Annotated in this window: 41 protein-coding genes (1 of these 41 running past the window's edge); 13 read left to right on the forward strand and 28 right to left on the reverse strand. The window is 72.6% G+C overall.

All coding sequences use genetic code 11. From position 1 onward, the window contains the following. From ACFYYJ_RS19335 to ACFYYJ_RS19345, 3 genes are all read right to left on the reverse strand, one after another. Positions 1–1,082, reverse strand: the 5' portion of a protein-coding gene (locus ACFYYJ_RS19335) for a hypothetical protein (RefSeq protein WP_389133918.1). Its footprint begins 424 nt before the window's first position; the window shows 1,082 of its 1,506 coding nt (coding positions 1–1,082); the start codon lies at positions 1,080–1,082; the stop codon falls past the left edge of the window. A gap of 132 nt (positions 1,083–1,214) precedes the next feature. Then, a complete protein-coding gene (locus ACFYYJ_RS19340; RefSeq protein WP_385128744.1) occupies positions 1,215–1,742 on the reverse strand; it encodes an NUDIX hydrolase family protein in 528 nt (175 codons plus the stop codon). Between the two features lie 223 nt (positions 1,743–1,965). Next, positions 1,966–3,354 (reverse strand): transcriptional regulator, encoded by a 1,389-nt coding sequence (locus ACFYYJ_RS19345; RefSeq protein WP_385128711.1) that lies wholly within the window; start codon positions 3,352–3,354, stop codon positions 1,966–1,968. A 214-nt stretch (positions 3,355–3,568) separates the two neighbouring features. On the opposite strand from ACFYYJ_RS19345, the gene ACFYYJ_RS19350 reads away from it, so the two are divergent. The 3 genes from ACFYYJ_RS19350 (at position 3,569) to ACFYYJ_RS19360 (ending at position 6,930) form a co-directional block, all read left to right on the forward strand. After that, positions 3,569–4,252: a bifunctional DNA primase/polymerase gene (locus tag ACFYYJ_RS19350; RefSeq protein WP_385364082.1), complete on the forward strand. Its 684-nt coding sequence runs from the start codon at positions 3,569–3,571 to the stop codon at positions 4,250–4,252. A gap of 156 nt (positions 4,253–4,408) precedes the next feature. Then, positions 4,409–5,287: an ABC transporter ATP-binding protein gene (locus tag ACFYYJ_RS19355; RefSeq protein ID WP_389133922.1), complete on the forward strand. Its 879-nt coding sequence runs from the start codon at positions 4,409–4,411 to the stop codon at positions 5,285–5,287. Beyond that, positions 5,284–6,930, forward strand: coding sequence for a transporter (locus tag ACFYYJ_RS19360; protein WP_389133925.1), 1,647 nt, complete (start codon positions 5,284–5,286; stop codon positions 6,928–6,930). Before ACFYYJ_RS19355 ends, ACFYYJ_RS19360 begins: the two co-directional genes overlap by 4 nt. A gap of 88 nt (positions 6,931–7,018) precedes the next feature. On the opposite strand, the gene ACFYYJ_RS19365 is transcribed toward ACFYYJ_RS19360, so the two are convergent. From ACFYYJ_RS19365 to ACFYYJ_RS19385, 5 genes are all read right to left on the reverse strand, one after another. Continuing rightward, on the reverse strand, positions 7,019–7,345 hold the full coding sequence (locus tag ACFYYJ_RS19365) for a hypothetical protein (RefSeq protein WP_389133927.1): 327 nt from the start codon (positions 7,343–7,345) through the stop codon (positions 7,019–7,021). After that, positions 7,338–8,687 (reverse strand): transglycosylase SLT domain-containing protein, encoded by a 1,350-nt coding sequence (locus ACFYYJ_RS19370; protein WP_389133930.1) that lies wholly within the window; start codon positions 8,685–8,687, stop codon positions 7,338–7,340. Before ACFYYJ_RS19370 ends, ACFYYJ_RS19365 begins: the two co-directional genes overlap by 8 nt. A gap of 8 nt (positions 8,688–8,695) precedes the next feature. Next, positions 8,696–9,154: a hypothetical protein gene (locus tag ACFYYJ_RS19375; protein WP_389133931.1), complete on the reverse strand. Its 459-nt coding sequence runs from the start codon at positions 9,152–9,154 to the stop codon at positions 8,696–8,698. 91 nt (positions 9,155–9,245) lie between these two features. Further along, the gene (locus ACFYYJ_RS19380) at positions 9,246–10,121 is read right to left on the reverse strand and encodes an alpha/beta fold hydrolase (RefSeq protein ID WP_385128707.1); all 876 of its coding nucleotides are present in this window, start codon (positions 10,119–10,121) and stop codon (positions 9,246–9,248) included. Positions 10,122–10,492: 371 nt separating this feature from the next. Continuing rightward, positions 10,493–11,185: a metal-dependent transcriptional regulator gene (locus tag ACFYYJ_RS19385; protein ID WP_385128706.1), complete on the reverse strand. Its 693-nt coding sequence runs from the start codon at positions 11,183–11,185 to the stop codon at positions 10,493–10,495. 219 nt (positions 11,186–11,404) lie between these two features. On the opposite strand from ACFYYJ_RS19385, the gene ACFYYJ_RS19390 reads away from it, so the two are divergent. Next, positions 11,405–12,160 carry an SIS domain-containing protein gene (locus ACFYYJ_RS19390; protein ID WP_389133934.1) on the forward strand — a complete coding sequence of 252 codons (756 nt, stop codon included), beginning with the start codon at positions 11,405–11,407 and terminating at the stop codon, positions 12,158–12,160. 61 nt (positions 12,161–12,221) lie between these two features. Here the strand turns inward: ACFYYJ_RS19390 and ACFYYJ_RS19395 are convergent, their stop codons facing one another. From ACFYYJ_RS19395 to pdxH, 3 genes are all read right to left on the reverse strand, one after another. Next, positions 12,222–13,544, reverse strand: a complete 1,323-nt coding sequence (locus ACFYYJ_RS19395; protein ID WP_385364071.1) for a PAS domain-containing protein — start codon at positions 13,542–13,544, stop codon at positions 12,222–12,224. Between the two features lie 104 nt (positions 13,545–13,648). After that, positions 13,649–14,221 carry a PH domain-containing protein gene (locus ACFYYJ_RS19400; RefSeq protein ID WP_389133937.1) on the reverse strand — a complete coding sequence of 191 codons (573 nt, stop codon included), beginning with the start codon at positions 14,219–14,221 and terminating at the stop codon, positions 13,649–13,651. Positions 14,222–14,603: 382 nt separating this feature from the next. Continuing rightward, the gene (pdxH, locus tag ACFYYJ_RS19405; protein ID WP_385128743.1) at positions 14,604–15,227 is read right to left on the reverse strand and encodes a pyridoxamine 5'-phosphate oxidase; all 624 of its coding nucleotides are present in this window, start codon (positions 15,225–15,227) and stop codon (positions 14,604–14,606) included. Positions 15,228–15,464: 237 nt separating this feature from the next. On the opposite strand from pdxH, the gene ACFYYJ_RS19410 reads away from it, so the two are divergent. Further along, positions 15,465–16,571, forward strand: a complete 1,107-nt coding sequence (locus tag ACFYYJ_RS19410; protein ID WP_376660498.1) for a citrate synthase 2 — start codon at positions 15,465–15,467, stop codon at positions 16,569–16,571. Positions 16,572–16,639: 68 nt separating this feature from the next. Here the strand turns inward: ACFYYJ_RS19410 and ACFYYJ_RS19415 are convergent, their stop codons facing one another. The 7 genes from ACFYYJ_RS19415 to ACFYYJ_RS19445 form a co-directional block, all read right to left on the reverse strand. Continuing rightward, positions 16,640–17,254, reverse strand: a complete 615-nt coding sequence (locus ACFYYJ_RS19415) for a TetR/AcrR family transcriptional regulator (protein WP_385128703.1) — start codon at positions 17,252–17,254, stop codon at positions 16,640–16,642. Next, complete coding sequence (locus ACFYYJ_RS19420) at positions 17,242–17,979, reverse strand: enoyl-CoA hydratase family protein (protein WP_389133941.1); 738 nt, start codon at positions 17,977–17,979, stop codon at positions 17,242–17,244. Before ACFYYJ_RS19420 ends, ACFYYJ_RS19415 begins: the two co-directional genes overlap by 13 nt. Before the next feature lie 328 nt (positions 17,980–18,307). Then, complete coding sequence (locus tag ACFYYJ_RS19425; protein WP_385364067.1) at positions 18,308–19,468, reverse strand: acyl-CoA dehydrogenase family protein; 1,161 nt, start codon at positions 19,466–19,468, stop codon at positions 18,308–18,310. Further along, on the reverse strand, positions 19,465–21,399 hold the full coding sequence (locus ACFYYJ_RS19430) for a biotin carboxylase N-terminal domain-containing protein (protein ID WP_389133944.1): 1,935 nt from the start codon (positions 21,397–21,399) through the stop codon (positions 19,465–19,467). Before ACFYYJ_RS19430 ends, ACFYYJ_RS19425 begins: the two co-directional genes overlap by 4 nt. A gap of 8 nt (positions 21,400–21,407) precedes the next feature. After that, positions 21,408–23,006 (reverse strand): acyl-CoA carboxylase subunit beta, encoded by a 1,599-nt coding sequence (locus tag ACFYYJ_RS19435; RefSeq protein ID WP_389133946.1) that lies wholly within the window; start codon positions 23,004–23,006, stop codon positions 21,408–21,410. Continuing rightward, the gene (locus tag ACFYYJ_RS19440; protein ID WP_389133949.1) at positions 23,003–24,982 is read right to left on the reverse strand and encodes an acyclic terpene utilization AtuA family protein; all 1,980 of its coding nucleotides are present in this window, start codon (positions 24,980–24,982) and stop codon (positions 23,003–23,005) included. The genes ACFYYJ_RS19435 and ACFYYJ_RS19440 overlap by 4 nt, the downstream gene beginning before the upstream one ends. After that, a complete protein-coding gene (locus ACFYYJ_RS19445; RefSeq protein WP_389133952.1) occupies positions 24,979–25,779 on the reverse strand; it encodes a TIGR03084 family metal-binding protein in 801 nt (266 codons plus the stop codon). Before ACFYYJ_RS19445 ends, ACFYYJ_RS19440 begins: the two co-directional genes overlap by 4 nt. Before the next feature lie 318 nt (positions 25,780–26,097). On the opposite strand from ACFYYJ_RS19445, the gene ACFYYJ_RS19450 reads away from it, so the two are divergent. Next, complete coding sequence (locus ACFYYJ_RS19450) at positions 26,098–27,756, forward strand: CocE/NonD family hydrolase (protein ID WP_385365966.1); 1,659 nt, start codon at positions 26,098–26,100, stop codon at positions 27,754–27,756. A 198-nt stretch (positions 27,757–27,954) separates the two neighbouring features. Further along, positions 27,955–28,131 carry a hypothetical protein gene (locus ACFYYJ_RS19455; RefSeq protein WP_385131489.1) on the forward strand — a complete coding sequence of 59 codons (177 nt, stop codon included), beginning with the start codon at positions 27,955–27,957 and terminating at the stop codon, positions 28,129–28,131. Between the two features lie 15 nt (positions 28,132–28,146). Here the strand turns inward: ACFYYJ_RS19455 and hemB are convergent, their stop codons facing one another. Both hemB and ACFYYJ_RS19465 read right to left on the reverse strand, forming a co-directional pair. After that, entirely contained in the window at positions 28,147–29,148 is a 1,002-nt protein-coding gene (hemB, locus tag ACFYYJ_RS19460; protein ID WP_385131487.1) for a porphobilinogen synthase, read from the reverse strand. 2 nt (positions 29,149–29,150) lie between these two features. After that, positions 29,151–29,600, reverse strand: coding sequence for an ATP-binding protein (locus ACFYYJ_RS19465; protein WP_389133956.1), 450 nt, complete (start codon positions 29,598–29,600; stop codon positions 29,151–29,153). Between the two features lie 151 nt (positions 29,601–29,751). Between ACFYYJ_RS19465 and ACFYYJ_RS19470 the strand changes: the two genes are divergently transcribed. From ACFYYJ_RS19470 to ACFYYJ_RS19480, 3 genes are read left to right on the forward strand one after another with little or no spacing between them, the layout of a single operon-like run. Beyond that, positions 29,752–30,537, forward strand: coding sequence for a Scr1 family TA system antitoxin-like transcriptional regulator (locus tag ACFYYJ_RS19470; protein WP_389133959.1), 786 nt, complete (start codon positions 29,752–29,754; stop codon positions 30,535–30,537). Next, positions 30,534–30,776, forward strand: a complete 243-nt coding sequence (locus tag ACFYYJ_RS19475) for a DUF397 domain-containing protein (protein WP_389133962.1) — start codon at positions 30,534–30,536, stop codon at positions 30,774–30,776. Before ACFYYJ_RS19470 ends, ACFYYJ_RS19475 begins: the two co-directional genes overlap by 4 nt. A 10-nt stretch (positions 30,777–30,786) precedes the next feature. Next, positions 30,787–31,308, forward strand: a complete 522-nt coding sequence (locus tag ACFYYJ_RS19480) for an SMI1/KNR4 family protein (protein ID WP_389133965.1) — start codon at positions 30,787–30,789, stop codon at positions 31,306–31,308. Positions 31,309–31,326: 18 nt separating this feature from the next. Here the strand turns inward: ACFYYJ_RS19480 and ACFYYJ_RS19485 are convergent, their stop codons facing one another. The 8 genes from ACFYYJ_RS19485 to ACFYYJ_RS19520 all read right to left on the reverse strand — a co-directional run bounded on the left by ACFYYJ_RS19485 (position 31,327) and on the right by ACFYYJ_RS19520 (position 39,724). After that, positions 31,327–31,674, reverse strand: a complete 348-nt coding sequence (locus tag ACFYYJ_RS19485; protein WP_385365971.1) for a hypothetical protein — start codon at positions 31,672–31,674, stop codon at positions 31,327–31,329. A 44-nt stretch (positions 31,675–31,718) separates the two neighbouring features. Next, the gene (locus ACFYYJ_RS19490; protein WP_389133969.1) at positions 31,719–32,879 is read right to left on the reverse strand and encodes a HEAT repeat domain-containing protein; all 1,161 of its coding nucleotides are present in this window, start codon (positions 32,877–32,879) and stop codon (positions 31,719–31,721) included. Between the two features lie 57 nt (positions 32,880–32,936). Then, positions 32,937–33,899, reverse strand: a complete 963-nt coding sequence (locus ACFYYJ_RS19495) for an alpha/beta fold hydrolase (RefSeq protein WP_389133971.1) — start codon at positions 33,897–33,899, stop codon at positions 32,937–32,939. 96 nt (positions 33,900–33,995) lie between these two features. Next, on the reverse strand, positions 33,996–35,663 hold the full coding sequence (locus tag ACFYYJ_RS19500; protein ID WP_385366854.1) for a uroporphyrinogen-III synthase: 1,668 nt from the start codon (positions 35,661–35,663) through the stop codon (positions 33,996–33,998). After that, positions 35,660–36,625, reverse strand: coding sequence for a hydroxymethylbilane synthase (hemC, locus tag ACFYYJ_RS19505; RefSeq protein WP_385131464.1), 966 nt, complete (start codon positions 36,623–36,625; stop codon positions 35,660–35,662). The genes ACFYYJ_RS19500 and hemC overlap by 4 nt, the downstream gene beginning before the upstream one ends. Then, positions 36,622–38,367, reverse strand: a complete 1,746-nt coding sequence (locus tag ACFYYJ_RS19510) for a glutamyl-tRNA reductase (protein ID WP_389133974.1) — start codon at positions 38,365–38,367, stop codon at positions 36,622–36,624. The genes hemC and ACFYYJ_RS19510 overlap by 4 nt, the downstream gene beginning before the upstream one ends. Further along, positions 38,364–39,173: a redox-sensing transcriptional repressor Rex gene (locus ACFYYJ_RS19515; protein WP_384750734.1), complete on the reverse strand. Its 810-nt coding sequence runs from the start codon at positions 39,171–39,173 to the stop codon at positions 38,364–38,366. Before ACFYYJ_RS19515 ends, ACFYYJ_RS19510 begins: the two co-directional genes overlap by 4 nt. Before the next feature lie 272 nt (positions 39,174–39,445). Then, positions 39,446–39,724: a glutaredoxin family protein gene (locus ACFYYJ_RS19520; protein WP_389133977.1), complete on the reverse strand. Its 279-nt coding sequence runs from the start codon at positions 39,722–39,724 to the stop codon at positions 39,446–39,448. A 92-nt stretch (positions 39,725–39,816) separates the two neighbouring features. Between ACFYYJ_RS19520 and ACFYYJ_RS19525 the strand changes: the two genes are divergently transcribed. The 3 genes from ACFYYJ_RS19525 to ACFYYJ_RS19535 all read left to right on the forward strand — a co-directional run bounded on the left by ACFYYJ_RS19525 (position 39,817) and on the right by ACFYYJ_RS19535 (position 43,449). Further along, the gene (locus ACFYYJ_RS19525) at positions 39,817–40,788 is read left to right on the forward strand and encodes an HAD family hydrolase (RefSeq protein WP_385131455.1); all 972 of its coding nucleotides are present in this window, start codon (positions 39,817–39,819) and stop codon (positions 40,786–40,788) included. 415 nt (positions 40,789–41,203) lie between these two features. Further along, the gene (locus ACFYYJ_RS19530) at positions 41,204–42,025 is read left to right on the forward strand and encodes an ECF subfamily RNA polymerase sigma factor, BldN family (RefSeq protein ID WP_384750743.1); all 822 of its coding nucleotides are present in this window, start codon (positions 41,204–41,206) and stop codon (positions 42,023–42,025) included. Positions 42,026–42,252: 227 nt separating this feature from the next. After that, complete coding sequence (locus ACFYYJ_RS19535; protein ID WP_385131453.1) at positions 42,253–43,449, forward strand: DUF5667 domain-containing protein; 1,197 nt, start codon at positions 42,253–42,255, stop codon at positions 43,447–43,449. Positions 43,450–43,570: the final 121 nt, after the last annotated feature.

Raw genomic sequence — 43,570 nt, forward strand, 5'->3', positions numbered from 1 at the left:
TCCAACTGGACGGCCTGCGGGCGGGCCGGGTCGACGGGGGCCTCGCCTGCCGCCGCCTTGCCGCCGGAGGCGCTGGGCGCCGGAGCGACCGCGCCGGGGTCGTTGTTCTGCGGCTTGCCGTCGCCGAGCAGCGAGCCGACGCCGAGACCGACCACGACCAGGCCGATGACCACGGCGGCGATGATGCCGGGCGAGATCCTCCGCGCCGCGTCCTCCGGCGGGGGCTCCGGGACGTACTGCTGCTGAGGCTGGTACTGGTGCTGCTGCGGGTGCTGCTGGTACTGCTGCTGTGCGTGCGGCGGTACGGGGCCCTGCGCGCGCGGCGGCTGCCGGCGCAGCACCGGCTCCTGGATGGGCGGCAGCTGCTGGGTGTGCCCGACATCCTCGCCGCGGAACAGCCCGTCGAACCCGTCGGTGGGGCCCGCCGGCACGGGCGGGATGTACTGGGTCGCCGCCTCTTCGTGCGCGGGGGCAACGGGCGCGGCGGGCGCCGTGGGGCCGGCCGGCACCGGGGCGATGTACTGCGTGGCCGCCTCGTGGTGCGCGGGCCCCGCCGGGCCCGGCGGGGTCGCGGGCGCGGCCGGTACGGGCGGGACGTACTGCGTCGCCGCCTCGTGGTGCGCGGGTCCGGCCGGGGCCGCGGGGGCGGGCGGAGCGAACGGCGCCGCCCCGCCCGGCACGGGGCCGCCCGGCACGGGGGCCATGTACTGGGTGGCCGCCTCGTGGTGCGCGGGCATCGCCGGGCCCGGCGGGGTCACGGGCGCGGCCGGTACGGGCGGGACGTACTGCGTCGCCGCCCCGTCCGGCCCGGGCACCGCGGGGTCCGCCGGTACGGGCGGTATGTACTGGGTGGCGGCCTCGGGGATCGGCGGATAGCCGTAGCCGTGCGGATCGCCCGGCCCCTCGTACCCGGGACCCACCACGTGCCCGGGCGCCGCGGCCTGCGGGTCGGGGTACGCCTGCGGGTAGCCGTAGGCGGGACCGCCCGGCTCCTGCGGCGGGTACACCGGATACCCGGACGCCGGGTCCGGACCCCACGGGGCACCCGGCTGGGGGGCACCCCCCTGTCCGTTCTGCGTCACGGGGACTCCTTCTCCGACTCGCCCGACCCGTTCGACCGGCGGCCCACGCTACCCGGTCACCCCGCACCCCCGGCAGCCCGTCCGGCAACGGCTCCCCGACGGCCCGCGTGCGCGGCCCGCGGCGGACGGAGGTCAGTACGCGTGCCCCACGTGGGCGAGCGCCTGCTTGAGCAGCACCCCGTGACCGCCCGGCATCTCGCCCTGGAGGGCCGCGGAGGCCGCCTCCCGCGGGCTGACCCAGACCAGGTCCAGCGCGTCCTGACGCGGTCGGCAGTCCCCGGTCACCGGCACGACGTAGGCCAGGGACACCGCGTGCTGGCGCGGGTCGTGGTACTGGGTGACGCCCGCCGTGGGGAAGTACTCGGCGACGGTGAACGGCTGGAGGGAGGTGGGCACCCGCGGCAGGGCCACCGGCCCGAGGTCCTTCTCCAGGTTGCGCAGCAGGGCGTCGCGGACCCGCTCGTGGTGCAGGACGCGGCCGGACACGAGGGTCCGGCTGACCGTTCCGTCCGGACCGATGCGCAGCAACAGCCCGATATCGGTGACTTCGCCGCTGGCGTCCACGCGCACGGGTACGGCCTCGACGTACAGGATCGGCATCCTGGCCCTGGCGGTCTCCAGCTCGTCCGCGGACAGCCAGCCGGACGCGGTTTCGGTCATGTCAGACATTGCTTGATCATAATTTCCCGAGGGGCGGCCCACAGGAGTCCTGGCCGCCCCAATATGGATGGTCCGTACATCCTGTGGCCGCCCCCACCGCGCGCCGGCCCGTCCCGCACCCGCCGGACCGGCCGCCCCGCACCCGGCAGGCCGGCCGGCCGCCCCGGCCCCGCCAGGCCGGTCGCCCGGCCCGCCGCCACGCCCGCCGCCACCCTCTCCGCTCCTACGCGACCCTCACCCCGGAGTCCAGCCGCGCCGTGAACTCCCGTACCGCCGCCTCGTCCCGGTACGGGTCCAGCCGCATCCGGAAGTCCTCCAGGTACTCCGCGCCCCGGTTCGAGCGGAGCCCGCCCAGCAGCTCCGCCGCCTGCGCGGCCGTCTGGCAGGCCTGTTCCACCTCCCGCTGCTGCACCCGCGCCGCCGCCAGCAGCAGCATCCCGATGGCCCGCCGCCGCGCCTTGCCCGCCGGCAGCCCGCGCAGCGCCTCCTCGGCCCGCTTGGCCGCCGCGTCCCCCTGCCCCAGGTCCCGGTGGCAGTGGGCCAGTTCGTCCGCGAGGTACGCCTGGTCGAAGTGGCCGATCCACACCGGGTCGTCGCCGGACTCCGGTTCGGCCCGCTCCAGCGCGTTCACCGCCCGCGAGGACAGCACCGCCGTCGCCCGGGAGTCGCCGAGCAGCGCGTGCCCGCGCGCCTCGGCGGCGTAGAACATGGCCTCCACCCGCGGGGTGACCTGCCCGCGCGTCCCCTCCTGCGCGGCCCGCGCCAGCTGCGCGATCTCCCTCGGGTTGCCCAGTTCGGCCGCGAGGTGACTCATCGACGCGGCCAGTACGTAGCCCCCGTACGCGCGGTCACCGGCCGCCTGGGCGAGCCTCAGCGCCTGGATGTAGTAGCGCTGCGCGAGCCCGGCCTGGCCGGTGTCGACCGCCATGTAGCCGGCCAGTTCCGTCAGCCGGGCCACCGCCGCGAACAGCGCGCGGCCCACCGGCTCCCGGTACGAGCCGCCGATCAGCCCGGACACCACGGAGTTCAGGTAGTGCACCACCACCGGACGCACGTGCCCGCTGCCGAAGCGGTGGTCGAGGTCCTTGAGGGCCTCGGTGGTCGCCCGTACGGCCTCGACGTCGGACATCCCGACGCGCGAGCCGCCGTTGCGGGCCACCTGCGAATCGGCGCCCGTGATCAGCCAGTCGCGGCTCGGCTCGACCAGCGCGGAGGCGGCCACGCTGGAGCCGGCCAGGAAGTCGCGGCGGCCGACGTCGCTGCGCCACAGCTCGCAGACCTGCTCGATCGCGCCGATGACGGTCGGGGAGAACTGCAGGCCGACGCCCGAGGCGAGGTTCTTGCCGTTGGCCATGCCGATCTCGTCGATGGTGACGGTACGGCCGAGTTTGCGTCCGAGTGCCTCCGCGATGATCCCGGGTGCCCGGCCGCGCGGCTGCTGCCCGCGCAGCCAGCGGGCCACGGAGGTCTTGTCGTAGCGGAGGTCGAGGCCGTGTTCGGCCCCGCACATGTTGACGCGCCGGGCGAGCCCGGCGTTCGAGCACCCGGCTTCCTGGATGAGCGCCTGAAGCCGTTCATTCGGCTGGCGCGCGACGAGAGGCCTGGCTGCCATGAAAACCCCCAGTGGCCGCGGGTGATCGTTGGAATGATCACTTCCCGCCTGATGTGCGGAGAATCATCCGCTCTGCGTCGTGTCGCTACCCAACTCCGGCGCCCCGGGCTCCTACGCGCCCCCACGTGTGCATCGGTGCGCCCCGTATGCAGGATCGATGCTCCGCCCACCGGCCGGTTTACGCCCGTAACCCCGGGTGACCCGGGCAGTTGTGATGGGCGTGGAAGAGACCATCGGAGTCACGGAGACCGCGCCCATCCCCAAGCAGCGGGGCGAACTGCTGCTCGACCATGCCGTGCGGTACGCGGAAGAACGGCACTGGGACGTCTTCGCCGGTACCTGGCTGGAACCCGCGGACGGTCGGGAGCTGTGCTCCTGCGGGGCGGCGGACTGCGCGGTGCCCGGCGCGCACCCCGCGGTGAAGGACTGGGCGGCGCACGCCACCGGCAGCGCGGTGCAGGTCCGGCGGATCTGGGCGCGGCAGCCGGAGGCCTCGATCCTGATGCCGACGGGCCGTACGTTCGACGCGCTGGACGTGCCGGACTCGGCCGGGTTCCTGGCGCTGGCGCGGCTGGAGCGGATGCAGCGCACCATCGGACCGGTCACCCTGACTCCCGACCACCGGATGCTGTTCTTCGTACTGCCGGGGGCCGGGGCGAAGGTCGCCGACCTGGTGCGGAAGTCGGGCTGGTCGCCGTCCGGGCTGGACCTGGTGGCGCGTGGCGAGGGCGAGTACGTGGCCGCGCCGCCGACCCGCTTCGGCGGCCGGGGCTCGGTCCAGTGGGCGCGGCGGCCCACTCCGGCGAACCGGTGGCTGCCGGACACCGAGGAGCTGATCGACGCGCTGGCGTACGCCTGCGGCAGCGAGGCCGCGGAACGCAGGCGGCGCCAGGGCTGACGGCCGGCCGGCCGGTCCCCCGTCGGCGCGCGCACCTGCGATTTCACCCTGGGAACTGATGACATAAGTAACTGCTCGCCCCCCTCCCCCTCCTCCTATGGTGAGGAACGAACGACGAGTACGACCAAACGGGGACGTGGAGAGAGGCAGGCGCACATGCCGGACCAGGCAGATGCGACGGGCGGGACGTACGGGACGGACGGTGCGCGATCCGCGCCGTCCGCCGTGCGGGTGGAAGGTCTGTGGAAGCGCTTCGGGGACCAGGTGGCCGTCTCCGGCATCGACCTGGAACTGCCGGCGGGCAAGTTCATCGGTCTCGTGGGCCCCAACGGCGCGGGCAAGACGACGACGCTGTCGATGGTGACGGGCCTGCTGCGCCCGGACATGGGGCGGGTGTTCGTCGCGGGCCACGACGTGTGGGCGGACCCGGCCGAGGTGAAGTCGCGGATCGGCGTCCTGCCGGAGGGGCTGCGCCTCTTCGAGCGGCTGTCGGGTCGCGAGCTGCTCGGCTACATGGGCCGGTTGCGGGGCCTGTCGGGCGAGGAGACCGACAAGCGGGCGACGCAGCTGCTGGAGGTCCTCGACCTCGCGGGCTCGCAGCACAAGCTGGTCGTGGACTACTCGACGGGCATGCGCAAGAAGATCGGCCTGGCGGCCGCGCTGCTGCACAACCCGGAAGTGCTGTTCCTGGACGAGCCGTTCGAGGGCGTGGACCCGGTGTCCGCGCAGACCATCCGCGGGGTGCTGGAACGTTACACCTCGTCCGGTGCCACGGTCGTCTTCTCCTCCCACGTGATGGAACTCGTCGAGTCGCTGTGCGACTGGGTGGCCGTGATGGCCGCCGGCCAGATCCGCGCCGCGGGCCCGCTGGCCGACGTACGGGGCTCCGCGCCCTCGCTGCAGGCCGCGTTCCTCGAACTGGTCGGCGCGCACGGGCGCGCCGCGGCCGGGGATTCCCTGGACTGGCTGGGCGGCGGCGCGGGCACGGGCTCTTCTTCCCCCTCCGGCTCCGGCTCGGGGACGGCCGCACGATGACCGCCGCCTCCGCCACATCCGTCGCATCCGCCGCGCCCGCCTCCCCCACCGCCGCGGTACCGCTGACGCCGATCTTCATCCGGATCAAGCTGTCGCTGCTGCGCAACGGGCTGAAGGGCAACTCGAAGCGCAAGGCCGCCTGGTTCGGCACCCTGGCCTTCACCCTCGTGGTCGGCTTCTTCCTCACGCTGGGCCTCGCCCTGTTGCGCGGCCACGCCCACGCGGGCACGGTCGTGGTCATGCTGGCCGCGATCATCGCGCTGGCCTGGGCCTTCATGCCGCTGTTCTTCCCGACCGGCGACGAGACCCTCGACCCGAGCCGGCTGGTCATGCTGCCGCTGCGCCCGCGGCCGCTCGTACGGGCCCTCCTCGCCTCCTCCCTGGTCGGCATCGGGCCGCTGTTCACCCTGTGCCTGGCCATCGGCTCGGTCGTGGCGGTCGCGCACGGCGGCGCGGGCATCGCCGCCGCCGTCCTCGCCGTCCCCCTCCTGATCCTCGGCTGCGTGGCCCTGGCCCGCGCGGTGGCCACGGCCAACGTGCGGCTGCTGACCAGCCGCAAGGGACGCGACCTGGCGCTGCTGAGCGGTCTGCTGATCGCGCTCGGCGGCCAGTTGGTCAACTTCGCAAGTCGGCGCCTGTTCCAGGCGGGTGGGCTCGCCCAGCTGGAGCCGGTGGAGGCGGTCGTGCGGTGGCTGCCGCCCGCGACGGCCGTCGGCATGGTGGACTCCGCGAGCGAGGGCTCGTACGGGGTCGCCGCGGCCCAGCTCGCCGTGACCCTGGCGGCGCTCGCCGGGCTGCTGTGGTTCTGGGAGCGCAGCCTGACCAAGCTGATGGTCACCCCGGACGGCTCGACCATCGCTGCCGCCAAGCCCGAGAAGGACCGCGGCACGGGCGGCGGTTTCTGGTCCCTCCTCCCGGGCGGACGCACGGGCGCGGCCATGCAGCGCACCCTGCGTTACGTCGTGCGCGATCCGAAGACGAAGTCGGCGTGGGTGACGGCACTGGCGATCGGCGTGATCGTCCCGGTCTTCAACGCCCTCCAGGGCACCGGCTCCGTGTACCTCGCCTGCTTCGGCGCGGGCATGCTCGGCGTGCAGATGTACAACCAGTTCGGTCAGGACACCTCCGCCTTCTGGATGGTCGCCCAGACCATCTCCACCCCGCGCGACGCGTATGTGGAACTGCGCGCCCGCGCCCTTGCGACGGCCCTGGTCACCGTCCCGTACACGGTGCTGGTCACGGCGCTCACGGCCGCTCTGGTCGACAACTGGGCCGGCTTCCCGGCCGCCCTGGGCCTGGCCCTCGGACTGCTCGGCTCGATGCTCTGCACGGGCGCCCTGGCCTCGGCGCGGTTCCCGTACTCGATCCCGTCGGACGGCGCCTTCAAGAACGTCGCCCCGGGTCAGGCGGGACTCGCCTGGAGCGGCATCTTCGGCGGACTCCTCGCCTCGGCGCTGATCAGCTCCCCGGTGATCGCCCTGACGGTCTGGGCCGCCGTGACCGACCAGCAGTCGATCGGCTGGCTCCTGCTCCCGGTGGGCGTCGCCTGGGGCACCCTGGCCACATGGGCGGGCCTACGCATCTCGGCCCCGACGGTGGCCCGCAAACTCCCGGAAATCCTCCAGGCGGTCAGCAAGGGCTGACCCGCCCCCGCACCTCCAGACCGACGGCCCTCCCGCTCCGGGAGGGCCGTACGTGCTCCGGCCGCGGCGTGTGCCCGGCCCGTGCGGGTCAGGCGGTGGCGAGGACGGCGAGCAACCGCACGCCCAAGGCGAGGGCCAGCACGGCCGGGACCACGAACCATCGCCTGGTCAGCCACTCGGCCTTCACGAACACCCAGGTGAGCAGGGCGAACACGAGGGCGAAGGCCAGCCCGGTCCCGGCCGCGAAGCCGGAGTAGGCGCCGGCGTCGGTGTCCCAAGGGCCGTCCGGTTCGATCGTGTAGGCGAGAAGACCGCAGTACCCCGTCGCCAGATGCCCCAGGACCAGTACAACGGCACATACGGCCGACCCGATCGGCGAAGCGCCCCCCGGCGGCTTCCGAGTGGTTTCACCCATGCCGCTCACTCAGCGCTCTCCCCGCGTCGTTCACCGTGCGATCGAAACGCTGACCGTATCCCTGCGCCTGATCGCTCTGATGGTAGGGGCCGCCGTTGTAGCGGGCGGCGAGCTCGCTCATCTGCTCCCGGGTCATCTTCTCCGGCGGCACGTCCGCGAAGCCGCTCTCCGCTTTGAGCTGGGCCAGGTACTCGGAGGCGATGTAGATGTTCTTCGCCGGGTCCCTCAGCGCGTCCACCACCTGATCGCGTTGGGCGTCGGTGAGGTGGTGCGGGTCGTACCCCAGGACCTCGGCGGCCCGGCGCACCTGTACCGCGAGGGGGCCCATCGAGGTCAGATCGGGGTCTTCGGTCCCCGGCAGGATCCTTCGCCCTTGGTAGGCCGCGTCGTCCACGATCCGCGGTTTGCCCTCGGCCTCCTGCCAGGCGATGCCCGCAAGCATCTCGGGCGGCAGGCCCGATGCGGTCGCCGCGTCCTTGATGAGCTCCCGGTTCGCGTAGATGTACGCGCGGCGGCCGTCATCGGAATCGGACGGCAGCCAGTAGTTGTTGCCCTGCGCCGGCGGCAGTCCGTCGAGCCGATTGTTGATCCGCATGAGCACTTCGGAGACGACCACATGGCTGCCCGTCGCCGGTATCCCATCGATCTTCGGCCCCGATCCGGGGAGCTGTACGTACGGGTCGTCACTCGCCTCGCGCGCCTCGGCGCGCAGCGGACCCAGGCCCTTGAGGAACTGCTCCGCATCCGGCACGGTTCCCTGGAAATCAGGTATCGAGACGTACGCCGCCTTGATGTCCGCGAGGCACTTGTCCCTCGCCTCGGACTCCACCCGCAAGGCGTCACCGAAGTGGTCCTTGGTCTGGCGGTAGTAGCCCTCGGCCTCCTCGCGAATCGCATCGACGTCGACTGTCAATTCGGCGAAGAAGTCCAGTACCCCGCTCGTGCCCCGCAGGTCCTCCCACCGCCGCAGCGGCTCCGCGGCCCGCGCCGCCGGGGTGATCGGCTGCGCTTCCCGGGACATGACCTCGGAGAGCCTTCCTTCGGTGTGCTTGCCGTTCTTGTAGTGCCCCTTGGCGGTGGTGACAGCGTCGGAGTACGCCGCCAGGGCCGAGCCGGCCTGGCGAAAGGCTCCGGAGAGGGCCTCGGCCAGGCTCTTGCTCTCGTCGAGGCGCTTGACATAGGCGTCGCGGGCCTCGCTCTCCCACTCCACCTTGGCGGCCTTGCGGAACGCGTCGTCGGCCGACTCGATCAGCGTGTGGAGCCGCCGGAACTCGGCGGCGTTGCGGTCGATGAGTGCGGGGTTGGCGTCTTCGAGGAACGCGACGTCTTTGTGATAGGCCACGGACCCCGTCACCTGCTTTCCGGGGCGACGTACCGCCCGCGATCCACCATCGAGTTCATTTGGGCCTGGACACCGTGGTCGACAGCCGTGTGCTCGTTTCCGGCCGACTTCAGCTTGGTGGACAGCGAGGCGAGGAGCACGACCATGTCGTTGTACTGGTCCTTCGCGAACCTGGCAAAGGTGTCGACGCTCGCCGCGACATCACCGTGAGCGCGGGGTACGCGGCACTGCGTCGCGTTCTCGCCGTCCATCCGGCCTTCGTAGAGCAGGCCGGCGATCTCCAGCAGCAGATGCGAACTGCCGTTGACAGAGCGGGCATTGATCGAAAATCCCGCCCCGCCCGCCGGCACGTCGCCGTCGCCCCGGGTCTCGCCCGCCGGGGCCCGGTTCAGGCGCATCTGCACCGAATCCGGCTGACGAGTGAGTGCGTCTGCCTTGAACCCCGCCCATTCCTCCTCGAATGACACACGGCCCCCCCTTCACGAAACGGATGCACCATCACATCAGGTTGCACACCTGGCCGTTTCAGCTTGCCATGCGGTCCGACCGGCCCCGGGCTCAGGGCGCTTGGGCCCCGACCCCCTCCAGGAAGGGCTCCAGGGCCGCGCGCCAGGCGGCCGGTTGGTCGTAGTGGAGGTAGTGGCCCGCGTCGGGGATCTCCGCGTACTGGCCGGCCGGGAGGACGCGGACCATCTCCTGGGCCTCGGCGCGGCCGAGTTCGCCGTCGAGGCCGCGGACCACCAGGGTCGGGCAGCGGACCTGGGCGAGCTCCTCCCAGTGCGCGTCGTGGACCCAGGTCTCACGGGCCGTCAGCATCTGCCGGCGGGAGAACAGGGGGCGCCAGCCGTCCGGGGCCTCGTGCATCACCTCGGCGAAGAAGGCTCCGCGGCCGGGGTCGGGGCGTTCCACCCTGGGGTCGTCCTCGCCGAACCAGCGGCGGGCCGCGTCCTGCGTGGGGAAGGGCAGCGGCCAGCGGGTGAACCACTCCTCCCACTCCCGCTGGGAGGCCTCGCCGAGGGCCGAGGCGCGCATGTCGCAGATGACCAGGGCTTCGACCAGGTCCGGGCGGCGGGCGGCGAGCTGCCAGGCGGTGAGGGCGCCCATGGAGTGGCCGATCAGGGTGACGGGCGCGAGGCCGAGCTGTTCGACGGCGGCCTCGGCGTCGGCCACGAAGGCCTCGCGGCCCAGGGAGGTGTGCGGCGCGGGGCCGCTGCGCGGGCGGCCGCTCTGGCCGTGTCCGCGCTGGTCCAGGGCCACGACGCGGCGGTGCTCGGCGAGCCAGCGGGCGGTGGAGGCCCAGTGGAAGGCGCGGCCCATCAGGCCGTGCAGTAACAGCACGCCCGGTCGGGGGTCCGCCTCGGCGGCCGGTTCGCGGAACTCCCAGGCGGCCAGGCGCACACCATCGGCCCCTGTCACATCGATGCGCTGTACCACCGCAGATGCACCCCCTTCGCTCCCGGCCAGACTATCGAACCCTCATTCGAAAACGGACTTCTCGTCGGCAACACCGCTCTTTCGAGTGACCTTGCTCAAGGATTGGCCGCCGCTGCCGATGGAGATCCTTTCAACAGGGAGGCGGGCCGCTCGGGGAAGACGGTCCGAAGGGGAAGACCTTGAGAGCTCGGGGCTCCAGGTCACCAGGGGAGGATCGGTCCCGGCGCCGCGAGGCGCCGGGACCGTCCACACACCACGTCTCGGCACAGAACACCACACCACGCCGGAGCCGCCCGCGTCAGCGGTTCGGCGTCAGTGCACCGGTTCAGTGCACCACTGCCCGTGCGCCGGTGTCAGTGCACCGGCTCGTGTCAGCGCTTCGCCACGAACACGTGCGAGGCGACGTCCGCCTCCAGCTCCGCGGCCTCGCCGCCGCTGCCGACCAGCACCCCGCCCGGTGACTCCGTCACGCTGACCACCGAGCCGGGCTGCACGCCCGCCCGCCGCAGCGTGTACATCAGCTGGGCGTCCGTCTGGATCGGCTCCCCGATCCGGCGCACGACCACGGTCTTGCCCTCGGCGCCCGGGTCGAGCTCCGACAGGCTCACCATGCCGTCCTCCAGGAACGGGTCGGCCTCGGCCTTCTCCCCGAGCTCCTCCAACCCCGGGATCGGGTTCCCGTACGGCGACTCGGTCGGGTGACGCAGCAGCTCCAGCACCCGCCGCTCCACCGCCTCGCTCATCACGTGCTCCCAGCGGCAGGCCTCGGCGTGCACCTGCTCCCACTCCAGGCCGATGACGTCGACGAGCAGGCACTCGGCGAGCCGGTGCTTGCGCATCACGCGCGTCGCCAGCCGCCGACCCTCGTCGGTCAGCTCCAGGTGACGGTCGCTGGCCACGGCCACCAGGCCGTCGCGCTCCATGCGCGCCACCGTCTGGCTCACCGTCGGGCCGCTCTGGTCGAGCCGCTCGGCGATCCGGGCGCGCATGGGGACCACACCTTCCTCTTCCAGCTCAAGGATGGTGCGGAGATACATCTCCGTGGTGTCGATCAGTCCGGACATTCGTGCCCCTCGGATTGCGTGCGCTGGCCCTGCCCCCAATTCTGACGCATCGGGCCGACAACCGTCCCGTGTCGAGCGTCAAGGCCCGTCCCGGACATGTCCCCGACATGTCGAGCCACAGGATTGACGTTCGTATTGACACGCCCTTGGTCCAGACCGCACGGTGAGCGGCGAACACGCACGCACCCCACCCCCACCTTTCGGAAGGGCCATCGGCGTATGAGCGAGAGCAAGCTGGCCGGTCAGTTCTTCGACGCCGCCATCGGCCTGCTGGAGCGGGTGCGGGACGAGGAGGGGCCGCGCATCGCCGAGGCCGGCGCGCTCGTCGCCGACGCCGTCGCCGCCGGGAACCGGCTCTTCGCCTTCGGCGCCGGGCACTCCTCGCTGCCCGCCCAGGACGTGGTCTACCGGGCCGGCGGCCTGGCCCTGATGAACTTCCTCGCCGTCCCCGGCACCGCGGGCGTCGACGTCATGCCCGCCACCCTCGGCAGCGCCCTGGAACGGGTCGACGGCCTGGCCGGCGCCGTCCTGGACAGCAGCCCCGCCTCCGAGGGCGACGTCCTCGTGATCATCTCCCTCTCCGGCCGCAACGCCCTGCCGGTCGAGATGGCCATGAACGCCCGCGCCCTCGGCCTCAAGGTCGTCGGCGTGACCTCGGTGGCGTACGCGACCGGAACCAAGTCGCGGCACGTCTCCGGCACCTTCCTGAAGGACCACTGCGACGTGGTCCTCGACAGCAAGATCGCGGTCGGCGACGCCGAGCTGAGCCTCGACGGCATCGACGCCCCCTTCGCCCCCGCCTCCACGGTCGTCACCAGCGCGATCATGCAGGCGGTCATGGCCGCGACGGCCGGCGAACTCGTCGCCCGCGGCATCGAGCCGCCGCTGCTGCGCTCGGGCAACGTGGACGGCGGCCACGAATGGAACGGCCGCGTCATGCAGGAGTACGGCGACCGGATCTTCTTCCGGCACTGACCGGCCCCGCCGGGCGGCCTCCGGGCGGCCGGGGCGACCTTGAAGCGGCCTCAAGCCGACCTCAAGGCCGCCTCTGGTCCAGGTCGAGGCCCGCCAGGTCCAGGTCCGCCGCGACCCGCGCCGCCACCTCCTCCGCATACGCCGCGTCCGCGCGTTCGAACGCCGGCCGCGAGGGCCCGCGCAGGAAGGTCAACGCCCCCAGGGTCCGCCCCCGGCTGCGCAGCACCGTGCACAGCCCGTGCGCCGCGCCCTCGGGCCACTGGCGGGCCCGCGCCCACTCCGGGTCCGCCTCCCCGCGGGGAGAACTGGCGCGCACCGAACCGATCCGGTCCAGCGCCTGCAACGCCGGGTGACCGGCCTCGTACCGCACGGGGATCGAACCGGGCCCCGGCAGTTCCGGCGGCGAGGCCGCCGACCGTACGAGCCTGCGCCGCTCCAGGCCCACCGAGGGGTCCAGTACGTCCAGCAGCGCGTGCTCGGCGAAGCCCGCCAGGGCGAAGTCCAGACGTACCGCCGCCGCCTCCGCCGGGTCCTCGCACTCGGCGGCGGCCCGCCCCGCGCGGTGCAGCTGGTGGGCGCGGAACCGCAGCTGCGCGGTGTCCAGCTGCGCCTGCCGCTCCTCGGTGACGTCCTGGAACACCCAGCCGACCCCCAGCGGCACCGGCTCCTCGGCGAGCGGCGAGGCCAGCCGCAGGAACCCGCACCTCCAGCACCGCCGCCGCACCCCCTCGGGCGTGCGCACCGAGACCCACATCTCCACGGGCGCGGGCGGCGCCCCCTCGGCGAGCACGTGCTGGAGGGCGCCCTCCAGCTCCTCCACGCCCTGCGTCAGCAGCTCTCCGAGGGGCCTGCCGAGCAGTACGGTGCGGCCGGTGCCGAAGGCACGTGCGGCGTGCGCGTTGACCACGGCGGGCCGCAGGTCGACGTCCACGAGGACGACGCCCCAGGACGCGTCCTCCATCAGGGCCTCGCTGAGCGCGATGGACCGCTCCAGGTCGATCTGCGCGTGCACCTCGCTGAACGCGCAGTACACCCCCGCGGGCTTCCCGTCCGCGCCCGGCACACCGGCGGACTGGGTCCGTACGAGGACCCGCCCGCCGTCCTTGGTCAGCAGGGCGAACTCGTGGACCTGCCGCCCGGGTGCGTCCTGGGCGGCCATGAGTCTGTCCTGCACGTCCTGGGCGTCGGCGGGCCGTACCGCCCACCCCTCGAACCCCTTGCGCCCCACGGCCTCGGCGGCCGACCAGCCCAGGATCCGCTCGGCTTCGCGGTTCCAGTGGGTGATCACGCCGTCGGAGTCGAACGCGCACAGGGCGGCGTCCATCCCGTCGAGCAGCGCTGCGAGCAGATCGTCGGCGGTCTCGTTACGTCCGGAAGCACTCACCTGGCACCCCCTGCAGGTGTTCGCGTGTGCGGCACGTCAGATCATTGAACGCGAACGTGACGCAGCCCACACTGCTTTCCGCGGATTGGGTCCGGGAAACCCGGTCAGCGGTCGCCGAAGAGGAACACGGCGCCGAAGACCCCCGCCAGAACGACCACGGCGATGCCGGCGCCCACGGCGAACACCCGCCAACCCGACGACCAGCGGTAGAGCCCGTCGTACCAGGCCGTCCGGCGGGCGATGCGCCGCTCCGCCCTCGGGTCCGGCGCCCAGTCGGGCCGGCGTCGCTCGTGCAGGAGGGACCGGAGTGCGGCGACCTCCCGGGCGAGGTCCGGCAGCTCCGTGCTGTCCACGCACGGCAGGGGGACGCCCCGGCCGTCGGCCCGGTAGGCGTACGTCATGACCTTGGGCACGGCGGCGCCGACGGCCGACGTCTGCAGGGCGACGGTGCGGAACTCGTGGATGCCGTCCCAGGGGATCCGGCGCGGGCGACCGAAGTTGCGCATGACGATGCCCTGGTCGTCGACGATGGTGTACTTGCGCGGCCTGCTGAGGACGGCGAAGGTTCCGAGCGCCACGAACAGTCCGATGATCAGCCACTTGATCCCGTCGGACACGGGCAGGTCGGCGGTCTTCAGACAGCCCCCTCCGAACAGGACGACGATCGCGGTGATCACGACCCAGTTCCCCGATCTCGTCCGGTACTCCCGCGGCAGCGCCGATTGCGGCATGTCTCCCCCTCGGATCGTGCTCCGTCCAGGCGGACCCCGGCCCCGGAGCGGCGGGGAAATAAAACGGTTGTGGCCACGGGGACGCCTGCCTAGGCTCTGACGTACACGAGAAGGGAGGTGGTTCCCGAAATGTACGGAAACCGGACGCGTGAGGTGGCTGCGGGCTAAGCGCCCGTCGTCGCACGCACCCAGTGCGGTGCCCGGCGGGATCGCCGAGCGCCAATCCACAGCAGTCACCCGACCCGCGGGCTCGCCGGTACGTCCGGCCGGCTTCTCCCACTGCAGGGGAGAGACCCGAGCCCGCGGGTCGTCTGTTTTTCGGATGCCGCTAAGGACAGAGCCGCTCCACGCGCCACTCCTCCGCGTCCAGGACGTACCGCAGCCGGTCGTGCAGGCGGTTCTCGTGGCCCTGCCAGAACTCCACCTCGTCCGGGACCACACGGATCCCGCCCCACTGCGGCGGGACCGGGACCTGCTCGCCCTCCGGGTAGCGGGCTTCGAGCTCCGCGTACCGGCGGTCCAGTTCCGCGCGGGAGCCGATCACGCTGGACTGCTCGCTCGCCCAGGCTCCCAGCTGCGAGCCGTGCGGACGGGAGCGGAAGTACGCCGCCGTCTCGTCGCGGCCGATCCGGGACGCCGTGCCGGTGACGACGACCTGCCGGGCGATGGGGTGCCAGGGGAAGAGCAGCGCCACGCGCGGGTTCTCGGCGATCTCCCGGCCCTTGCGGGAGTCGTAATTGGTGAAGAAGACGAAGCCGCGGTCGTCGAACTGCTTCAGCAACACCGTGCGGGAGCTGGGACGGCCGTCCGCCGTCGCCGTCGAGACGATCATCGCGTTCGCTTCGAAGACGTGGGCGTCGGCGGCCTGCTGGAACCACCTGGCGAACTGCCGCATCGGGTCCTCGGCGAGGCTCTCCTCCTCGACGATCTCCGAGCGGTACTGCTTGCGCATGGTGGCGGGATCAAGGTCCTGGTCGGTCACCCGGCCATCCTGCCGCAGCGGGACCGTCACCGGTGTGCCGTATGTCACGCTTCCGCACCGCATCCGGAGCCGACAAAATCTTGGGGCCGGTCCGACGGTCCCACACGGGTGACCATCGGCCGTGCCGGGCATCAACGGGGATGACCGCGCCGGACCGCGAATCACGCCGGGAGCCGCGCGTGTTCGCACTATCTGAGGAGCCGCCTGATGTCCGACTTCGTACCCGGTCTCGAGGGAGTCATCGCGTTCGAAACGGAGATCGCCGAACCCGACAAGGAGGGTGGTGCGCTCCGTTACCGCGGTGTCGACATCGAGGACCTCGTGGGCCACGTTTCCTTCGGGAACGTCTGGGGCCTGCTGGTCGACGGTGCGTTCAACCCCGGTCTGCCCGCCGCCGAGCCCTTCCCGATCCCGGTCCACTCCGGTGACATCCGGGTCGACGTGCAGTCCGCGCTCGCGATGCTCGCCCCCGTGTGGGGTCTGAAACCGCTGCTGGACATCGACGAGCAGACCGCCCGCGACGACCTCGCGCGCGCCGCCGTCATGGCCCTGTCGTACGTCGCCCAGTCGGCGCGCGGTCAGGGCCTGCCGATGGTGCCGCAGAAGGAGATCGACAAGGCCGAGTCCGTGGTCGAGCGGTTCATGATCCGCTGGCGGGGCGAGCCCGACCCCAAGCACGTCAAGGCCGTCGACGCGTACTGGACCTCTGCCGCCGAGCACGGCATGAACGCCTCCACGTTCACCGCCCGGGTGATCGCCTCGACCGGTGCGGACGTCGCGGCCGCGCTGTCGGGTGCCGTCGGCGCCATGTCCGGGCCGCTGCACGGCGGTGCGCCGTCCCGCGTCCTCGGCATGATCGAGGAGATCGAGCGCACCGGCGACGCCGTGGCGTACGTGAAGAAGGCCCTGGACAAGGGCGAGCGCCTGATGGGCTTCGGGCACCGCGTCTACCGCGCCGAGGACCCGCGCGCCCGCGTGCTGCGCCGTACGGCCAAGGAGCTGGACGCCCCGCGCTACGAGATCGCCGCCGCGCTGGAGAAGGCCGCGCTGGAGGAGCTGCACGCGCGCCGCCCCGACCGGGTGCTCGCCACGAACGTGGAGTTCTGGGCCGCGATCATGCTGGACTTCGCGGAGGTCCCGGCGCACATGTTCACCTCGATGTTCACGTGCGCCCGTACCGCCGGCTGGTCGGCGCACATCCTGGAGCAGAAGCGCACGGGCCGCCTGGTCCGCCCGTCGGCCCGCTACACGGGCCCGAGCCGGCGCGACCCGCGCGAGATCTCGGGTTACGCGGACATGGCCGAGACGGCCTGACCCGCCCCCGCCTCGTCGCCGTCAGGGCGTCGCACCCCCCGCAACGGGGTGCGGCGCCCTCGCGCTTTTCACCCCGTTCCCGCCAGGGTGGCGTCGATGACGCGGGACCACTGGGCCACCACACGGGCCCGGCGGGCCGTGTCGTCGGTGAGGACGTTGGCCAGGCCGAGGCCGCGGGCCATGTCGAGGAGGCCCTGCACGGTCTCCCGTACGCCGGGGACGGACTCGTCGGCGCCGAGCAGCCCGACCGCGATGCGGTGGGTCTCGCGGCCGACGCGGGCCTCCAGCTCGGTGACGCGGGGGCGCAGCTGCTCTTCGTTGGAGGCGGCGACCCACAGCTGGAGGGCGGCCCGGAAGAGGGTGCCGGTATACAGGTCCACGATGGCCTCGACGGCCGCCGGGCGGGCGACGGGGCCGGCCTGGAAGAGCTCGCGCAGGGCGGTGGAGCGTTCCTCGGCGACGAACTCGACCGCGGCGGTGAAGAGGTCCTCGCGGGTCGGGAAGTGGTGCTGGGCGGCGCCCCGCGAGACGCCGGCGCGCTCGGCGACGACGGCGACGGTGGAGCCGGCCCAGCCGTGTTCGGCGAGGCAGGAGACGGCCGCCTCCAGGAGGTGGCGGCGGGTGACGCGGCTGCGTGCCTGCTTGGGGCCCTGCCGGATCTGGATCTCGCTCACAGGGCCCACGACGGGTTCCGGCGTTCGAAGCGGGCGGTGATGCCTTCGCGGGCCTCGTCGGAGGCGAAGAGTCCCGCGGACAGCTCGGTCAGGCGGGCGCCGTCACGGGCGACGGCCTCGCGCACGGCGGCGGCGGTCAGCGACTTGGTGGCGGCCAGGCCCTGTGGGGAGGCCTTGCGCAGCCCGGCGAGGACGGGTTCGAGCGCGGCGTCGACGTCCCCCTCCGAGTGGAGCGTCAGCAGCCCGATCCTGGCCGCCTCGGCGGCGTCGAAGGCCTCGGCGGTGAGGAAGTAGCGGGCGGCGGCGCGCGGGTCGAGGCGCGGCAGCAGCGGGATGGAGATCACGGCGGGGGCGAGGCCGAGGTGGGTCTCCGTGAACGCGTACGAGGACTGCGCCCCGGCGGCGGCGATGTCGCAGACCCCGAGCAGTCCGAGTCCGCCGGCGCGGACGTGTCCGGTGACGCGGGCGACGACGGGCTTGGGGAGTTCGGCGATCTCGCGGAGCAGGGCGAGGAAGTCGGCGGGGTCGCAGGGCGACTTGAGGTCGGCGCCGGCACAGAAGGTGGTCCCGGTGTGCGTCAGCACGACGGCCCGGACCTCCGGGTCCGCCCCGGCGTCGGCGAGGGCCGCGCGGAGGGCGGCGACGAGGTCGGCGGAGAGCGCGTTGCGGTTGGCCGGGGAGTCGAGGGTGAGCGTGGCGACGCCGGTCGCTCGCGCGGCGTGAACGGGTGTCATGTCTCCTCCGGAGTGGTGTCGGGCGATGGGGACGCTACCGGACCCCCTGCGGGGAGCTCGGCGGGGTTACGGCGGGGGCGGACCCCCTGCCGGACCCCTGCGGGGAGCTCGGCGGAGTTACGGCGGGGGTTGGCCCCTGCCGGACCCCCTTGCGGGGCCCTGGCGGGGCTGGGGCGGGAGCCGGGGGGCCGGGCCCGGCAGATCCAGCCCCGCCGGCGTTTGAGGCACGGGGTCCGGGGCGGAGCCCCGGGCCTGTTCAGCCCGTCCGGCGTTTGAGGACCGGGGCCGGGAAGAGCCCGGGGAACGGCTCCGCGCAGCTGGACAGGGGCTAGTAGGACTTCGGGAGCCCAAGGGTCTGGTGGGAGACGAAGTTCAGGATCATCTCCCGGCTGACCGGCGCGATCCGGGACACCCGGGCCGCCGTGATCAGGGAGGCCAGCCCGTACTCCCGGGTGAGCCCGTTCCCGCCAAGGGTGTGCACCGCCTGGTCCACCGCCCGCACGCACGCCTCCCCCGCCGCGTACTTCGCCATGTTCGCCGCCTCGCCCGCCCCCATGTCGTCCCCCGCGTCATACAGCGCAGCGGCCTTCTGCATCATCAGCCGGGCCAGTTCCAGCTCGATGTGCGCCGTCGCGAGCGGGTGGGACACGGCCTGGTGGGCGCCGATCGGCTCCTTCCACACCTGGCGGGTCTTCGCGTAGTCCACGGCCTTGGCCAGCGCGTACCGCCCCATGCCGATCGCGAAGGCGGCCGTCATGATCCGCTCGGGGTTGAGCCCCGCGAAGAGCTGGAGCAGTCCCGCGTCCTCGTCCCCGACCAGCGCCGAGGACGGCAGCCGCACCTCGTCCAGCACCAGCTCGAACTGCTTCTCCGCCGCCTGGAGTTCCATGTCGATCACGGTCCGGCCGAAGCCCGGGGCCTCCCGCTCCACGATGAACAGGCACGGCTTGAGCCGCCCGGTGCGGGCGTCCTCCGTGCGGCCGACGACGAGGGTGGCGTCGGCGATGTCCACGCCGGAGATGAAGACCTTGCGCCCGCTCAGGATCCAGTCGTCGCCGTCGCGGCGGGCGGTGGTGGTGATGCGGTGGGAGTTGGAGCCGGCGTCCGGTTCGGTGATGCCGAAGGCCATGGTGCGGCTGCCGTCGGCGAGGCCCGGGAGCCAGGCGCGCTTCTGCTCCTCGGTGCCGAAGCGGGAGATGACCGTGCCGCAGATGGCGGGCGAGACGACCATCATCAGCAGCGGACAGCCGGCGGCGCCGAGTTCTTCGAGGACGATGGACAGCTCGGCGATGCCGCCGCCCCCGCCGCCGTACTCCTCGGGAAGGTTCACGCCGAGGTAGCCGAGCTTGGCCGCGTCGGCCCACAGCTCGTCGGGGTGACCGCCTTCGCGGGCCACGCGGGCCAGGTACTCGCGCCCGTACTTCTGTCCCAGCGCGGCGACCGCCGTGCGCAGGGCCTTGTGTTCCTCGGACTCGATGGTGTGGCTCATGACTGCGGTTCCTCCTGGACTACGGCGAGCAGGGCGCCGAACTCGACCTGTTGGCCGGTGGCGGCGTGGAGCGCGGTGAGCGTGCCGGAGGCGGGGGCGAGGATGCGGTGCTCCATCTTCATGGCCTCCAGCCAGAGCAGTGGCTGCCCGGCGGTGACGGGCCGGCCGGGGGCGAGGCCCTCGGCGACGCGGACGACGGTGCCGGGCATGGGGGCCAGCAGGGAGCCCGGTTCGGTGCGGTCCTGGGGATCGGCGAACCGGGGGACGGGGGTGAGGGTGTGGGCGCCGGTGAGGGCCGAATCGACGTAGACCTCGGGCTTGTTCGAATTTTGTTTCACGTGGAACAGGCGTCGGACACCGTCGACTTCGAGCGTGACGAGCTCCGGGGTGGCGGAGAGGACCCGCACCCCCGGATGGTCCACGGGCTGGTACGCGACCTCGTACTCGGACCCACCGGAGGTGTAGCGCCGGGTCTGCGGCTGCGAGCGGACGTTGCGCCAGCCGCCCAGCCGCGCGGCGAGCGACGCCCCCGGGGCGGGAGCCGCCTCGGCGAGGGCCGCCGCGAGGGCCGCCAGGGTGGCGTCGGGGGCGTCCTCGGTGAGAGTGGCGAGGTGGCGGTCGTAGAAGCCGGTGTCGAGCCGCCCGGCCGTGAACTCCGGGTGGCGCAGGGACCGTACGAGGAGCTCCCGGTTGGTGGTGAGCCCGTGGATCCGGGCCCGGGACAGGGCGTGGGCGAGGACGCGGACGGCCTCGGCGCGGGTCGGGGCGTGGGCGACGACCTTGGCGAGCATGGGGTCGTAGTGGATGCCGACGGTGTCCCCGTCGGTGAATCCGGTGTCCACGCGGACCTCCCCGGGCACGGCGAGGGTGTGCAGGACACCGGTCTGCGGCCGCCAGTCCCGGGCGGGGTCCTCGGCGTAGAGGCGGGCCTCCACGGCGTGGCCGCCGGCCGCCGGGGGCGCCGGCGGCAGGGCCGCCCCTTCGGCGACGCGCAGCTGCAGGGCCACGAGGTCGATGCCGAACACGGCTTCGGTGACGGGGTGTTCCACCTGGAGGCGGGTGTTCATCTCCAGGAAGTACGGGCGGCCGTCGGCGGTGACCAGGAACTCGACCGTGCCGGCCCCCCGGTAGGAGACGGCGCGGGCGGCGGCCACGGCGGCCTGGTGGAGGTTCTCGCGCAGCGCTTTGGGCAGGCCGGGCGCGGGGGCCTCCTCGATGACCTTCTGGTGGCGCCGCTGGAGCGAGCAGTCGCGGGTGCCGAGCGGCCAGACGGTGCCGTGGGCGTCGGCGAGGATCTGCACCTCGACGTGGCGGCCGCGCTCCACGTAGGGCTCGGCGAAGACCTCGCCGTCCCCGAAGGCCGAACGGGCCTCGGCGGACGCCGCGTCCAGCTCGGCCTTCAGCTGGTCGAGGTCGCGCACCACCCGCATCCCGCGCCCGCCGCCGCCCGCCGCGGCCTTGAGCAGGAGCGGCAGGTCGGCGTGGGTGGCGGAAGCCGGGTCGACGGGGTCGAGGAGCGGGACCCCGGCGGCGCGCATCAGCTCCTTGGCCCGGGTCTTGGAGGCCATGGCCTCGATGGCCCCGGGCGGCGGCCCGATCCAGACCAGCCCCGCGGCCTCGACCGCGCGGGCGAAGTCGGCGTTCTCGGAGAGGAACCCGTAACCGGGGTGGACGGCGTCGGCACCGGCCGCCAGAGCGGCCTTGATGATCAGGTCGCCGCGCAGGTAGGTGTCGGCGGGGGCCGCGCCCGGCAGGCGTACGGCACTGTCCGCGCTGCGCACGTGCAGGGCGTCGGAGTCCGGGTCGGAGTGGACGGCGACGGTGTCCAGGCCGAGGGCGCGGGCCGTACGGAAGATCCGCACGGCGATCTCCCCCCGGTTGGCGACCAGCAGGGAGCCGATGGGGGCAGCGGAAGCAATGGCATTGGTCATCTGCGGGCTCACATCCGAAAGACGCCGAAGCCGCCGCGGGCGCCCTCGACCGGGGCGTTGTGCACGGCGGACAGGCACAGGCCGAGGACGGTGCGGGTGTCGCGCGGGTCGATGACTCCGTCGTCGTACAACCGCCCGGACAGGAACATCGGAAGGGACTCGGACTCGATCTGCGCCTCCACGAAGGCGCGCATCCCGGCGTCGGCCTCCTCGTCGTAGGGCAGGCCCTTGGCGGCCGCGGACTGCCGGGACACGATGGACAGCACGCCGGCGAGTTGCTGGGGCCCCATGACGGCGGACTTGGCGCTCGGCCAGGCGAAGAGGAACCGGGGCTCGTAGGCCCGCCCGCACATGCCGTAGTGCCCGGCGCCGTACGACGCTCCGACGAGCACGGACAGGTGCGGCACGCGGGAGTTGGAGACCGCGTTGATCATCATCGAGCCGTGCTTGATGATGCCGCCCTGCTCGTACTCCTTGCCGACCATGTAGCCGGTGGTGTTGTGGAGGAAGAGGAGCGGGATGTCGCGCTGGTTGGCCAGCTGGATGAACTGGGCGGCCTTCTGGGACTCGGCGCTGAACAGCACGCCCTGCGCGTTGGCGAGGATGCCGACCGGATAGCCGTGCAGGGTGGCCCAGCCGGTGACCAGGCTCGGCCCGTACAAGGGCTTGAACTCGTCGAAATCAGACCCGTCGACGATCCGCGCGATCACCTCACGCGGATCGAAGGGCGTCTTGAGGTCCTCCGGGACGATCCCGAGCAGCTCCTCCGGGTCGTACAGCGGCTCGGCCGCCGGCGCCGGCTCCGGCCGTTCCTTGCGGTGGTTCAGCCGGGCGACGACACGGCGGGCCCGGCGGATCGCGTCCTGCTCGTCGAGGGCGTAGTAGTCGGCGAGGCCCGAGGTACGGGCGTGCATGTCGGCGCCGCCGAGCGACTCGTCGTCGCTCTCCTCGCCGGTGGCCATCTTCACGAGCGGCGGCCCGCCGAGGAACACCTTCGAACGGCCCTTGATCATGACGGTGTGGTCGGACATGCCGGGGATGTACGCGCCTCCGGCGGTCGAATTGCCGAACACCACGGCGACGGTGGGGATCCCGGCGGCCGAGAGCCGGGTCAGATCGCGGAAGATCGCGCCGCCCGGGATGAAGATCTCCTTCTGGGAGGGGAGATCGGCGCCGCCGGACTCGACGAGGCTGATGACGGGCAGCCGGTTCTGCAGGGCGATCTCGTTGGCCCGCAGCGCCTTCTTCAGCGTCCAGGGGTTGCTGGCCCCGCCGCGGACGGTCGGGTCGTTGGCGGTGACCAGGCATTCGACGCCCTCGACCGTGCCGATGCCGGTCACCATGGAGGCGCCGACGGGGTAGTCGCTCCCCCACGCGGCGAGCGGCGACAGCTCCAGGAACGGCGTGTCCGGATCCAGCAGCAGCTCGATCCGCTCGCGCGCGAGCAGCTTGCCGCGGTCCTTGTGCCGGGCGGTGTACTTCTCGCCGCCCCCGGCGAGCGCCTTGGCGTGCTCGGCGTCGAGCGCGGTCAGTCGTTCGAGGGCGGCGGTACGGGCCTGCGCGTGCTCGGGGGCGCGGGGGTCGACGGTGGTACCGAGACGGGTCATGAGCCGTTCCCCTCCGGGGCGGGTGCGTTCAGCAGGTGGATCGGGATGTCGAGGTGCCGGGCCCGGAGCCATTCGCCGAGGGCCTTGGCCTGGGGGTCGAAACGGTGCCCGGAGGCGACGCCGTCGCCGAGGATCCCCTCGATGGTGAAGTTCAGGGCGTGGAGGTTCGGCAGCACATGCCGGGTTGTGGGGAGGTCCCGGGTCTCGGGGAGCAGTTCCTGGAACCGCTCGACGGTGAGGGTCCGCTCGACCCACTCCCAGGCGGCGTCGCTCCCCACCCACACCCCGACGTTGGCGTCCCCGCCCTTGTCCCCGCTCCGGGCCCCGGCCACCGCCCCCAGGGGGGCGCGGGTCGTCCCCCCGGCGAGGTCGCTGCTCCCTGCGGGGCTCTCCCCCACCCCGCCCCTTCCCGAACCGGGGCTCCGCCCCGGACCCCGCTCCTCAAACGCCGGAGGGGCTGGATTCGGGCTACTGCCGTCCCCCAAGTGCGGCTCGTGTGCCCGCAGGGCGACCCCGGCCCCGCCGGGGACAAATCCAGCCCCGCCGGCGTTTGAGGCGCGGGGGTCCGGGGGCGGAGCCCCCGCCGGGTCCGGGGCGGAGCCCCGGGAGCGGCGGCCGGGGTCGCAAGCCCCGGTTTCGGGAAGGGGCGGGGTGGGGGAAGAGGCCCGCGCAGCGGACACCGGCACCGGCAGACGGGTCCCATCCCCCAGCACCCCCACGTGCGACACCGAGCCGGCCGCGATCAGCGAGGAGGCAAACACCCCGTACGGCTGCGCAGCCCCCGGCGGAGCCGTGACATGGAACCCCGGATAACTGCCGAGCGCCAGCTCGACCGCGGCCGACGTCAGCCCCCTCCCCACCCGCTCCGCCGAAGGATCGCGGACCACCAGCCTCAGCAGCGCACTCGCCGTCTCCTCCGTCCCCGCGTCCTCGTGGTCCGTGCGGGACAGGGTCCAGGCCACCTCGGCCACGCCCTCCAGCGCCTCGGACAACTGCGCCCGCACCAACGCCGCCTTCGCCTCGATGTCCAGGCCGGTCAGTACGAACACCACCTCGTTGCGCCAGCCCCCGATCCGGGTGACGCCCACCTTCAGCGTGTCCGGCGGCGCCTCCCCCCGCACCCCCGAGATCCGCACGCGGTCCGGCCCGTCCCCGCTCAGCCGGACCGTGTCCAGGCGGGCGGTGACGTCCGGGCCGAGGTACCGCACGCCCTGGGTCTCGTACAGGAGTTGCGCCGTGACCGTCCCGGCCGAGACGACGCCGCCCGTGCCCGGGTGCTTGGTGATCACCGACGAACCGTCCTCGGCGATCTCCGCCAGCGGGAACCCGGGCCGCCGCACGTCGTGCCCGGTGAAGAAGGAGTAGTTGCCGCCGGTGGCCTGCGTTCCGCACTCCAGGACGTGGCCCGCGACCACCGCTCCCGCCAGCCGATCGTGGTCGTCCGGGGCCCAGTCGAACCACCAGGCCGCCGGCCCACTGACCAGCGCCGCGTCCGTCACCCGCCCGGTGACGACCACGTCCGCGCCCGCCCGCAGGCACTCGGTGATCCCGCCGCCACCCAGATAGGCGTTCGCGGTCAACGCGCCCTCGGCGTACGGCATCAGATCGTCGCCCTCGACATGGGCCACGGTCACCGGAACCCCCACCTTGGCCGCCAACCCCCGCACGGCCTCGGCGAGTCCGGCCGGATTGAGTCCGCCCGCGTTCGCGACGATCCGTACGCCCCGCTCGTGCGCGAGGCCGAGCCCCTCCTCCAGTTGGCGCAGGAAGGTTTTGGCGTAGCCGTGGTCCGGGTTCTTCAGCCGGTCCCGGCCGAGGATCAGCATGGTCAGCTCGGCCAGGTAGTCCCCGGTGAGCACGTCCAGCGGGCCGCCCGTCAGCATCTCCCGCAGCGCGTCGAAGCGGTCGCCGTAGAAACCGGAGGCGTTCCCGATCCGCAGCGGTCGCCGCACCACACCCCCCTGCCGTCCGGTCATCGGGACGCCCCCGGCTCGCGCCCCGCCCCCGCCGGTCCCGCGAAGGCCTGGGCGATGTCCAGCCAGCGGTCCGCGTCGGGCCCGGTGGCCGTCAGGGCGAGGTCGGCGCGGTGCGCCCGCTGGGTCACCAGCAGGCAGAAGTCGAGCGCCGGGCCGGTGATCCGCTGTGCGGCGTCGGCGGGCCCGTACGACCACACCCCGGAGCCGTCGGGGGCCTCCAGTTCGACCCGGAACTCCTCGGTGGGCGCGGCCAGTCCGCGTACGGCGAAGGCGTAGTCGCGGGCCCGTACCCCGATCCGCGCCACGTGCCGCAGCCGCGCGGTCGGGGCGCGGCGCACGCCGAGCGCGTCGGCCACGTCCTGGCCGTGCGCCCAGGTCTCCATCAGCCGCGCGCTCGCCATCGAGGCGGCCTTCATCGGCGGCCCGTACCAGGGGAAACGGGTCTCCGGGGAGGCGGCGGCGAGCGCCTCGTCGAGGGCGGTACGGGTGGCCCGCCAGCGGGCCAGCAGTTCGGCGGGCGGCAGCTTCGCGCCGTCCTCCGCGCCCTCGTCGACGAAGGAGTCGGGGGCCTTCAACGCCTCCTCGACCATCAGCCCGAAGGCGGCGGCGTCGGTGAGGGAGAGCAGCGCGGCCCGGTCGGTCCAGTGCAGGTGGGCGATCTGGTGGGCGATGCTCCAGCCGGGGGCGGGCGTGGGCCGCACCCACTCCCGCCCACTCAACTCCCCTACCAAGGCGTCGAGTTCACGGCTCTCCTCACGCAGATCGGCGTAAACGGCGGCGACGGACGGCTCGGGCACGGTGCGCTCCCCTCTCGGCGTGAGGGAAGACTGGCAGCCCCGAGCAAAACAATCAAGCACGCTTGCATGTTTTGTTGGCAAGCCTTCGGGAGCCGACGCGTTCCCGCCGGCCGCCCCAACCCCCCTCGGGCAAGGGCACGTTGCCGACCGGGCGCGGAGGCCGGAGGCCGGGGGACGATTCAGGCCGGAATCCGGAAACTAGCGATACGTCACCGGATGTCCCGTCGATACTGGGCGTTCCGCTCCGGGCCCGGGCGCACGCACACGTTCATGTACTCGCCGGCATTCGCTGCCGCCCGACGAAGAGGACGTACCGCCGTGACCCCACCCGCCCATTCCCCCGGCTCGCCCACCGCCGCCGACCACGCCGACACCCCCGGATCTCTCTATCCCGAGCTGGACGCCGCCGCCCTCGCCGCCTTCGTCGCCGCCCTGGAGACCGGCGACGTCACCGGCCTTCCCCCCGCCCGCGCCGCCGAGGTCGCCGAGGCCCGCTCCGTCGCCGTCTTCACCCGCACCAAGGTGACCGGCGCCGACGGCGACCTGCTCGACGCCGGCATGTGGCGGCACACCGGCAGCCTGCCGCGCCCCCTGATCGTGATGCCGTCCCCGTGGACGAGCTACGGCTGGATCCTCTACGCCGTCCAGGCCACCCTCTTCGCGGCCCGCGGCTACAACGTCCTCGCCTACACCACCCGCGGCTTCGCCGCCTCCGAGGGCTGCGTCGAAGTGGCGGGCCCCCTCGACGTCGCCGACGGCAGCCGCGCCCTGGACCACCTCATCGAGCGCACCACAGGCCCCGTGACGAAGATCGGCTTCCTCGGCGACTCGTACGGCTCCGGCATCAGCCAGCTCGTCGCCGCCCACGACACCCGCGTCAGCGCCGTCGTCGCGCTCAGCACCTGGGGCGATCTCGGCGAGGCGTTCTACGAGAACTCCACGCGCCACGTCGCCGCCGTCCGGGCCCTGCTCGGCGCGGCCGCGAAGGCGCGGCTGAGCCCGCAGACGCGGAGCGCCTTCGACAACGTCCTCGCCAACCGCGACATCGAGGGCACCCTGCGCTGGGCCGAGCAGCGCTCGCCCCTCACCCACATCAAGGAGCTCAACCGCCGCCAGGTGCCCGTCCTCTTCGCGCACGCCTGGCACGAGACGCTCTTCCCCACCAACCAGACGCTGAAGATGTTCAACGAACTCACCGGCCCCAAACGCCTCGTCCTGTCCATCGGCGACCACTCCGGGCCCGAGATGACGGGCATGGTCGGCCTGCCCAACCGGATCTGGACGGACGCCCACCGCTGGTTCGACCACCATCTCAGGGACATCGAGAACGGCATCGCCGACGAGGGCCAGGTGGTCAGCGAGGTCATGTGGAACAAGACCCTCGAACCTCGCCCCACCTGGCACTCCCTCACCGAGCGGGTCCACCGGCTGCACCTGGCGGGCAGCGGGGAACTCGCCGAGGAACCGGAGGCCGGCTGGACGGCGACCGTCCTGTGCGGGATCGACACCCCGGCCACCGTCGCCGACAAGGTCGTCGAGTCCGGATACGCGGAGATCGCCGGGCGCCCGAAGGTCTACCCGACCGGGACCATCGACCGTTCCGTCGCCGCCGTCTGGGCCTCGGAACCCGCCCGCGAGACCACCCGACTGCGCGGCACCCCGCGGCTGCGCGTGACGTACCGGGCCCCGAACCCGGGCTCCACGTTCATCGCGTACCTGCTCGACACGGCCCCGGACGGGACGGGCCACATCGTCACCCACGCCCCCTACACCGACCTGGGTTCGGCGCCCGACAGCCTGGTCAGCGCGGACATCGACCTCCAGGCCACGGCGTACGACGTACCGCGCGGCCACCGCCTGCTGCTGGTGATCGACGCCCGCGACCCCTTCTACGGGGACGCGAACCTGCCGCGGGCGACCCTCGCGTTCACCTCGCCCGAGGCGACCCCGTCGTACCTGGACCTGCCGCTCGGCTAGCAGCGCGCGTAGAGCCGCGTACGCCGTCCGGCCGGACCCCCGTAACCGGCCGGACGCGCGTACGGATTCAGGGACGCCTGCCGACCCGCTTCGGTTTCACGACCGACACACGAAATCCACTCCGCGGTCGGGCCGCTCGGCGACCCACCGCGCACGAACCCTTCCGTCCGCCGGGGCACCCCTGAGATGCTCCCGGCCATGAAGACGAAGAGCGCCCTCCTCGCCGCCCTCAGCGCCCTCGCCCTGGCGGCGGTCCTGGCCGCGGCGAGCGGGCGCGGCCAGGACTTCCCGGACGAAGGAAAGGCCCCCGCGAAGTCCTCGGCCACGTCGGCCTCCGGCTGGGGCCCGGACCACCCGGCGGCAGGCCGCCTCTAAGCCGACCCCGAGGCGTCAGCGCGCCTCACGGAGCCACTGGGCGACCTCGGTCGCCCAGTACGTGAGGATCGTGTCCGCGCCGGCCCGCTTGATGCCGAGGAGGGTCTCCATGATCGCCCGGTCCCGCTCGATCCAGCCCTTCTCCGCCGCCGCCTCGATCATCGCGAACTCGCCGCTGATCTGGTACGCCGCGACCGGCACGTCCACGGACTCCGCGACCCGGTAGAGGATGTCGAGGTAGGGACCGGCCGGCTTGACCATCACCATGTCGGCGCCCTCCTCCAGGTCGAGGGCGAGCTCCCGCAGGGACTCGCGGGCGTTGGCCGGGTCCTGCTGGTAGGTCTTGCGGTCGCCCTGGAGGGAGGAAGCGACGGCTTCGCGGAACGGCCCGTAGAAGGCGGAGGAGTACTTCGCCGTGTACGCGAGGATCGAGACGTCCTCGTGGCCGGTCTCGTCGAGCGCGTCGCGGATCACGCCGACCTGGCCGTCCATCATTCCGCTCGGGCCCACCACGTGGACGCCCGCGTCGGCCTGGACCTGCGCCATCTCCGCGTACCGCTCCAGCGTCGCGTCGTTGTCGACGCGACCGTTCTCGTCGAGGACGCCACAGTGACCGTGGTCCGTGTACTCGTCCAGGCACAGGTCGGACATGATCACCAGGTCGTCCCCGACCTCGGCCTTCACGTCGCGGATGGCGACCTGGAGGATGCCGTCCGGCTCGGTGCCCGCCGTGCCGAGCGCGTCCTTGTTCTCGTCCGCCGGCACGCCGAAGAGCATGATCCCCGCGACGCCCGCCTCGACCGCCTCGACGGCCGCCTTCCGCAGCGTGTCCCGCGTGTGCTGGACGACACCCGGCATCGCCGAGATCGCGAGCGGCTCGGAGATCCCCTCCCGTACGAAGGCCGGGAGGATCAGGTCCGAGGGGTGCAGCCGGTACTCCGCGACCATGCGCCGCATGGCAGGGGTCGTACGCAGCCGGCGGGGCCGCGAGCCGGGGAAGGATCCGTACGCGCTCATCTTCAGTCGCCTCTTCGAGCTTCGACAGCAGTCGGGTCAAGCGTAGGCCCCGTGTCCGTGGCGAATTCGCACCACACCACCTTCCCCGGCACCCGCACCCCGACCCCCCACCGGTCCGCGACCGCCGCGACCAGCAACAACCCCCGCCCGCCCTCGGCCCCGGTGTCCCGATCCTCGATCCGCGGCCGCCCACCCCCGCTGTCGTGCACCTCGACCCGTACGGCGCCCTCGAAACGGCGCATCCGCAGCCGGTATCCACGGCCGGACGGCACGCCGTGCAGCAGGGCGTTGGTCGCCAGCTCGCTCACGCAGAGCAACACGTCGTCGTGGCGGGGTGTGACACCCCACGCGTGAAGTGTCACACGCGCGAACTCCCTGGCAGAGGCGACGCTTTGGCGGCTGCGGGGGTAGAAACGCTCGCGCAGCAGGGCGGGTTGGATTTCCACGTTCACGGGTCGATGGTCGCGGCGCGTAACTACCCTCTTGCAGTACGGAGACCCGTACCCGGAGTTCAGTACGGGTTGGTACGGGTAGTTCGCCTAATCAGGCGGGGAGTTCACGTTCATGCCACCACGCAAGAGGACACGTCCCAATGGCACGGCAATGAAGATGGTCGGAGAGATGGTCGCCGTCGCCCGGACTGCCAAAGGGCTCACACAGAAGGAACTCGGCAAACTGGTCGGGCTCACGGAGGAGAGCATCGCCTCCATCGAGCAGGGGCGACGGCCGCTGATGCCCGACGTGGCGGAGGTGACGGACCGGGAACTCGGACTGCCCGGCATCCTGACCGTCGCCGCCCACAAGATGCCCCAGATCGACGTGATCCCGCCCTGGGCAGAGCCACTGATCAACCTGGAGCAGCGGGCTCAGGCGGTCTCCTCGTACGAGAACCAGGTCGTGCCGGGCCTTCTCCAAACCCAGGCCTACGCCGAAGCCGTCTTCCAGAGCCGCATACCTCTCTACTCTGCGGCCGACCTGGCCGCGCAGACGACCGCCCGCCTCGACCGCCAGTCGGCCCTGCACCGGCCCCAGCCCATCCTGGCGAGCTTTGTGATCTGGGGGCCTGTCCTCCGGTGCCCGCTCGGAGGCCGCGACGTGCTCAATGAACAGCTCCGCCACCTCCTGACCTGCTCACGCCTGCCAGGCGTCACCATTCAGGTACTCCCCCTCGCGCGAACCACCCATCCAGCCCTTGACGGCCCGTTCGTCCTGCTGGAAACGGCGGAACACGAACACATTGCGTACCTCGAAACCCAACGGGGCAGCCTGGTCGTCTCCCGTCTCGACGAGGTCAGCATCCTTGCCCAGAAATATGCGATGCTGCGGACACAGGCCCTCAACCCCGTGGAAACCAGGGACCTGTTGGACCAGCTGCTAGGAGATCCATGAGCACCCCACTCACGTGGTTCAAGTCCAGCTACAGCGGCAGCGAAGGTGGCAACTGCCTGGAAGCCGCCTACACCTGGCGGAAGTCCTCTCACAGCGGCAGCGACGGCGGCAACTGCGTCGAGTTCGCCACCTGCCCCGCAGACCAGGTCCACGTCCGTGACTCCAAGGTCACCGACGGCCCGAACCTCACCCTCACCCCCACCGCGTGGACCGGCCTCACCGCCTGGGTCAGCGCCTAGGGGGCCCGGGATGGCAACGCTCCCCGAGATAACCGCCCTCCTCGGCGAACCCCGGTTCAACTGGACCGACCCGACCCCCTGGCTCGACCTGGAACAGGAACTCGGCACCACCTTCCCCGCCGACTTCCGCGAGATCGTCGACGCCTACGGCTCGGTCGTGGTCAACGACCAGCTCTACCTGAACCACCCCGCCCCGCACCTCCTCCACAACCTGGGGAAGGACATCAGGCTCGACCTCGACCTCTGGCGCGAAGAGGACATGGTCGAGTACCTCCCGAGCCCGGTCGGAGCGGGCGCCGGGGAGCTCCTCCCCGTCGCCTCGGCCAAGACCGGCGAGGCGGTCTTCCTCCGCGTGCCCGAAGACCCCGCCTCCCCCTGGCAGACCCTGGTCCAGGAGTTCGACAGCCCCGCCTGGACCCTGTACGAGATGACGTTCGGCGAGTGGCTGCTGGCCTACCTCAAGGGCCGGGACGTCACCCTCTGCTCCCGCAACTGGGCGCCGGACGGCCCGTACTACGAGTTCCTCCCCTAGCAACGGCGACGGCAACGGCTACGGCAGGTCCAGCAGCGCCCAGAACACCACCATGCTCACCAGCACCACCGCCGGCGCGGCGATCGCGATACCGAACCGCCGGTCGGCGTTGGCCTTGCGCCACGGCAGGGCCCAGCACCACACCAGCAGGGCCAGCACGACCGCGAACCCCGCCATGAGCACCAGCCAGGCGATCTGGAAGCTCGCGTCGAAGTCGTGGGCGGCCTGCCCGTTGCAGGAGTCGCACGCCATGGGCGAGAGGCCCGCGAAGAACAGGGACACCAGGCCCAGCGGCAGCGTCAGCAGCGTGGAGGCCAGCGGGGCGATGAAGGCGCGGGAGTCCCGGTCGAGCTCAAGATCGGTCATGAGCACACTCAACCGCGCCGGCCCCGCCCCCGGGATCCGTGCGGCTACTCAGTTCCCTCCTGGGTAGCGTTCCGCGTCTTCCACCGCCACAGGCCGTCCACCCGGTGGTCGCCCGCGAGTTCCGGGCCGAGCGGCCCCACCCGGGCGTACGCCTCCCGCGTGTGCGGGTCGTTCCGGCAGGCCAGGGCGAAGGCCACGGCGAGCCGGGTCTCCTGCTCGTCGGAGTCGAGGAGTTCGATGAGGGCTTCGGTGACCGCCGGCGTACGGTCCCCCGTGTGGCCGGCGGTGTACACGGCCCTGGCCAGGACCTGCGGGTCCTCGTCCCGGAGCAGGGTGATCAGGACCTCGCGGTCCTCAGGGGACAGCGGTTCCTCACCCAGGGCCTGCGCCGCCTCGGCCCGGACCCCGGCGTCGGTGTCCCCGGCCAGTTCGCGCACCGTGCGCGCCGTGTCGGGGTCCAGCGGCCGGCCGAACAGCGGCGGTACCCGGCGCCGCACGCGCGGGTCGGCGTGCCCGGCCTGCCGCAGCCCGAGCGCCCGTGCGCCGGGGAAGTCCTCGTTCCCGATGACGCGCAGCAGTTCGGCCAGCACTCCGCCGTCGTCTTCCACTTCCACCCAGGCGGCGAGCACCTTGAGGCGTTCCCGCTCGTACCAGCGGGCGTGCTGCACGAAGCTGTAGTTGAAGGCTTCCGCCCCGAGCACTTCCGCCACGAACAGGCGGCGCAGCGGGTCGGGGTGCCGGTGGAAGGCCACCTTCTGCGCCCAGGTCTCGGGGCTCTGGCGCAAGTCGAAGATCAACGCGGACCGACCCCAGTCGCAGTGCTCCGGGTCCCCGTGCCGCACCGCGCGGGCCACGAGTTCCTCCACCGGCGTCAGGATCCGGAAGGTCCACTCCAGCAGGGTCAGGATCCCTCCGTGCCCGTCCCGTACGGTCCGCCCGCCGAGGGTGATCTCCGTGGCGTGGTGGAACGGGCCCTCCATCACCTGCCGGGTGCGCGCCGGGCCCACCGCCCCCGTCAGCCGGCGCAGCCGCGCCTCCGGGCCCTCCTCGTACCAGCCGCGCGCCGTGGCGAGCAGTTCCTCACGGAGCTCCGGCGCCGTCGACGGGCCGGGGCCCGCGTCGAGGAGCTCCCCGAGCTCCTCCGGGGACCCGCCCTCCACGGCCCGCAGCAACTGTTCCCGATCCGGCTCCCCCGTCATCCCCATGGGGGCAACGTAACGCAGGGCTTGCCGGGTGCGGTGCTGATATGGCACCCGGGGCCCTCACCGGGTCGGCGCCTGCCGGCCGGCGGCGCGGGCCGCGTCGACGACCTCGCGGATCGCGTCCGAGACCAGAGCCGGCTGCGCGACGGCGATCCCGTGGCCGCTGTCCGTACGGGTCACGTGCCGGGCGTGCAGTTCGGCCGCCAGGCGCTCCTGCGCGGCCAGCCAGGCCGGCCACGTCGAGCCGGTCCGCCCGACCTTCAGGTCCCACGGGTGGTCGGACGTGAGCACCACCGCGGGCACGGCGGGCTTCGGCGACGCCGGTGCGGCGCGGATCTCGCGGATGGCCGCCGGGTAGTCGGGGACCTCCGGCCCCTTCCCCTTCGGCCTCGTCCCGATCAGGCGCATCCAGTCCGACCACTGCTCCGGGGTCATCGTGTCGCGCAGATGCGGCGAGGCCCCGTCGACGGTGACCAGGCCGGCCACCGCCGGGGCGTCGGTGCGGGCGAGCAGTTCGGTGATCATCGCTCCCCACGAGGCGCCGACCAGCACGTACGGTCCCCGCTCTCCGGCGGCGGCCAGCACCGCCCGCAGGTCGTCCGCACCGTCCCGTGCCGACGTCGGCTGCGTCACGGGGGTCGAGGTGGTCGGCGTATCGTCGGCCCGGGTGGTGCCGGGGCGGTCGTAGGCGCAGACCCGGGTGTACCGGGCGACCTCGGGCAGGACCGCCTTGGCGCTGGGCTCCAAGGCGCCGTGGACGGCGACGTGCGTCCATTCGTCCGCCGCGCCGCCCGTACCCGACACCAGCACCACCGTCGGGGAACCGGTCCCTCGGCACTCCAGATGCACGCCGCGCCCTCCGGCGAGGGTGACCGTACGTCCCGTGTCGTCCCCGGAGCCGCCCGCCACCGCCACCGGGGCGGCGCACACCAGCGCCACGAGTGCCGCCGCGACGGCCGGGGCCGTCCTCCGCCGGCGGCGGGCCGTGGTCCGCCGGACCGGAAAGCCGCAGGCGGCCCGCATGCACCCAGTATCCGCCGGACCGCCGCCCCGGACCCGGGGACGCGGAAGGGCCCGGGCGCACACGGCACCCGGGCCCTTCCCTCGATCCGGCGACCCTCAGGTCGTACGGCGACGCCGCGCGCCCGGTCGACGCTCGCTCGGCCGGAAGACCGCCTCGCCGGCCTCCTTGGCCGCCTCGCGGCGCGCCGCGCCGTACTCGGCGAGGGCCTCCGCGAGCTTGCTGACGCTCGGCTCCGGGGAGAGGACGTCCACCCGCAGGCCGTGCTCCTCCGCCGTCTTGGCCGTCGCCGGCCCGATACAGGCGATGACGGTCACGTTGTGCGGCTTGCCGGCGATGCCGACGAGGTTGCGCACGGTCGAGGACGACGTGAAGAGAACGGCGTCGAAGCCGCCGCCCTTGATCGCCTCGCGCGTGTCCGCCGGCGGCGGCGACGCGCGCACGGTCCGGTAGGCCGTGACGTCGTCGACCTCCCAGCCCAGTTCGATCAGCCCGGCCACCAGCGTCTCGGTGGCGATGTCGGCGCGCGGCAGGAACACGCGGTCGATCGGGTCGAAGACCGGGTCGTAGGGCGGCCAGTCCTCCAGCAGACCGGCGGCGGACTGCTCGCCGCTCGGCACCAGGTCCGGCTTCACGCCGAACTCCACGAGCGCGGCCGCGGTCTGCTCGCCCACCGCGGCGACCTTGATGCCCGCGAAGGCACGCGCGTCGAGCCCGTACTCCTCGAACTTCTCCCGGACCGCCTTGACGGCGTTCACGGAGGTGAAAGCGATCCACTCGTAGCGGCCCGTCACCAGGCCCTTGACCGCGCGCTCCATCTGCTGCGGGGTGCGCGGCGGCTCCACGGCGATGGTCGGCACCTCGTGGGGCACCGCGCCGTACGAACGCAACTGGTCGGAGAGCGAGGCGGCCTGCTCCTTGGTGCGCGGTACGAGGACCCGCCAGCCGAACAGCGGCTTCGACTCGAACCAGGCCAGTTCCTCGCGGCACGCGGCGGCGCCGTGCTCACCGACCACGGCTATGACGGGCCGGGCGCCCTCGGGCGAGGGGAGCACCTTGCCCTGCTTGAACACCTGGGCGATCGTGCCGAGCGTCGCGCGCCAGGTGCGCTGGCGCGTGGTGGTGCCGGCGACGGTCACGGTCAGCGGGGTGTCGGGCTTGCGCCCGGCGCTCACCAGCTCGGCGGCGGCGGCCGAGACCGTCTCCAGGGTCGCGGAGACGACGAGGATGCCGTCGCTCGCGCCGACCTCGCTCCAGCAGCGCGCCGAGGCGTTGCGGGCGTCGACGAAGCGGACGTCCGCGCCCTTCTTGTCGCTGAGCGGCACACCCGCGTAGGCGGGCACGCCGACGGCGGTCGCGACGCCCGGGACCACCTCGAAGGGGATGCCCTCGGTGGCGCAGACGAGCATCTCCTCGGCCGCGCTGCCGTCGAGTCCGGGGTCGCCGGTGACGGCACGGACGACCCGCCTGCCGGAGCGCGCGGCCTCCATGACAAGATTGGCGGCATCGCGGATCACCGGGAGCCCGGCGGCTGCTGACGCCTCGTCAGCGACCGTCAGCTGCGGCGTGTCGACACCCGCGCGCGCATGCGTCCGTACGACGTCGAGCACCTCTGGTTCCGCGATCAGTACGTCCGCTGCCGCGAGCGCCTCCACGGCGCGCAGCGTCAGCAGACCCGGGTCGCCGGGGCCGGCACCGAGGAAGGTGACGTGCCCGTGTGCGGCGAAGGCCGGATAGGCGGAGGTGTTCGGACTTGTGGGGCTCACGCTCGCTCCCCCATCAGACCGGCCGCGCCCTTGGCCAGCATCTCGTCCGCGAGTTCGCGGCCGAGCGCCATGGCCTCGTCGTACGACTGGGGCACGGGACCGGTGGTGGACAGCTGCACCAGCGTCGAGCCGTCGAGGGTGCCGACGACGCCGCGCAGGCGCATTTCATTGACATTCCGGCCGTCGGCCAGCAGATCGGCGTACGCGCCCACGGGCGCGCTGCAGCCGGCCTCCAGGGCGGCGAGCAGGGAACGCTCGGCGGTCACGGCGGCCCGGGTGTGGGGGTCGTCGAGCTTGCCGAGCACGGCGATGAGGTCCGTGGAGGACGCGGGACACTCCACGGCCAGGGCTCCCTGGCCGGGGGCGGGAAGGATGTTGTCGACGGACAGCAGGTCGGTCGCCTCGTCACCACGGCCGATCCGGTTCAGCCCGGCGGCGGCCAGCACGACGGCGTCGAGCTCGCCGGCCTGCACGAACCCGATGCGGGTGTCGACGTTGCCGCGGATCGGCACCGTCTCGATCCGCTTGCCCAGGGACAGCGCCAGCGCGTTGAGCTGCGCCGTGCGGCGCGGCGAACCGGTACCGATCCGGGCCCCGTCGGGCAGCTGCTCGAAGGTCAGGCCGTCCCGGGCGACGAGCGCGTCCCGCGGGTCCTCGCGCAGCGGCATGGCCGCGATCACGAGGTCGTCGGGCTGGGAGGTCGGCAGGTCCTTCAGCGAGTGCACGGCGAAGTCGACCTCGCCGCGCAGCAGCGCGTCGCGCAGGGCGGTGACGAACACGCCGGTCCCGCCGATCGTGGCGAGGTGCTCGCGCGACACGTCACCGTACGTCGTGATCTCCACGAGCTCCACGGGACGGCCGGTGATCGCCCGTACCGCGTCGGCGACGTGGCCCGACTGCGACATGGCCAGCTTGCTCCGCCGCGTACCGAGCCGCAGCGGCTGGTCGGGACTTGTGTTCATGATGCCCGTCCTGGGTCGTCGTCGTTCTTCGGATCGGCCGCGTCCGCCCGGCTGACGGATGCCACCGTCTGAGGGTCGAGGTCGAAGAGTTCGCGCAGCGCGTCGGCGTACCCGGCGCCGCCGGGTTCGCTCGCCAGCTGCTTGACGCGCACGGTCGGCGCGTGCAGGAGCTTGTCGACGACGCGGCGCACGGTCTGGGTGACCTCGGCCCGCTGCCGCTCGTCGAGATCGGGGAGCCGCCCGTCGAGCCGCGCCACTTCCATGGCGACGACTTCGGCCGCCATGGCGCGCAGGGCGACGACGGTGGGCGTGATGTGCGCGGCCCGCTGCGCCGCCCCGAACGCGGCGACTTCCTCGGCGACGATGCCGCGCACGGCGTCGACGTCGGCGGCCATGGGCGCGTCGGCGGAGGCCTCGGCCAGGCTCTCGATGTCCACGAGGCGCACGCCGGGGATCCGGTGCACGGCGGCGTCGATGTCCCGCGGCATGGCGAGGTCGAGCAGCGCGAGCCGCACGGGAGCCGCCCCGTCGGCCTGGCTCCGGCCGCTCTTGCGGGGCTGCCGCTGAGCGGCGGCCTCACCCTGATCGGCCCAGGTCCCGTGCAGTTCGAGGGCGTTGGCGTCGACCCCGGTCAGAGCGGCCCGCCCGTTCGCGCTCCGCGCGGGATCCGCGGCCAAGTCGTCGAGCCCGACAGGGCACCCGTCCGTCCCGGCGGCAGCCGAAATGGTCCGCGCCGCCCCGGCGTCGGCCAGCCGCCCGCCCGCCTTGGCGGCAGCCACGAGCCGCGCCACGACTTCCGGGTCCAGCCGCACATCCAGCCCCGCCGGCGTTTGAGGCGCGGGGTCCGGGGCGGAACCCCGTTCGGTGACCCGCACCGCACCGGCGGCATCGGCCACGTCCAGCCCCGCACGGGACACGGCCGCGAGCACGTCATCGGCGGTCAGCACCAGACCGGTCGCCCCGGTGCAGGACACCACGACGTCGACTCGTGTCAGCTCATCGGCAACCGCGGCCATCGGCAGGGAACGGGCAGCGACCCCGGTGCCCGAGGCAACCAGAATCTCCGCCAACCGCTCCGCCCGCTCGGCGGTCCGGTTCGCCACCACGACCTCGGCGACACCCACCCGCGCCAGCGTCGCCGCCGCCAGGGAGGACATCGACCCGGCGCCGATCACCAGCGCCCGCTTGCCCGCGGCCCACTCCCCCACGGGGACGTGCACGGCGAGCTGCTCCAGCCCGAAGGTGACCAGCGACTGCCCGGCCCGGTCGATCCCGGTCTCCGAGTGCGCCCGCTTGCCGACCCGCAGTGCCTGCTGGAAGAGGTCGTTGATCAGGCGCCCGGCGGTGTGCTGCTCCTGCCCCAGCGCCAGCGCGTCCTTGATCTGGCCGAGGATCTGGCCCTCGCCGACCACCATCGAGTCCAGCCCGCACGCCACCGAGAAGAGGTGGTGGACGGCCCGGTCCTCGTAGTGCACGTAGAGGTACGGAGTGAGTTCCTCCAGCGCGACACCGCTGTGCTGTGCCAGCAGCGTGGACAGCTCGGCGACACCGGCGTGGAACTTGTCCACGTCGGCGTACAGCTCGATCCGGTTGCACGTGGCGAGCACCGTCGCCTCGGCCGCCGGTTCCGCCGCCAGCGTGTCGTGCAGCAGCTTGACCTTGGCGTCGGCGGACAGGGAGGCGCGCTCCAGCACGCTCACGGGCGCGCTGCGGTGGCTCAGCCCCACGACGAGCAGACTCATGCCGGCATCACCGCCGGGACGTCACCGTCGGGGTTGCCCTTGCGCGCCTCGGCGGCGGCCCGGCCGGCCGGCGGCACCACGGCCGCGGCGGGGGCGGCGCCGCCCACGGAGGAGCCGCCGGTGGAGGCGGCGGCCGCCGCTTCCTCTCCGGCCTTGCGCTGCTCGTGGAACGCCAGGATCTGGAGCTCGATGGACAGGTCGACCTTGCGCACGTCCACGCCGTCCGGCACCTGGAGGACGGTGGGCGCGAAGTTCAGGATGGAGGTCACGCCGGCCGCGATGAGCCGCTCGCTGACCTGCTGGGCGGCACCGGCCGGCGTCGCGATGACACCGATCGAGACGCCGTTCTCCTCGATGATCTTTTCGAGGTCGTCGGTGTGCTGGACGGGCATGCCGGCGACGGGCTTTCCGGCCATCGCCGGGTCGGCGTCGATCAGCGCGGCCACGCGGAACCCGCGCGACGCGAAACCGCCGTAGTTGGCGAGCGCGGCGCCGAGGTTGCCGATGCCGACGATGACGACCGGCCAGTCCTGGGTCAGGCCCAGTTCGCGGGAGATCTGGTAGACGAGGTACTCGACGTCGTAGCCGACGCCGCGGGTGCCGTAGGAACCCAGGTACGAGAAGTCCTTGCGCAGCTTGGCGGAGTTGACTCCGGCGGCTGCGGCGAGCTCTTCGGAGGACACCGTGGGCACCGATCGCTCGGAGAGCGCGGTGAGGGCACGCAAGTACAGCGGAAGCCGGGCGACAGTGGCCTCGGGAATACCTCGGCTGCGGGTCGCCGGTCGGTGAGTTCGGCCAGTTGCCACGATGCTCCTGCGGGATGAGCGGGGCTGCAGGCGGTCACTTGTCCCAGGACCGCCCCGTCGACAGCAGGCTATGCCTTTGTGAACGCGTGCACAAAGATTGTGTCCAATTTGTCCGACCAAAGTGACCGGGGTCACGCAACCGCGACGTATGGGAGTGGCGTCAAGGGTGCGCCGAACCCGTTCAAATCCAAAAGGGGGCAAAACCGCACACACTCCTCACACAGACGCCCCCAGACCCCGCAAATCGCCCATGATGGTAACCAGGAACGGGGTCAGGCCCCCAATGCCCGCCGCAGCCGGTCCGGGTTCACCCGCCAGAAGGTGTGCTGCTCGCCGTCGACCAGCACCACCGGAATCTGCTCCCAGTGGAGCCGGTAGAGCTCCTCGTCCTGCGAGATGTCCTTCTTCTCCCACTGCGCGCCCGTCTCGGCGCACACCTTCGCCACGACCTCCTCGGCGTCGTCGCACAGGTGGCACCCCGGCTTCCCGATGAGCGTCACCATCCGCTCCTCGGGACGCTTCTTCTCTTTACGGCGCAACAAAGGGCTCATGCCCCCATTCTCGGCCGCCGCGAAGCGAACTGTTAACGCCTCCGTTTCCCATCGGTTCGGGAACCCCCGAACACAGTGGCTATGCTCGCCACATGGCCGCTCTCGGATGGCTCACACCCCGTAGACGCTCCGCGACAGCGCGCAGCGTGCTGGCAGGCGAGGCCTCGGCCGAGGCCGCCCGCAAGTCCGCACTCGGCGAATCACCGCACCTCACGGAATCCGACCTCGATCTCGACACCGATCTCGAAGCCCTCGGGGAAGAAGAGGAAGAGGCCGAGTTCCCCGTGGCCGGTGACGACCTCGCCGCCGCCTTCTTCGACCTCGACAACACCGTCATGCAGGGCGCCGCGATCTTCCACTTCGGCCGCGGCCTCTACAAGCGCGAGTTCTTCCGCCGCCGCGAGCTCGCCCGCTTCGCCTGGCAGCAGGCCTGGTTCCGGCTCGCCGGCGTCGAGGACCCCGAGCACATGCAGGACGCCCGCGACAGCGCCCTGTCCATCGTCAAGGGACACAGGGTCTCCGAGCTGATGTCCATCGGCGAGGAGATCTACGACGAGTACATGGCCGAGCGCATCTGGCCCGGCACCCGCGCCCTCGCCCAGGCCCACCTCGACGCCGGCCAGAAGGTCTGGCTGGTCACGGCCGCCCCCGTGGAGACGGCCACGATCATCGCCCGCCGCCTCGGCCTCACCGGGGCGCTGGGCACCGTCGCCGAGTCCGTCGACGGCGTCTACACCGGCCGCCTGGTCGGCGAACCGCTGCACGGCCCCGCGAAGGCGGAGGCGGTCCGCGCCCTGGCCGCCGCCGAGGGGCTGGACCTCGCCCGCTGCGCCGCGTACAGCGATTCGCACAACGACATCCCGATGCTGTCGCTGGTCGGGCATCCGTACGCGATCAATCCCGACACAAAACTGCGCAAGCATGCCCGGACCAACGACTGGCGACTGCGCGACTATCGGACCGGCCGCAAGGCCGTGAAGGTCGGCGTCCCGGCAGCCGCCGGAGTCGGCGCGATCGCCGGTGGCGCGGCCGCCGCCATCGCCCTGCACCGCCGTCGCAAGTAACCCGGCACCCCCCGTACCACCGCCCCGGCGGCCTCACACCGGCCGCCACCAGCACCGGAGCCGTCCCGCCCGCCGCGGGGCGGCTCCGCCCGCGTTTCGGGCCCGCGGGCGCGGGGCATTCCCCCAGCTCTACCCCCGGCTCCGGCGGGCCACGCGGGCCCGCCCGACTCGGTCGCGGACCCCCCGGAAGCGCCCATTCCGTGCACCCAAGTGATCAAGAATCGATCACCAACTGCGCCTGAATATGCCCTCGACACGCAACAGAAGTGTCGGAATCGGTGATTTGAGCAACTGGGTGTAGCGCTGCCTGTACGAAGCGTTATTCTCCTCAAACGCATGCCACCGGCCATCTGTCGCCACGACGGGTGAACGGTCCCGCACTGCACGTGATGGAAGCTCTGCCTCTGGGAGTCCCGTGTACCCACCTGTCGGGGTTGACGCCTCGGGCCTGGCTACGCTGCGCGCAACGGTCCTCGACCACCTGCGTGGCTTCGTCCCCACCGCGTACGCCGTCCCCGCCTTCGCCGCCGCGGTCCCTGCCGGCTTCGGCCCGGCCGGACCTTGCTACGCCCTGACCGACGGCGGAGCGACGGTGGGCAGACGAGGGCGCGCGGCCGGAGGGTCGGGCGGCTCCGCCGGCACGAGCACCCAGACCACCCCCACACCCCGCCGTCCCACCGCGGACAGCGACCAGGCCCGCATGATGGACCTGGTCGAGCGCGCCCAGGCGGGCGAGGCCGAGGCCTTCGGCCGCCTGTACGACCAGTACAGCGACACGGTGTACCGCTACATCTACTACCGCGTCGGCGGCAAGGCGACCGCGGAGGATCTCACCAGCGAGACCTTCCTGCGCGCGCTGCGCCGCATCTCCACCTTCACCTGGCAGGGCCGCGACTTCGGTGCGTGGCTCGTGACGATCGCGCGCAACCTGGTGGCGGACCACTTCAAGTCCAGCCGGTTCCGGCTGGAGGTCACCACCGGCGAGATGCTCGACGCGAACGAGGTCGAGCGCAGTCCCGAGGACTCCGTCCTGGAGTCCCTCTCCAACGCGGCCCTGCTGGAGGCCGTACGGAAACTCAATCCGCAGCAGCAGGAATGCGTGACACTGCGCTTCCTGCAGGGCCTCTCGGTCGCCGAGACGGCCCGGGTGATGGGGAAGAACGAGGGCGCCATCAAGACGCTCCAGTACCGGGCGGTCCGCACCCTGGCCCGCCTCCTCCCGGACGACGCCCGCTGACTTCAGACGCTTGCTGACAACACATTCGGTGACCTCTCGATGACGCTGTGGTCCGATCATCCTTCGTCCGTAACCCAAGTGCCGCGACGCTCGTTGTGCGGAATGCAGGCTCCCTGTGGACACGCCCTGCCCGAAGCCGCTCACTCGAAAGTGTGGATGTGCTCAAGGAAGGCAACCTTCCGGACACCTTGGGGAGTCGATCGTCATGACGAGAGGAGGTGCCGCCAGTGATCGCGAACGTCACTCCGCACCGGCGGGCGAACGCCTTCGCCCAGGCCCTGGAGGAGCGGACCCCGTCCGACTTTTCGGAACCGGACCCGGCGGCCGAGCAGTCCGAGGCACCTGCCGAACCTGCCGACCACGACCGGTTGTTGGCCCTGGCGAGCGTGCTCGGCGAACGAATGCCGCGCCCGGTGCTGGACCCAGAGGTCAAAGTGGTGCAGCGAGCCCAGCTCGTTGCCGCCATGGAGGCCATGGTGCTGGAGGAGAGGGCCGGAGGCGGTGCCGCCGACCCTCAACTGCCCGAACAGCGGACCGGCCGCGGCGCCCACCGGGCGACCCCGCTCCGGAAATTGCGGCCCCGCTCCCGCTGGTCCAAGGGCATCGCAGCGGGCGGCCTCACCGTGGGTGTGGCCGCGGGGGCCTTCAGCGGAGTGGCCGCTGCCAGTTCCGACGCCCTGCCCGGTGACCACCTCTACCCCGTGAAGCTGGGCATGGAGGACCTGAAGCTGGGCATGGCCGACGACGATTCGGACCGGGGCGAGCTTTATCTCGACCAGGCGTCGAGCCGTCTGTCTGAAGCCCGCAGGCTGATGGAGCGCGGCCGCATCGGCGACTTGGACCACGAGTCGCTCGGCGCGATCCGCCGGGCCCTCGCGGGCATGAAGCACGACGCCGAGGAGGGCCACCGGCTCCTCCAGGCCGCCCACGACCGGGACGGCTCGCTCGGCCCGATCCAGGCGCTGTCGTCCTTCTCCCGCGCCCACCGCGACGCGTGGGGCAAGCTGCGGGAGAAGCTCCCGCCGCAGCTGGGCGACGTGGGCAGCGACGTCGAGTCGGTCTTCCAGGCCATAGACGAAGACGTGGCGCCGTTCCAGGGCCTGCTCCCCAAGCCCCCGGAGCAGACGCGCGGCACCGGTCCGTCCGGTTCCCCCGCCAAACCGGGTACCCCCGGTGGCAAGCAGCAGTCCACCCCCGCACCGGGCACGCCTTCGGGCAGCCCCGCGCCGTCCCCGTCGGGCAGCACCACGCCCCCGGCCGGCGGCCTCCTGGGCGGCACGGGCAACCTGCTGAACCCGCCGCAGGGCCAGTCCACACCCCCGGCCTCGGGCGGCCCGTCCGAAACCAAGCCGGACATCACCCTCCCACCCCTCCTCCCGGGCATCCTCCCGGGCCTGGGGATCACCGGGGAGGACGTGAAGTAGCGGGAACACGGCGAGGGGGGGGGGGGGGGGGGGCCGGCCCCCCGCCCCCCCCCGGGCGGGGGGCGGGGGGGGGGGCGGGGGCGCGCGCCCCCGCACACCCCCACACACAAACACACCCCCC

Origin of the sequence: Streptomyces sp. NPDC002467 (assembly GCF_042889825.1) — a bacterium.
Taxonomy (GTDB): domain Bacteria; phylum Actinomycetota; class Actinomycetes; order Streptomycetales; family Streptomycetaceae; genus Streptomyces.

What these genes read in the sequence shown, in the direction of transcription:
- ACFYYJ_RS19520 (WP_389133977.1), bottom strand. Translation starts at nt 39,724, where the DNA reads ATGAGCCCTTTGTTGCGCCGTAAAGAGAAGAAGCGTCCCGAGGAGCGG.
- ACFYYJ_RS19340 (WP_385128744.1), bottom strand. Translation starts at nt 1,742, where the DNA reads ATGACCGAAACCGCGTCCGGCTGGCTGTCCGCGGACGAGCTGGAGACC.
- ACFYYJ_RS19435 (WP_389133946.1), bottom strand. Translation starts at nt 23,006, where the DNA reads ATGACCCGTCTCGGTACCACCGTCGACCCCCGCGCCCCCGAGCACGCG.
- ACFYYJ_RS19385 (WP_385128706.1), bottom strand. Translation starts at nt 11,185, where the DNA reads ATGTCCGGACTGATCGACACCACGGAGATGTATCTCCGCACCATCCTT.
- ACFYYJ_RS19495 (WP_389133971.1), bottom strand. Translation starts at nt 33,899, where the DNA reads ATGCGGGCCGCCTGCGGCTTTCCGGTCCGGCGGACCACGGCCCGCCGC.
- pdxH (WP_385128743.1), bottom strand. Translation starts at nt 15,227, where the DNA reads ATGCGCAAGCAGTACCGCTCGGAGATCGTCGAGGAGGAGAGCCTCGCC.
- hemB (WP_385131487.1), bottom strand. Translation starts at nt 29,148, where the DNA reads ATGAGCGCGTACGGATCCTTCCCCGGCTCGCGGCCCCGCCGGCTGCGT.
- ACFYYJ_RS19410 (WP_376660498.1), top strand. Translation starts at nt 15,465, where the DNA reads ATGTCCGACTTCGTACCCGGTCTCGAGGGAGTCATCGCGTTCGAAACG.
- ACFYYJ_RS19355 (WP_389133922.1), top strand. Translation starts at nt 4,409, where the DNA reads ATGCCGGACCAGGCAGATGCGACGGGCGGGACGTACGGGACGGACGGT.
- ACFYYJ_RS19480 (WP_389133965.1), top strand. Translation starts at nt 30,787, where the DNA reads ATGGCAACGCTCCCCGAGATAACCGCCCTCCTCGGCGAACCCCGGTTC.
- ACFYYJ_RS19475 (WP_389133962.1), top strand. Translation starts at nt 30,534, where the DNA reads ATGAGCACCCCACTCACGTGGTTCAAGTCCAGCTACAGCGGCAGCGAA.
- ACFYYJ_RS19350 (WP_385364082.1), top strand. Translation starts at nt 3,569, where the DNA reads ATGGGCGTGGAAGAGACCATCGGAGTCACGGAGACCGCGCCCATCCCC.
- ACFYYJ_RS19525 (WP_385131455.1), top strand. Translation starts at nt 39,817, where the DNA reads ATGGCCGCTCTCGGATGGCTCACACCCCGTAGACGCTCCGCGACAGCG.
- ACFYYJ_RS19510 (WP_389133974.1), bottom strand. Translation starts at nt 38,367, where the DNA reads ATGAGTCTGCTCGTCGTGGGGCTGAGCCACCGCAGCGCGCCCGTGAGC.
- ACFYYJ_RS19390 (WP_389133934.1), top strand. Translation starts at nt 11,405, where the DNA reads ATGAGCGAGAGCAAGCTGGCCGGTCAGTTCTTCGACGCCGCCATCGGC.
- ACFYYJ_RS19420 (WP_389133941.1), bottom strand. Translation starts at nt 17,979, where the DNA reads ATGACACCCGTTCACGCCGCGCGAGCGACCGGCGTCGCCACGCTCACC.
- ACFYYJ_RS19485 (WP_385365971.1), bottom strand. Translation starts at nt 31,674, where the DNA reads ATGACCGATCTTGAGCTCGACCGGGACTCCCGCGCCTTCATCGCCCCG.
- ACFYYJ_RS19430 (WP_389133944.1), bottom strand. Translation starts at nt 21,399, where the DNA reads ATGACCAATGCCATTGCTTCCGCTGCCCCCATCGGCTCCCTGCTGGTC.
- ACFYYJ_RS19425 (WP_385364067.1), bottom strand. Translation starts at nt 19,468, where the DNA reads ATGAGCCACACCATCGAGTCCGAGGAACACAAGGCCCTGCGCACGGCG.
- ACFYYJ_RS19360 (WP_389133925.1), top strand. Translation starts at nt 5,284, where the DNA reads ATGACCGCCGCCTCCGCCACATCCGTCGCATCCGCCGCGCCCGCCTCC.
- ACFYYJ_RS19365 (WP_389133927.1), bottom strand. Translation starts at nt 7,345, where the DNA reads ATGGGTGAAACCACTCGGAAGCCGCCGGGGGGCGCTTCGCCGATCGGG.
- ACFYYJ_RS19470 (WP_389133959.1), top strand. Translation starts at nt 29,752, where the DNA reads ATGAAGATGGTCGGAGAGATGGTCGCCGTCGCCCGGACTGCCAAAGGG.
- ACFYYJ_RS19490 (WP_389133969.1), bottom strand. Translation starts at nt 32,879, where the DNA reads ATGGGGATGACGGGGGAGCCGGATCGGGAACAGTTGCTGCGGGCCGTG.
- hemC (WP_385131464.1), bottom strand. Translation starts at nt 36,625, where the DNA reads ATGAACACAAGTCCCGACCAGCCGCTGCGGCTCGGTACGCGGCGGAGC.
- ACFYYJ_RS19345 (WP_385128711.1), bottom strand. Translation starts at nt 3,354, where the DNA reads ATGGCAGCCAGGCCTCTCGTCGCGCGCCAGCCGAATGAACGGCTTCAG.
- ACFYYJ_RS19440 (WP_389133949.1), bottom strand. Translation starts at nt 24,982, where the DNA reads ATGACCGGACGGCAGGGGGGTGTGGTGCGGCGACCGCTGCGGATCGGG.
- ACFYYJ_RS19455 (WP_385131489.1), top strand. Translation starts at nt 27,955, where the DNA reads ATGAAGACGAAGAGCGCCCTCCTCGCCGCCCTCAGCGCCCTCGCCCTG.